At 44.6% G+C, this 57,671-nt stretch carries 48 protein-coding genes, 2 tRNA genes and 2 pseudogenes (1 of these 52 running past the window's edge); 13 read left to right on the top strand and 39 right to left on the bottom strand.

Annotated features, from left to right (window positions below; genetic code table 11):
* Both fusA and radA read right to left on the bottom strand, forming a co-directional pair.
* Positions 1-570 carry the 5' portion of an elongation factor G gene (gene fusA, locus ACTRWI_RS08630; protein WP_004740609.1) on the bottom strand. The gene continues 1,521 nt to the left of window position 1, outside the view, so only the first 570 of its 2,091 coding nucleotides appear in the window; the start codon lies at positions 568-570; the stop codon falls past the left edge of the window.
* A 234-nt stretch (positions 571-804) separates the two neighbouring features.
* Complete coding sequence (gene radA, locus ACTRWI_RS08625) at positions 805-2,184, bottom strand: DNA repair protein RadA (RefSeq protein WP_063524497.1); 1,380 nt, start codon at positions 2,182-2,184, stop codon at positions 805-807.
* Positions 2,185-2,345: 161 nt separating this feature from the next.
* Here radA and ACTRWI_RS08620 point away from each other — a divergent pair, with 161 nt between their 5' ends.
* Positions 2,346-4,694, top strand: coding sequence for a PilZ domain-containing protein (locus tag ACTRWI_RS08620; RefSeq protein WP_499130554.1), 2,349 nt, complete (start codon positions 2,346-2,348; stop codon positions 4,692-4,694).
* A gap of 109 nt (positions 4,695-4,803) precedes the next feature.
* Here ACTRWI_RS08620 and serB read toward each other — a convergent pair whose 3' ends face one another.
* Positions 4,804-5,784, bottom strand: a complete 981-nt coding sequence (gene serB, locus ACTRWI_RS08615; protein ID WP_499130553.1) for a phosphoserine phosphatase — start codon at positions 5,782-5,784, stop codon at positions 4,804-4,806.
* A 109-nt stretch (positions 5,785-5,893) separates the two neighbouring features.
* On the opposite strand from serB, the gene ACTRWI_RS08610 reads away from it, so the two are divergent.
* Positions 5,894-6,505, top strand: a complete 612-nt coding sequence (locus ACTRWI_RS08610; protein ID WP_499130551.1) for a YtjB family periplasmic protein — start codon at positions 5,894-5,896, stop codon at positions 6,503-6,505.
* A 93-nt stretch (positions 6,506-6,598) separates the two neighbouring features.
* On the opposite strand, the pseudogene deoD reads toward ACTRWI_RS08610, so the two are convergent.
* From deoD to ubiT, 12 genes and pseudogenes are all read right to left on the bottom strand, one after another.
* A pseudogene (deoD, locus tag ACTRWI_RS08605) lies at positions 6,599-7,265 on the bottom strand (purine-nucleoside phosphorylase).
* 86 nt (positions 7,266-7,351) lie between these two features.
* A complete protein-coding gene (locus ACTRWI_RS08600) occupies positions 7,352-8,572 on the bottom strand; it encodes a phosphopentomutase (protein WP_499130550.1) in 1,221 nt (406 codons plus the stop codon).
* A 77-nt stretch (positions 8,573-8,649) separates the two neighbouring features.
* On the bottom strand, positions 8,650-9,978 hold the full coding sequence (gene deoA / locus ACTRWI_RS08595) for a thymidine phosphorylase (RefSeq protein WP_499130549.1): 1,329 nt from the start codon (positions 9,976-9,978) through the stop codon (positions 8,650-8,652).
* An 89-nt stretch (positions 9,979-10,067) separates the two neighbouring features.
* A complete protein-coding gene (gene deoC, locus ACTRWI_RS08590; RefSeq protein WP_499130547.1) occupies positions 10,068-10,844 on the bottom strand; it encodes a deoxyribose-phosphate aldolase in 777 nt (258 codons plus the stop codon).
* 508 nt (positions 10,845-11,352) lie between these two features.
* Positions 11,353-12,615 carry a NupC/NupG family nucleoside CNT transporter gene (locus tag ACTRWI_RS08585; RefSeq protein WP_499130545.1) on the bottom strand — a complete coding sequence of 421 codons (1,263 nt, stop codon included), beginning with the start codon at positions 12,613-12,615 and terminating at the stop codon, positions 11,353-11,355.
* 204 nt (positions 12,616-12,819) lie between these two features.
* On the bottom strand, positions 12,820-13,683 hold the full coding sequence (locus tag ACTRWI_RS08580; RefSeq protein WP_499130543.1) for a TatD family hydrolase: 864 nt from the start codon (positions 13,681-13,683) through the stop codon (positions 12,820-12,822).
* Positions 13,613-13,768 carry a DUF5363 family protein gene (locus ACTRWI_RS08575; RefSeq protein WP_499130541.1) on the bottom strand — a complete coding sequence of 52 codons (156 nt, stop codon included), beginning with the start codon at positions 13,766-13,768 and terminating at the stop codon, positions 13,613-13,615. The genes ACTRWI_RS08580 and ACTRWI_RS08575 overlap by 71 nt, the downstream gene beginning before the upstream one ends.
* Before the next feature lie 98 nt (positions 13,769-13,866).
* Positions 13,867-15,447 carry a peptide chain release factor 3 gene (prfC, locus tag ACTRWI_RS08570; RefSeq protein ID WP_499130540.1) on the bottom strand — a complete coding sequence of 527 codons (1,581 nt, stop codon included), beginning with the start codon at positions 15,445-15,447 and terminating at the stop codon, positions 13,867-13,869.
* Between the two features lie 160 nt (positions 15,448-15,607).
* On the bottom strand, positions 15,608-16,063 hold the full coding sequence (gene rimI / locus ACTRWI_RS08565) for a ribosomal protein S18-alanine N-acetyltransferase (protein WP_499130539.1): 456 nt from the start codon (positions 16,061-16,063) through the stop codon (positions 15,608-15,610).
* Positions 16,056-16,454: a DNA polymerase III subunit psi gene (locus tag ACTRWI_RS08560; RefSeq protein ID WP_499130538.1), complete on the bottom strand. Its 399-nt coding sequence runs from the start codon at positions 16,452-16,454 to the stop codon at positions 16,056-16,058. Before ACTRWI_RS08560 ends, rimI begins: the two co-directional genes overlap by 8 nt.
* A 158-nt stretch (positions 16,455-16,612) precedes the next feature.
* Positions 16,613-17,116 carry a GNAT family N-acetyltransferase gene (locus ACTRWI_RS08555; protein ID WP_499130536.1) on the bottom strand — a complete coding sequence of 168 codons (504 nt, stop codon included), beginning with the start codon at positions 17,114-17,116 and terminating at the stop codon, positions 16,613-16,615.
* Positions 17,100-17,627 carry a ubiquinone anaerobic biosynthesis accessory factor UbiT gene (gene ubiT / locus ACTRWI_RS08550; RefSeq protein ID WP_499130534.1) on the bottom strand — a complete coding sequence of 176 codons (528 nt, stop codon included), beginning with the start codon at positions 17,625-17,627 and terminating at the stop codon, positions 17,100-17,102. The genes ACTRWI_RS08555 and ubiT overlap by 17 nt, the downstream gene beginning before the upstream one ends.
* Positions 17,628-17,880: 253 nt before the next feature.
* Here ubiT and ACTRWI_RS08545 point away from each other — a divergent pair, with 253 nt between their 5' ends.
* From ACTRWI_RS08545 to ACTRWI_RS08535, 3 genes are all read left to right on the top strand, one after another.
* Positions 17,881-19,920 (top strand): EAL domain-containing protein, encoded by a 2,040-nt coding sequence (locus tag ACTRWI_RS08545; protein ID WP_499130533.1) that lies wholly within the window; start codon positions 17,881-17,883, stop codon positions 19,918-19,920.
* 185 nt (positions 19,921-20,105) lie between these two features.
* Entirely contained in the window at positions 20,106-21,119 is a 1,014-nt protein-coding gene (gene ubiU, locus ACTRWI_RS08540) for a ubiquinone anaerobic biosynthesis protein UbiU (RefSeq protein ID WP_499130531.1), read from the top strand.
* A gap of 18 nt (positions 21,120-21,137) precedes the next feature.
* Positions 21,138-22,016: a U32 family peptidase gene (locus ACTRWI_RS08535; RefSeq protein ID WP_499130529.1), complete on the top strand. Its 879-nt coding sequence runs from the start codon at positions 21,138-21,140 to the stop codon at positions 22,014-22,016.
* A gap of 85 nt (positions 22,017-22,101) precedes the next feature.
* Here ACTRWI_RS08535 and ACTRWI_RS08530 read toward each other — a convergent pair whose 3' ends face one another.
* The 17 genes from ACTRWI_RS08530 to rlmE all read right to left on the bottom strand — a co-directional run bounded on the left by ACTRWI_RS08530 (position 22,102) and on the right by rlmE (position 40,325).
* Positions 22,102-23,439, bottom strand: a complete 1,338-nt coding sequence (locus ACTRWI_RS08530) for an MATE family efflux transporter (protein ID WP_499130528.1) — start codon at positions 23,437-23,439, stop codon at positions 22,102-22,104.
* A gap of 88 nt (positions 23,440-23,527) precedes the next feature.
* A complete protein-coding gene (locus tag ACTRWI_RS08525) occupies positions 23,528-23,935 on the bottom strand; it encodes a MarR family winged helix-turn-helix transcriptional regulator (RefSeq protein WP_499130526.1) in 408 nt (135 codons plus the stop codon).
* A gap of 153 nt (positions 23,936-24,088) precedes the next feature.
* The gene (gene nlpI / locus ACTRWI_RS08520) at positions 24,089-24,997 is read right to left on the bottom strand and encodes a lipoprotein NlpI (RefSeq protein WP_499130525.1); all 909 of its coding nucleotides are present in this window, start codon (positions 24,995-24,997) and stop codon (positions 24,089-24,091) included.
* 124 nt (positions 24,998-25,121) lie between these two features.
* Positions 25,122-27,242, bottom strand: coding sequence for a polyribonucleotide nucleotidyltransferase (gene pnp, locus ACTRWI_RS08515; RefSeq protein ID WP_499130523.1), 2,121 nt, complete (start codon positions 27,240-27,242; stop codon positions 25,122-25,124).
* 354 nt (positions 27,243-27,596) lie between these two features.
* On the bottom strand, positions 27,597-27,866 hold the full coding sequence (gene rpsO / locus ACTRWI_RS08510) for a 30S ribosomal protein S15 (protein ID WP_004740633.1): 270 nt from the start codon (positions 27,864-27,866) through the stop codon (positions 27,597-27,599).
* Between the two features lie 206 nt (positions 27,867-28,072).
* Positions 28,073-29,026, bottom strand: a complete 954-nt coding sequence (gene truB, locus ACTRWI_RS08505) for a tRNA pseudouridine(55) synthase TruB (protein WP_499130521.1) — start codon at positions 29,024-29,026, stop codon at positions 28,073-28,075.
* Positions 29,026-29,439 (bottom strand): 30S ribosome-binding factor RbfA, encoded by a 414-nt coding sequence (rbfA, locus tag ACTRWI_RS08500; protein ID WP_004738271.1) that lies wholly within the window; start codon positions 29,437-29,439, stop codon positions 29,026-29,028. Before rbfA ends, truB begins: the two co-directional genes overlap by 1 nt.
* 133 nt (positions 29,440-29,572) lie before the next feature.
* Entirely contained in the window at positions 29,573-32,263 is a 2,691-nt protein-coding gene (gene infB, locus ACTRWI_RS08495) for a translation initiation factor IF-2 (protein WP_063524478.1), read from the bottom strand.
* A gap of 22 nt (positions 32,264-32,285) precedes the next feature.
* The gene (nusA, locus tag ACTRWI_RS08490) at positions 32,286-33,773 is read right to left on the bottom strand and encodes a transcription termination factor NusA (protein WP_105025491.1); all 1,488 of its coding nucleotides are present in this window, start codon (positions 33,771-33,773) and stop codon (positions 32,286-32,288) included.
* 35 nt (positions 33,774-33,808) lie between these two features.
* Entirely contained in the window at positions 33,809-34,264 is a 456-nt protein-coding gene (gene rimP, locus ACTRWI_RS08485; protein ID WP_004738265.1) for a ribosome maturation factor RimP, read from the bottom strand.
* Between the two features lie 234 nt (positions 34,265-34,498).
* Positions 34,499-34,575 (bottom strand) — tRNA-Met (locus tag ACTRWI_RS08480).
* Positions 34,576-34,628: 53 nt separating this feature from the next.
* Positions 34,629-34,713 (bottom strand) — tRNA-Leu (locus ACTRWI_RS08475).
* A 16-nt stretch (positions 34,714-34,729) separates the two neighbouring features.
* Positions 34,730-35,062 (bottom strand): preprotein translocase subunit SecG, encoded by a 333-nt coding sequence (gene secG, locus ACTRWI_RS08470; RefSeq protein WP_499130511.1) that lies wholly within the window; start codon positions 35,060-35,062, stop codon positions 34,730-34,732.
* Positions 35,063-35,339: 277 nt separating this feature from the next.
* Positions 35,340-36,680: a phosphoglucosamine mutase gene (glmM, locus tag ACTRWI_RS08465; protein WP_499130510.1), complete on the bottom strand. Its 1,341-nt coding sequence runs from the start codon at positions 36,678-36,680 to the stop codon at positions 35,340-35,342.
* 21 nt (positions 36,681-36,701) lie between these two features.
* The gene (gene folP / locus ACTRWI_RS08460) at positions 36,702-37,532 is read right to left on the bottom strand and encodes a dihydropteroate synthase (RefSeq protein WP_499130508.1); all 831 of its coding nucleotides are present in this window, start codon (positions 37,530-37,532) and stop codon (positions 36,702-36,704) included.
* 88 nt (positions 37,533-37,620) lie between these two features.
* Positions 37,621-39,597 carry an ATP-dependent zinc metalloprotease FtsH gene (gene ftsH / locus ACTRWI_RS08455; RefSeq protein WP_499130506.1) on the bottom strand — a complete coding sequence of 659 codons (1,977 nt, stop codon included), beginning with the start codon at positions 39,595-39,597 and terminating at the stop codon, positions 37,621-37,623.
* 98 nt (positions 39,598-39,695) lie between these two features.
* Positions 39,696-40,325, bottom strand: coding sequence for a 23S rRNA (uridine(2552)-2'-O)-methyltransferase RlmE (gene rlmE, locus ACTRWI_RS08450; RefSeq protein ID WP_004738253.1), 630 nt, complete (start codon positions 40,323-40,325; stop codon positions 39,696-39,698).
* 114 nt (positions 40,326-40,439) lie between these two features.
* Between rlmE and yhbY the strand changes: the two genes are divergently transcribed.
* Positions 40,440-40,736 (top strand): ribosome assembly RNA-binding protein YhbY, encoded by a 297-nt coding sequence (yhbY, locus tag ACTRWI_RS08445; RefSeq protein WP_499130503.1) that lies wholly within the window; start codon positions 40,440-40,442, stop codon positions 40,734-40,736.
* Positions 40,737-40,862: 126 nt separating this feature from the next.
* On the opposite strand, the gene greA is transcribed toward yhbY, so the two are convergent.
* Positions 40,863-41,336 carry a transcription elongation factor GreA gene (gene greA, locus ACTRWI_RS08440; RefSeq protein ID WP_499130502.1) on the bottom strand — a complete coding sequence of 158 codons (474 nt, stop codon included), beginning with the start codon at positions 41,334-41,336 and terminating at the stop codon, positions 40,863-40,865.
* 515 nt (positions 41,337-41,851) lie between these two features.
* On the opposite strand from greA, the gene ACTRWI_RS08435 reads away from it, so the two are divergent.
* Together ACTRWI_RS08435 and dacB are read left to right on the top strand one after the other, a co-directional pair.
* On the top strand, positions 41,852-42,877 hold the full coding sequence (locus tag ACTRWI_RS08435; protein ID WP_499130501.1) for a porin: 1,026 nt from the start codon (positions 41,852-41,854) through the stop codon (positions 42,875-42,877).
* 108 nt (positions 42,878-42,985) lie between these two features.
* Positions 42,986-44,419: a serine-type D-Ala-D-Ala carboxypeptidase gene (gene dacB / locus ACTRWI_RS08430; protein ID WP_499130499.1), complete on the top strand. Its 1,434-nt coding sequence runs from the start codon at positions 42,986-42,988 to the stop codon at positions 44,417-44,419.
* A 108-nt stretch (positions 44,420-44,527) separates the two neighbouring features.
* Here the strand turns inward: dacB and ACTRWI_RS08425 are convergent, their stop codons facing one another.
* Both ACTRWI_RS08425 and tyrS read right to left on the bottom strand, forming a co-directional pair.
* Positions 44,528-45,373, bottom strand: coding sequence for a magnesium transporter (locus ACTRWI_RS08425; RefSeq protein WP_171367371.1), 846 nt, complete (start codon positions 45,371-45,373; stop codon positions 44,528-44,530).
* 424 nt (positions 45,374-45,797) lie between these two features.
* Positions 45,798-46,985 (bottom strand): tyrosine--tRNA ligase, encoded by a 1,188-nt coding sequence (gene tyrS / locus ACTRWI_RS08420; RefSeq protein WP_499130496.1) that lies wholly within the window; start codon positions 46,983-46,985, stop codon positions 45,798-45,800.
* Positions 46,986-47,114: 129 nt separating this feature from the next.
* On the opposite strand from tyrS, the gene shyC reads away from it, so the two are divergent.
* Positions 47,115-48,404: a peptidoglycan DD-endopeptidase ShyC gene (shyC, locus tag ACTRWI_RS08415; RefSeq protein WP_499130494.1), complete on the top strand. Its 1,290-nt coding sequence runs from the start codon at positions 47,115-47,117 to the stop codon at positions 48,402-48,404.
* A gap of 100 nt (positions 48,405-48,504) precedes the next feature.
* Here the strand turns inward: shyC and ACTRWI_RS08410 are convergent.
* From ACTRWI_RS08410 to erpA, 3 genes and pseudogenes are all read right to left on the bottom strand, one after another.
* Positions 48,505-49,151 (bottom strand): annotated as a pseudogene (locus ACTRWI_RS08410) (efflux RND transporter permease subunit); the annotation flags it as partial.
* Entirely contained in the window at positions 49,144-49,281 is a 138-nt protein-coding gene (locus ACTRWI_RS08405) for a hypothetical protein (RefSeq protein ID WP_499130493.1), read from the bottom strand. The gene ACTRWI_RS08405 and the pseudogene ACTRWI_RS08410, both read right to left, overlap by 8 nt.
* Positions 49,282-49,541: 260 nt before the next feature.
* Positions 49,542-49,916 (bottom strand): iron-sulfur cluster insertion protein ErpA, encoded by a 375-nt coding sequence (gene erpA, locus ACTRWI_RS08400; RefSeq protein ID WP_216604752.1) that lies wholly within the window; start codon positions 49,914-49,916, stop codon positions 49,542-49,544.
* A 263-nt stretch (positions 49,917-50,179) separates the two neighbouring features.
* Between erpA and hemL the strand changes: the two genes are divergently transcribed.
* Entirely contained in the window at positions 50,180-51,475 is a 1,296-nt protein-coding gene (gene hemL, locus ACTRWI_RS08395) for a glutamate-1-semialdehyde 2,1-aminomutase (RefSeq protein WP_499130490.1), read from the top strand.
* A 131-nt stretch (positions 51,476-51,606) separates the two neighbouring features.
* On the opposite strand, the gene ACTRWI_RS08390 is transcribed toward hemL, so the two are convergent.
* Positions 51,607-51,732 carry a hypothetical protein gene (locus ACTRWI_RS08390; protein WP_004734537.1) on the bottom strand — a complete coding sequence of 42 codons (126 nt, stop codon included), beginning with the start codon at positions 51,730-51,732 and terminating at the stop codon, positions 51,607-51,609.
* 76 nt (positions 51,733-51,808) lie between these two features.
* Between ACTRWI_RS08390 and ACTRWI_RS08385 the strand changes: the two genes are divergently transcribed.
* The 3 genes from ACTRWI_RS08385 (at position 51,809) to ACTRWI_RS08375 (ending at position 57,632) form a co-directional block, all read left to right on the top strand.
* Entirely contained in the window at positions 51,809-52,894 is a 1,086-nt protein-coding gene (locus tag ACTRWI_RS08385; RefSeq protein WP_499130488.1) for an AI-2E family transporter, read from the top strand.
* A 110-nt stretch (positions 52,895-53,004) separates the two neighbouring features.
* Positions 53,005-54,027, top strand: a complete 1,023-nt coding sequence (rsmC, locus tag ACTRWI_RS08380) for a 16S rRNA (guanine(1207)-N(2))-methyltransferase RsmC (protein WP_499130487.1) — start codon at positions 53,005-53,007, stop codon at positions 54,025-54,027.
* Positions 54,028-54,242: 215 nt separating this feature from the next.
* Positions 54,243-57,632 (top strand): response regulator, encoded by a 3,390-nt coding sequence (locus ACTRWI_RS08375; RefSeq protein ID WP_499130485.1) that lies wholly within the window; start codon positions 54,243-54,245, stop codon positions 57,630-57,632.
* The last annotated feature ends 39 nt before the right edge of the window (positions 57,633-57,671 follow it).

Genomic DNA, 57,671 nt, shown 5'->3' with positions numbered 1-57,671 from the left:
TTCAGGAAGACCTGTGTCATCCCAAACGTATGCTTTACGGCTTAGTAGATCTACAACACCAACGAATTCATCTTCGCGGCCGATTGGTAGAACCATTACTAGCGGAGTAGCGCCTAAAACGTTCTTAACTTGGTCAACAACGCGGTAGAAGTCAGCACCCATACGGTCTAGTTTGTTAACGAAAATCAGACGAGATACTTCTGATTCGTTAGCGTAGCGCCAGTTAGTTTCTGATTGAGGCTCAACACCACCAGAACCACAGAATACACCGATACCGCCATCAAGTACTTTAAGAGAACGGTATACTTCAACTGTGAAGTCAACGTGTCCAGGAGTATCGATAACGTTTAGACGGTGACCGTTCCAGAAACAGCTTACAGCTGCTGATTGGATAGTAATACCGCGCTCAGCTTCCTGTTCCATGAAGTCAGTCGTTGATTCGCCGTCATGTACTTCACCGGTCTTGTGGATTTGACCAGTTAGCTTAAGGATACGCTCAGTGGTAGTTGTTTTACCCGCATCAACGTGCGCGAAAATACCAATGTTTCTGTATTTCGATAAATCTGCCATTGTCTTACTCTATTAATAGGATATAAAATGCGCGCAGAGTATATCACAATCTGTGAAGACTGATAGCTTTGCATGCATTTGGGACAAAAAAACTTTGCCTTTTTCTAATATGTAGAAAAAGGCACGCTGTAGAAACAATCTAAATGATTGTTAATTAAAGTACTAACCTCAAACCCAATCGGCGTCCAAGTTAGACTGAATTGCTGCTGTATAGATTAGCTGAAGTGAGTTCAATTACAACTCATCAAAAGCATTAATTGCTTCTGATAGTTTTTTCACTCCATGGATTTGCATTCCTGGGATACCACCTTTCGGCATATTAGCTGCAGGAACAATCGCTTTCTTAAAGCCATGTTTAAATGCTTCATTTAAACGTTCTTGCCCACTTGGTACAGGACGAATCTCTCCCGCTAAGCCTACTTCGCCAAAAACCACGACATCTTTAGGCAATGCGCGGTCTCTGAAACTAGAGAGTAATGCCATGACTAATGCAAGGTCTGCACTGGTTTCGGTTACTTTAACACCACCGACGACATTCACAAACACATCTTGATCAGCCATTTGTAAGCCGCCGTGTTTATGCAGCACGGCGAGTAATAAAGAGAGGCGGTTTTGCTCAAGACCAACCGCGACTCGACGAGGGTTCGCCAACTGGGAGTAATCCACCAGCGCTTGGATTTCAACAAGCAATGGGCGAGTACCTTCCCATACCACCATCACTGAACTGCCTGACGTTTCTTCTTCGCCACGAGACAAGAATATAGCCGATGGGTTGCTGACTTCTTTTAGCCCTTGGCCTGTCATCGCAAACACACCCAGCTCATTCACTGCACCAAAACGGTTTTTATGGCTGCGTAATGTTCTGAAACGGCTATCTGTTCCGCCGTCTAGCAATACTGAACAGTCAATAATGTGCTCAAGTACTTTAGGCCCCGCTAGCGTGCCATCTTTAGTTACGTGCCCTACTAGGAAGATTGCGACATTATTCTGCTTCGCAAAACGTGTCAGTGCCGTCGCTGACTCACGAACCTGAGCCACACTTCCTGGTGAAGATTGAACATCAGCAACATGCATTACTTGGATTGAGTCGATGACCATGATCTTAGGCTGTTCTTTTTCAGCCACCTGACAGATCTTGTCGACATTGGTTTCGGAGAGCATCTTTAAGTGCTCTTTTGGCAAACCAAGACGTGAAGCACGCATCGCGACCTGCTGTAACGATTCCTCACCGGTCACATATAAAGTAGGAAGTTGAGAAGAAAGCAAACACATGGTTTGTAGCAGTAGTGTCGATTTACCCGCACCTGGGTTACCACCAATAAGAATCGCAGCACCCGGCACCACACCGCCACCAAGTACGCGGTCGAGCTCTTTAAAGCCACTACTAAAACGAGGCACTTCCTGAAGATCAATTTCCGACAGGGTTTGAACGCTAGATTCGGTCGCGCTACCTGCATAGCCAGTTAATCTTTCATTGCGTGCTACCTGAGGAGAAGCAGCTAACCTAACTTCGGTAATTGTGTTCCAAGCACCACACGCATTGCACTGTCCTTGCCAACGTGGAAAGTCAGCACCACAGTCATTACACACATAAGCTCGCTTTGCCTTAGCCATAAAACCTCAATAATTTACCCAGTTACACAATGATGTTGTCAATTTGTGACTTATTTGACCGTACGGGTGCAAATAAACGTTGCAGTCATACCACTTATATTTAAAGATCGATTTAAACTAGTCGATAACACAAATGTACCGTCCATTCTAACAAGAAAAGTATGCAGCAATCTGAAATTCTATCTGTAGCAGAGCGTCTTATCCCGGCTTATCACGCCGAAGATTTCGAATTCCTTCTTTCTCAAATGACAGAAGGTGAATCGCCGTCTCTGAAACTACTCGTTAAAATGGAACTGAATCGTATCATGGCTCCGTGTACAAAGAGCATTGATTTACGCGGACGTATCGATAATGAATGTCGTCAATTCACACTCGATGGGCGTAAACACTGGCTCGACGACATCGCTTTAAATGCTTATCAACGTGGTACAAAAAAATTCAAAGGCTACACCGAAGGGGCTTGGGAGCTAGTTATGGCGCCGCGAATTCAGCCTCTGCGTAGTTTGGTTAAGAGTGCGTCTCAAAGTAATCAAGGCATCACCAGTGCCAATAGCCCCTATGAAGCCGAAGCTATAAACCTTGGTTATGACTTAAAGCGTCAAGAGAACCGACTCAAGATAAGCTCACAGGTTGAAATCACCACATCTAAAGGGCAAAGCCTGCACGGTGTTACGGTTGATATCTCACCTTCAGGTGCAAAATTCAAAGTGCCGAGCGCCTTTCGCTATAACCTAGGCGAGAGCATCTGCGTCAAGTTTACTGAACTGTTTGAGAAATCGCTCGATACAGATATAAATGAGATAGTTAAATTTCGCGTTCTAGGTATTGATGAATCTTATGAAAATGACGCGGTTAAATTCCTAAGAACCGTAAAGATAAGCGACAACAACATTTTGGCTTCTTTGCTCGATGCTGCTTTAAATAGCACGAGTAAGAAAACCCACCACGAGAATCAAGATAGAATCATTCGAACTCGCACACGAGGTATAGAGCACACCTATCTCAAACATACTTGTAATCTACCCCTATTTTTTAGTGGTAGTGAACTCAAGCTAGCCTTGCTTACGGATAACAACCATCCGCTATGGCAATACTGGCACGACGAGCGAAACCAACAAGCTCTGGGAAGTCTATTCAACGAACAGCGCATGAACTTACTGGCGAAGCCCGGTGTGAAAGGCACCAGTAATGTTATCTACTCGTTTACTCACGAACATAAAAATAAGACGTTGTTCTATTCGATGATGTTACCTGAAGCAACTCGTGAACAAAGACAGCTGTTCTGGCACATTGGGGGTAAGCGTAAAAGTTGGAAAGCATTCAAGTTCTCTGTTTTTGAGTTATCAGAAACAGAACGACAAGCTTTGGCTAAACATACAGACATGCTCGCGCAAAGCTCAGCACAACTAACTCATTGCGCTATATTGCAAGAGATTGGCGATCACGAAAGTGCCGCGGATTACCTATTGAGTGAAAAGCCTCGAATTCCAAGCAGTGAATTGAATTGCTTCCGTCATCCTCGTGCTGTGGTTGGTAACATACAAAGCATCTACTTTGACTCACAGACTCGACGTAAAGAGCCTAGATATCAATTTAAGTCTCCGTTACAGATCACCTCACAAGACGGTACAGCGGCAAACGGTCACACCTTAGATATCTCGAAACGTGGGTTGAGCATTACTCTTGAGCACCCGATGATACTCAAGATCAATGACCCAGTTATCGTGAATTTTAATGAGCTACAGCTTTACGATAAGAACCTGCCATTAAGCACAGTGCCTTACCACGTGATTCGTGTGAGCCCGAATGGCCGCAATGTCCAATTGGTGATTGCTGAGAACGCTAAGACAATGCGCACCATCGCGTTCCTAAATGGGCTTATCGATCAGAACCAAAGCAAGCTGATTAAGAAGAAAGAGATACTGCCAACGAACTCCTTGCTTGAGTCGCTGCACAATATTTTGTTGAGCAAGATGGTGAGCACCCCTATCTTCATTGACAAACCAAGCTCAACACTGCGTTGTAAGATCATTGGTGTGAATTTTCCACTGAATAAGCACCTCACTCTACTGGCGAAACTGGGTCACAATCAAAAGTTCTCCTTGGAGCCTATCTTTAAAGGCCACACCAACTCGCTGCTGGCTGAGCCACTAAAGAGAATTGAAGGTGCTGAGCCTAAACACCACGATGTTTATATCGCTGCGGTGAAATTTGGTGACAAAGTTCAATCGGTACACACTAAGCTGGTGAAAGACTTTGCCTCGGCAAAAGAAAGAATCTTGTTCATTAAGAAAGCGCAGCACCTAGGTGATCTGTATGTACTTCGTGTTACGACAGCGCCAATCTTTAATCCATTGACCACCTTGTTCCAATCGGATTTAGAAGAGCTTGCTCGTATAAGCATGCACCAAGCGAAGAAGCTAGAAAATGAGGTCACCGCGTTTATCGGTTATGGTGAGATAGAAGACATTACCGACGAAGTATTGATCCGATTGGAGCTGACTCGCTAATAACAATACTCCGTAATATCCAAGTACCATAAAATAGAAAAGCAGGCTCACAGCCTGCTTTGTTGCCTTTCAATATCACACGATTAAATAATCATACTGATGTGAACCTTTACGGTTTCGCCCGCCAACTGATTTTTTGTTGCTTAGCCAACGCTCCAGACAAGATACACAATACCCCACCCAAACCAGCGTAACGCACAGCTGTTTGAGCTTGTTGCTCGACTTTTGGCTTGGCATGGAAGGCAATACCTAAACCAGCAGCGCCCATCATCACCAAGTCATTCGCGCCATCACCGACAGCAACCGTGTTATGCAGCTCCAGCTCATACTCTTCTGCCAGTTCGACTAAGATATCGGCTTTGGTTTGCGCAGAAACTACATCACCTAACACTTCGCCCGTCAATTTACCCTCAATGATTTCTAAAGTATTCGATTGAGCATGATCTAGGTCTAGCGTGTCTTTTAAGTAATCAGAGAAGTACGTAAAACCACCCGATGCGATTGCGATTTTCCAACCCAGTTTGTTAAGCGTGTTCAGCAGTTCCACTAAGTCAGGCATAAAAGGCAGTGATTGACGCACTTGCTCTAGAATCGACTCATCAGCACCTTTCAGTGCTCCAACTCGTTGGCGCAGGCTTTGTTCGAAATCTAATTCACCTTGCATAGCGCGCTCTGTAATTTCAGAGACTAACTCACCTACTCCAGCGAGCTTGGCTATTTCATCGATACACTCGATTTGAATCGCTGTGGAATCCATATCCATCACGATCAAACCTGGCTTAGATAAATCTGGAACTTCACTAAGGCAAGCATAATCAAGCTTCAAAGCCTGTAGGATTTCTTCATGCGCTGGCGTTAGGTTGCCAGACATCAATGCCACTTCGTAATGCCCAACTTTCCACGTATCTAAAATGGTGTTGTAAGTGCTAGTGAAAAAATCGATGTCGTCGAAAGATTGCGGTGATAGATACTCGCCGAATACAATCCAGTTGGCTTTAGCTTTAGCGAGTTGAGAAGCGAAACGAGTCTCGGGGAGTCGAGTTAATAATGTGGTATGCCTTTTCATCGGCAGATATTTATGAGCGTCCATGTGTATGATTCCTAATTAACTATGCTAAACGTTAACCTATTGCAATTTGAAAACGCAAGTCTCAATATGTCTTAATCATAACATTTGTTTATTTCAGGCCCTGTGAAACATGAATGAATCATTGTTCTCAATACGTAACGCTTTGCGAATGTTAGCCCTCATTTTGTTGGCTACTATGTTCATCGTTACGATTAAAAATACGGTCGTGATCAGTAAGGGTAACGAGAAGATCCAAGCGAAACAGCTCGAGACACTTACCAAGCTGCTTATCTCTCAGGCTTCCCTTTCAGCCAGCAAAATGATCGCACAACAAGACCAAGAACGACTGCTTAATCTGACCAATCAGCTATCTCAAGATCGACTGGTATTCGATACCACCATCTATGATGCTGAAGGCATTCGCCTAGCTTCGAGCGCAAAGGCACTTTCAGTTCGTGAGGTGCTTGGCCTAGATACGCCACTTTCAACCGCGAGTATCGGCAGACAGCAGTTAGTAGAGCCAATTTACTCGAAAGAAAACACTATCATTGGTTTTATCCGCGTCACCTTTGAGACGGGTAAAATGACAGCAATATCGGATCACCACTACCGCAAAAGTGATCGCTACATGATCGGTATGGTATTGATGGGCTTCGTCAGTGGTGTGCTGTTTATTATGTTGATTCGAAAAAGGCCGACCAAATCAGGCGAGAACTTACTTCTGAAAAACGTAAACTCATAAATAGCGCATTTACGTTACCCAATAAAAAGCTCCGAAGCTCAGACAGCAACGGGGCTTTTATTTATCTGTCGATCTATCAAATTAGATAAAGCCTTACGCTTCTTGGTCACCAAGAAGCACAGAATCTAAGGCAATTACCATCATGTCATTGAAGGTCGTTTGACGCTCGTCTGATGTAGCTTGCTCACCGGTTTTGATATGGTCTGAGACAGTACAAATCGTTAGTGCTTTCGCACCGTATTCTGCACAAACGCCATAGATACCAGCCGCTTCCATCTCTACACCAACAATGCCGTATTTATCGATCACCTAAAACATTTGAGGGTCTGGCGTGTAGAAAGTTCAGCTGAGAACAAGTTACCTACTTTTACATCAACACTTCGTGCTTTAGCTGCATCTTCTGCCGCGCGAACCATTTTGTAGTCTGCAATTGCAGCAAAGTCATGACCTTCAAAGCGAATACGGTTTAATTTAGAGTCGATACATACCTCCATGTCGATCACGACATCACGTACTTTGATATCTTCGCTTACTGCACCACAACTGCCGACACGAATGATTTTTTCACACCAAAGCCTTTAATAAGCTCAGTCGCGTAAATCGAACAAGATGGGATGCCCATACCGTGCCCCATTACCGAAACCTTACGACCTTTATAAGTACCTGTGTAACCAAACATATTGCGCACATCACATACCTGAACCACGTCTTCTAAGAAGGTTTCAGCGATGTATTTAGCTCGTAGCGGATCGCCTAGCATTAATACGTGGAGTAGCCATTGAAAATATCCTTAATCTCAAAACAAAAAAGAAAAGAGAGGTTTCCCTCTCTTTTATTCATTACCACTTACAGAAAGCTTGCACCGTATTCCATTGGTGATGTACCAAAGTAAGACGCTAAGCTTTGGCCGATGTCAGCAAACGTATCGCGACGGCCTAAAGAACCAGCAGGAACATTTTTACCGTAAACAATCACTGGGATGTGTTCACGAGTATGGTCTGTACCTGGCCATGTTGGATCACAACCGTGGTCAGCAGTAAGGATAAGTACATCATCCTCTTTCATCATATCGATGATTTCATTGATACGGCCATCGAAGTACTCAAGCGCAGTAGCGTAGCCTGCAACATCACGGCGGTGGCCGTAAGCTGAGTCAAAATCAACGAAGTTAGTGAATACGATAGTATTGTCACCCGCTTCATTGATCGCTTCTTTAGTCGCTTCAAATAGCGCAGGGATACCCGTAGCTTTTGTTTTCTGAGTAATACCACAACCAGCGTAAATATCAGAGATCTTACCGATTGAGTGAACATTACCGCCCTTCTCATCAACAAGCTTCTGAAGAATCGTTGCTGCAGGTGGCTCAACTGAAAGGTCACGACGGTTACCAGTACGTTCGAATTGGCCTTTACCTGGGCCAATGAATGGACGTGCGATGACACGACCGATGTTGTACTCTTCTAACTCTTCACGAGCGATCTGACAAAGATCTAGCAAGTTTTGCAGGCCAAATGTCTCTTCGTGACAGGCGATCTGGAAAACAGAGTCCGCAGAAGTGTAGAAGATTGGCAGGCCAGTCTTCATGTGCTCTTCACCTAGGTTATCTAGGATCTCTGTTCCTGATGAGTGGCAGTTACCTAGGAAACCAGATAAACCTGCACGCTCAAGAATGCGATCAGTCAGCTCTTTAGGGAAGCTGTTCTCTTTGTCGGTGAAGTAGCCCCAGTCAAACAGTACCGGTACACCCGCGATTTCCCAGTGACCTGATGGCGTGTCTTTACCTGAAGACAGCTCAGCAGCGTGACCGTAAGCACCAATGATTTCTGCGTTTGCATCCATACCAGGAGCAAAGCGACCTGTAGACTCTTTGTGAGCCATCGCTAAACCTAATTTAGACAGGTTTGGTAGCGTCAGAGGACCTTGACGATCGGCATTGTCAGCAAGACCTTTATCACAATGGTCTGCGATGTGACCCATAGTGTCTGAGCCTACATCACCGAATTTGTCTGCATCCGCAGCCTCACCGATACCGAATGAATCTAAAACTAAAATAAATGCTCTTTTCATTTTCTCCACCAACTTATTGCTCTTTGTACCAGCGCTTTTGATTATCGGTATACGCGAGGTATACCGATAGTGGTTATTTACACGTCTTCAAAACGAATCTGACGGTAAACGTCTGGGGTTGCTGTATATTCTCCGCCCACAGTGATTGCATTTTGTAATGCCGTTGCAGCTTCTTGCCACTGTTGTTCGTTGCGAGCATGAATCATTGCTAATGGCTTCTCATCGCTTGCTACTTCGCCAAGACGAATGAAGCTATCGAAACCGACTGCGTAATCAATGCTGTCCGTTGCTACCCGACGACCACCGCCCATACCAACTACAGCCATACCAATTGCACGAGTATCCATTGCTGATACCACACCGCTTTCTAGCGCGTACACTGGTTTAATAATTTCTGATTTTTCTAGGTAGTTATCGTAGTTTTCTACGAAGTCTGCTGGACCACCAAGGCCCGCTACCATTTTACCGAAGCACTCTGCTGCTTTACCGCTATCCAGTACTGCCATCAGTTTTTCGCGCGCTTCTTCTGAATCTTTTGCAAGGTTGCCAAGTACTAACATTTCAGCACACGATGCCATCGTAATTTCAAGCAAACGTGGGTTACGGTGTTCGCCCGTTAGGAACTGAACCGCTTCGCGAACTTCTACTGTGTTACCCGCTGAAGAAGCCAGAACTTGGTTCATGTCCGTTAGGATTGCTGTTGTTTTAGTGCCAGCACCGTTTGCTACTGCAACGATAGATTTCGCTAGCTCTTCAGACGCTTCGTAAGTCGGCATGAATGCACCTGAACCTACTTTGACGTCCATCACCAGGGAGTCTAGACCAGCAGCCAGTTTCTTAGATAGAATTGAAGCCGTGATTAACGAGATATTATCTACAGTTGCTGTGATATCACGAGTCGCGTAAACACGCTTATCAGCAGGCGCTAAGTCACCTGTTTGACCGATGATCGCAACACCCGCATCTTTAGTTACTTCGCCGAACACATCCTTGGTTGGCGTAATGTTGTAACCAAGGATAGATTCAAGCTTGTCTAGCGTACCGCCAGTGTGACCTAAGCCACGACCAGAGATCATTGGAACGAAACCGCCACATGCTGCCACCATAGGTCCAAGCATCAGAGAAGTTACGTCACCAACACCACCAGTAGAGTGTTTATCAACGATTGGACCATCAAAGTTCATGTGGCTCCAGTCGATAACCATGCCTGAGTCACGCATTGCACATGTTAGTGCGATACGTTCTGGCATTGTCATTTCGTTGAAGAAAATAGCCATTGCGAATGCTGCAATTTGGCCTTCAGAAACAGTGCTCTTAGCTACGCCTTGAATGAAGAAGTTAATTTCTTCAGCTGTTAGGACTTCACCATCACGTTTTCTGCGAATAATTTCTTGAGGTAGATACATTAGTGCCTCCCAAACTCTAGTTGGTTTGTAGGGAAAAGAGGTAATGTGGAGTGACTCAACGTCACTCTATCAAACAGACTTTTAAAGAATTAGTATGCTGCTGGATCAGCAGTTTGGTCTGTCGCTTCTAATGTATTGAGAAGGTTAGTTAGTAGGCTTGAAGCACCAAAGCGGTAGTGCATGTTGTCTGCCCACTCAGCGCCTAGTAGCTCATCAGCCATTGCTAGGTATTGTGCTGCATCTTCAGCGGTACGTACGCCACCTGCTGGTTTGAAACCTACAGTTTTAGCAACGCCCATTTCACGGATAACTTCTAGCATCATGCGCGCGTACTCTGGAGTCGCGTTTACTGGCACTTTACCTGTTGAAGTTTTGATGAAGTCAGCGCCTGCTTTGATACAAATCTCAGATGCTTTCTTGATCAGTGCTTCTTCTTTAAGTTCACCAGTTTCGATGATTACTTTCAGTATGATGTCGCCACATACCTCTTTACACTGTTTAACTAGCTCGAAACCGACTTCTTCGTTGCCGGAGATTAGAGCGCGGTATGGGAATACTACGTCTACTTCATCTGCACCGTATGCTACTGCTGCTTTTGTTTCAGCAACAGCGATTTCGATGTCATCATTACCATGAGGGAAGTTAGTTACAGTCGCAATACGTACTTCTGGAGTACCTTGCTCACGCAACGCTTTCTTAGCAGCTGGGATAAAGCGAGGGTAAATACAGATTGCAGCAGTGTTACCTACTGCAGTCTTCGCGTCGTGACAAAGCGCTACAACTTTTTCAGTTGTGTCGTCGTCATTTAGCGTAGTTAGATCCATAAGTTTAAGTGCACGTAGAGCTGCTGCTTTTAAATCGCTCATTTCTATCTCCGATCAATATATTCATATAGTTAACTACTTCGCCTTCCATCGAGTATAGATGGGTATTTTAGTAAGACTCAGTAGTCACAAATGAACGGACTTTGTTCCCTGAAGACTTGATAACTTTCGCTATCAATTGCAATCCTTGTCACCGCACAGTACCAGTTTGGTCTATGGCACAACAAATCAGTTATGTTGTGTCTAACATCTATAGCGTATCGCTAAGTTTGGCTTAACCCCAGAAGAATAACCGAGGACAAATCCAAGCGGTTACTTTCTTGCCAACAAGAGACATCCTATCCCTTGAGCCGATACATTATAGGTATCCATTAATAAATTGTAGTGCTCCTTAGAACGCAAACGGTTTGTATCTCAAAAAACATTCTAGGCCCACCATCGAATCAAAGTCATATTCAGGGTCGGCAGTCCTAAAAACTAAAAAGCCCCGCAGCAATTTCTTGCTACGGAGCGATATTAAAGTGGCGTCTATATAATCTAATCTACTTAATTAGAAAGATAGGAAGAAGCCAGCAATTGTTGCTGCCATCAGGTTAGATAAAGTACCAGCAATAACCGCTTTAACACCCATACGTGCGATGTCTTGGCGACGGCTTGGTGCAATACCACCTAGGCCACCTAGTAGAATCGCAATAGAAGAAAGGTTTGCGAAACCACATAGTGCGAATGCGATGATAGCTTGAGTCTTCTCAGACATCACTTGACCAGTCGCTGCAACAACTTGAGCGTTTTCACCAACGTATGGTACGAAGTTTAGGTATGCAACGAATTCGTTAACAACTGTCTTCTGACCAATGAAAGAACCAGCAATGATTGCTTCTTCCCATGGAACACCAATGATGAATGCTAGAGGTGCGAATATCCAACCCAGAAGAAGTTCTAGAGTTAGGTTTTCCATACCGAACCAACCACCGATGCCACCAAGGATACCGTTGATTAGAGCAATTAGACCGATGAATGCTAGTAGCATTGCACCAACGTTTAGAGCTAGTTGTAGACCAACTGATGCGCCGCCTGCTGCTGCGTCGATAACGTTAGTTGGCTTGTCATCGCCGCCGTCGATATCGTCAGTGATATTATCTTCTGGCGTATCTGTTTCAGGCTTAATGATTTTAGCGAATAGTAGACCACCAGGAGCTGCCATGAATGACGCAGCAACTAGGTACTCTAGAGGAACACCCATAGATGCGTAACCCGCTAGCACACCACCGGCTACAGAGGCTAAACCACCACACATTACTGCGAATAGTTCAGAGTTAGTCATCTTTGGAACAAATGGACGAACAACTAGAGGAGCTTCTGTTTGGCCAACGAAGATATTTGCTGCTGCAGACATTGACTCGGCGCGAGAAGTACCTAGAGCTTTCTGAAGACCACCACCAAGAACTTTGATTACAAACTGCATAACACCAAGGTAGTAAAGTACAGAGATAAGTGCAGAGAAGAAGATCAATGTTGGTAGAACTTGGAAAGCAAAGATGAAACCGATACCGTCAACAGAGAAGTTAACTAGGCTACCGAATAGGAAACCAGTACCGTCTTTACCGTAGTCGATTACGTTTGCTACACCAGCAGAGAAACCTGCAAGCAAATCACGACCCCAAGGGATGTAAAGTACGAATGCACCAAGTGCGAATTGGATAGCGAATGCGCCACCCACCGTTCTAAAGTTAATAGCTTTGCGGTTGTCAGATAGTAGTACTGCGATTGCAATCAGTACAACCATACCGACTAGGCTCATAAACAGGCTCATAGTTTATGACTTCCTTATTAGTTATTTATTGGCGTGTTACAAAATGGGGCTATAAAGCGGGAGTAATTATACTCATGCGACCACTAATAAAGTAATGCCGTCCTCACACTTTCGTAGAAGATTCATGTGCCATTCACACGTAAATGTGAACCAAATCACAATGAAGATGCAATTTACGCAAACGATAAACAAAAACATTAGATTTTATTCACATATACCGAATGTGCGATGGCTATTTTGCCAAACTTGCGTTGCAATTGACTGCCTTGACTCTTTTCTGAGCAAAAAAAGTTCGTTTGATATCGTAACTAAATGTTTGGAATGATTAACATTTCCTTGGTTTCCATAGGTTGGCATATCCGGAGCATCGGTCTCTAACACCAAGCTCTCAAGCGGCAATTTAGCGATGGTTGTGCGTGTTTTTTGCGCTCTTGGGTAAGTTATCGTTCCGCCGACGCCAATATAGAAACCAAGCTTAATCCAAGCTAAAGCTTGCTGTTCACTTCCTGAAAAACCGTGAATTACCCCACCTAAAGTAAACTTGTGCTGTTTGATTAGCTGAATAAGACGGTTGTAAGACTTCCTTTCATGGATAATCAGAGGCAAATTAAACGCCTTGGCAAGCTCCATTTGTTGGATGAAAAAGCGCTCTTGTTTCTCCTGTTCCACGTCCACAAAAAAGTCCAATCCACACTCGCCAATGGCCACACACTGAGTTGTTTTTGAAGCGAGTAATTGATGAAGTTCTTCAAATTGCACCGCATCCGCTTGATCTAAAAAGTAAGGATGGAAGCCTAATGCGTAGTAAACATTGGGGTGAGATTGCGCGATCTTTTCAAGCTTATACCAGTTGCTTTGACCGATAGAAGGGATGAGTAACTTTTCAACTTGAGCCTGTTTTGCCTCTTTGATATATCCATCAATGCTCTGCTCATGAGTAAAACCTTGCCCAAACGCCTCAAAGTCCGCGTGGCAATGTGTATCAAATAGCGGAAAATCACTTGTTTGCTGTGTCATATTTCCCACTCTCAGCTTGTTGCCCTTGAGGATCTCGACGATAAGGTACACAACTACGCTTGTTTTCAGGTGTCAAACCAAGCTCTTCACACCACTTATCGTATTTCCTAACCCAAGCTTTTATCCAACCCAACATATTTACCTCAAACTTACTATCTCAAATAACACGCATCAAAAAACGCCTATTGCAGAACAATAGACGTTTTTGTTTAACTCGAATAGAGCTTGAAGAAATTAGTGCTCGCGCGTCGCTCGGAACTTAACGTCTGGGAAACGTTCTGAAGCTAGGTTCAAGTTCACCATCGTTGGTGCGATGTAAGACAGATTATCACCACCATCTAGCGCAAGGTTAGATTGGTTCTTACGTTTGAACTCTTCCAGTTTCTTAGCGTCATCACACTCAACCCAACGAGCTGTTGCAACGTTAACACCTTCGTAGATAGCTTCTACGTTGTATTCTGCTTTCAGGCGCGCTACAACCACGTCGAACTGAAGTACACCAACCGCACCAACGATCAAGTCGTTATTCTGCATAGGACGGAATACTTGCACTGCGCCCTCTTCTGAAAGCTGAACCAAGCCTTTTAGAAGTTGCTTCTGCTTCAAAGGATCGCGCAGGCGAATGCGACGGAATAGCTCAGGCGCAAAGTTTGGAATACCAGAGAACTTCAGGTTTTCACCTTGAGTAAAGGTATCGCCAATCTGGATTGTGCCATGGTTGTGTAAACCGATAATGTCACCTGCATACGCTTTTTCAGCACGTGCACGGTCACCCGCCATGAAAGTTACCGCATCAGAAATGCTAACGTTCTTACCGGTACGAACGTGGTTCATCTTCATACCTTGGCTGTAAGTACCAGATACGATACGCATGAAAGCGATACGGTCACGGTGTTTAGGATCCATGTTTGCTTGGATCTTAAATACGAAACCAGAGAACTTCTCTTCTGTCGCAACAACATCACGCTCATTCGCTTGACGAGTTTGCGGTGCCGGAGCCCACTTCGTTAGACCATCAAGCATGTGGTCAACACCAAAGTTACCAAGTGCAGTACCAAAGTAAACAGGTGTTAGTTCACCAGCAAGGAACAGGTCGTGATCAAATTCAGGACAAGCACCAATAACAAGCTCTAGCTCTTCACGTACGCTTTCCGCTAGATCAGCACCTACTGCTTCATCTAAATCTGGGTTATCTAAACCTTTGATGATACGAACTTCTTGAATCTCGTGGCCGTGACCAGATTCGTACAAGATCGTTTCGTCACGGTGAATGTGGTAAACACCTTTAAACTCTTTACCACAACCGATTGGCCATGAAATTGGAGAACAAGCCATACCTAGCTCGCTTTCTACTTCATCAAGCACTTCCATTGGGTCACGAACATCACGGTCAAGTTTGTTCATAAACGTTACGATTGGTGTATCACGTAGACGCGTTACTTCCATCAGTTTACGAGTACGATCCTCGACACCTTTTGCAGCATCGATAACCATCAAACAAGAGTCAACCGCCGTTAATGTACGGTACGTATCTTCCGAGAAATCTTCATGTCCGGGAGTATCTAGTAGGTTTACTAGGCAATCATTGTATGGGAATTGCATTACCGACGTAGTTACCGAGATACCACGTTCTTTTTCCATCTCCATCCAGTCAGATTTAGCGTGCTGGTTAGAGCCACGGCCTTTTACGGTACCCGCTTTCTGAATCGCGTTTCCGAATAAAAGAACTTTTTCAGTAATCGTGGTTTTACCCGCATCCGGGTGAGAGATAATTGCAAACGTTCTACGTTTGCTCACTTCTTGTTGGAAAGACATAGTCGCCCTTTGCTGATCTAAAGCGTAAAAAGGGCAAGTAGATAATACTTGCCCTTGAATTCTGTGTGAGGATTATACAGAAAGCGTGTCACTTTCTAAAGGGTCAGTTTACACCCTATTTTTTCGCTGATTCTCTGCTTAGCGAAAAGCAACAAGATGGCTAGCTAAAAGACATGAAAAGATAGCTCATGATGATGGCGTCTTCTCGTCCTTGCTTGGTTGGATAATAGTTACGACGACGGTCCACCTCATTAAAGCCGACCTTTTCGTAAAGGTTAAATGCGTTCACATTACTTTCGCGAACTTCTAGCCACGCACTTTCTGCGTTAGCTTGTTCACACATATCTAGGAAGTGCTCAGTCAGCGCTTTACCGTAACCTTTGCCTTGATGGCTTGGAGCCACAGCAATATTTAGTAGCGTCACTTCACCAACGATATTCTGCGCGAAAAAGTACCCGACTACTTGCCCGTCAACCTCAAGAACATGATGAAAAGCGCCTCGGCTATCGAGATTTCGGATCATATTTTCTGACCATGGATGAGAGTGCGCAGCCTGTTCTATCTGCCAAATATCGTCTAGATGATGGAATGATGTCGGTAAAAATTGATTAGTCATATGCACAAATTTGTTGCCATAAGTCGCGGCGATGTTGGTTATTGCCATTGATGTCAGACAGCAATGGGGACTGCAGTGTTTTTGCTTTTAGCTCTTGAGCAGATTCACACCCAGCAAACCACACCCATTCAACATCACTAAGTTCGATAGAAGTTAGATGATGAGGCTGAATATGAAGAGCCTGAGGTAAATCAAGCTTGATACTTTTCAGCACACGCTCAAACATCACTGCGAGATCGCCCTGAGGTTTTTCAGGGGAAACGAGCAATAATTTGCATTCTATAGATAGTGGAGTTTGTTTCGATTCATAACCCGCCAAACGTTCTAGGTGGCTAAGCTCCCATTGGCTGATGCCCATCTCTTGCAGGTACTGTGCGTGTGTTTGTGACATATCTAGCGGTGATTACCTTAGGTTGATATTGAGCTGCTCCTTGGAACAAACTAAAAATAGCTCATTAGAATTGGGCTGATACTAACAAAAAATAAAGGAGCATCAAGCTCCTTTATTTAGACTAAACCCGTTTGCATCTTATTGCGTTGGACATTGCTTCATAACTCATTGAACTCAGCACTGTAAGCCACCTCACCAGAGTGCCTAGCGAGTGCCCCTTCAACCAGTTCAATGGCTTGGAAAGCACCTTCAGGAACATCCCAAGCACAGCTTAGACCAAACTCGCTCGCGGCATTAAAACCAAAACGACCATAATAAGCAGGATCACCAAGCACGACACACGCTGGGTAACCAAAATCAACCAATGTAGAGAACGCATCTTCAACCAGAGTTTTAGCAATGCCTTGATTGCGAAACTCTTCTTTCACTGCAAGCGGAGCAAGCCCTTGCCAATTATGATCGTCACCATGCAGAGTAATCGGGCTAAACATTACGTGGCCCACAACTTCGCCCTCATCAGAACAAGCCACCAGCGATAGTGTTAAATGACTATTCTCACGTAGGCTCATAACCAGGTTAGCTTCTGCATCCGTTTCAAAAACAGATTTCAATAAACGATCAATGACAAGTATATCTGCCGGTGCTTCAGTTCGAATAAGCATTCATTACCTCACTTTGTGTATCCGGGGATTGTACTCCCTTCTGCACAAAATCAGCTAATTGATTTAACAAAGTTTTCAAGGGAGCTGACAATAAGACTAAATCTACGCTGTCCATCAAGTTTTTAACCTCTAAACCGAGCTCTGTATCGCCCTCTATAGACAGTCTACGTTGGAAGAAAAGCGTATCTGGGTCTTCTTTACGACCAGCAATTAACACAAGATCATTGAGATTTCCGCTAAAGCTAACATCTTCAACAACCTCTTTATCAGCTACAACTAGTTGCTCATTTTGGTAGCTAATACACCAGCCTAATCCCATATCCTTTATTGAGACTTTAAGCCATTTATCTTCTAAAAACTCAAAGTCGCCGTCTTCTAGCGCTTCTTTGAATACGCTCTTAAGCCCCTCTAACAAGGCTCTTTTTTGTACTGTTTTAGGCAATAACTGGACTGGAGATCGCAAAATTGATGCGGCATTTTGAACTAGTTGAGTGCGAATCTTGTTTATCACGTGACTTATCCGTAACTTTGTCAATAATATGGAATACATCATAGATGATGTTGAGATCTCAGTTACTGTTATGTATCAAATTAACTTCTGTTTGATGCTCGACCTTTAATATCCTGAAAATCACAGTTATAGTAACTCAGGTAATGAGAATTACAGCAGCCCGCTGCACTCACAGGTAAATATCGACAACCACACAAAATAAATATTTATCGATTGTGAATATTCAAGCTCTTGGAGAATTGGTAGTACTTTGATGCCTCCCCAGCAACTACAACATTGGTTTACTCAGCTAACTGCAAACAGCCCGTTCTTTTTTGCAGTGCTTGATGCTCAACATAACTACTTTATGGTGAATGAGCGTTATTGCGATATTGCTGGTTTAAGCCAAACTGAGCTTGCCGGCATGAACGACCGCCAAACCTTAGGCGAACAATTCTACCAACATCTAAAACCTTACTACGAACGAGCATTCAACGGCGAGACCATTGAAGCCGAAGTCACCCTTAATGAAAATGACCTCGACACTAGCCTCCACTTCAGTTTGTCCCCGCTTACCAATGGCAAGAATACCGATTACATCGTCTTCCACGCTTTCGATACATCAGAAAATCAAGTACTCGTCCGTTCTTTAGAAGAATCTGAAGCCAAGTTTCATAAGCTCTCTCAGCTACTACCCGACGGGCTACTACTGGTTGAAAACGACTGTATCTTGTCGTCTAACCCATCGGCTGCGCGCTTGCTCGGTTTTAACACTCCTACTGAACTTATTGGTGAAGAATTAGGACGCTTGTTTATCGATGAACAAACCAAAACGGTCTTTAATAATAGTCTCAGCTCTATTATTTCTGAGTCTGGATTGGTTTGCTTAACAGGAGCTCGTTGCGGCTTTGAACGTAAGGTTCAACTCAACATAGACTCGACTGCGATTCTTGGCAGTAGCACTCAGCTTGTGCTCATTCAAGACGCTCAAGAGACCACTAAACAATATACACCCAGCAACTGTGAAGATGCCTACATAGATTCACTCACCAAACTAAACAATAGAGTGGGTTTTACTAAGCGTCTGGAACAGTTCATTCACAATGACACTCCAGTTGTCATGATGTACTTAGATATTGATAACTTTAAAAATATCAATGATTCACTAGGGCATCACATCGGTGATAAAGTGATTAAGGAAGTAGCTTCGCGACTTAAACGCCTGCTGCCACGCCAATCTGTGATTGGGCATCTGGGAGGCGACGAATTTGGTATCATTCTGCCAGAGCCTGAGCATCCAAGAACCGCAGAAACACTGGCAGAAAAGATCATTTCGCTGATCAATCAGCCCTTTGATCTTCACCATTTTAGTAAGCGTCTAGCTTGTTCGATTGGTAGCGTGCGCTTTCCTCAAGACGGCATCGATGCGCGTATCTTGCTGCAAAATGCCGATACCGCGATGTACGAAGCCAAAGATCGCGGCCGTAACCGCTTAATTAAGTTCAACGAGCAGATGAACAAAGAAGCGCGTATGCGACTGTGGCTTGAGATCGAACTGCAAAAAGCACTTCAGCAGAATGGGCTTGAGGTTTGGTATCAACCAAAGGTGAATGCACGTGATTTTACCATCAACGGTGCAGAAGCCCTGGTCCGTTGGAAGCACCCTGTTGAAGGCTATATTAGTCCTGCTGTATTTATCCCTGTCGCAGAGCGTGCTGGTCTTATCGAACAACTTGGCCGTGTGGTCATGCGCGAAGTATTTGCAACAGTGAAGCGTTGGAAGATGCAAGGGATCCTGCCAGGTCGTGTGGCAATCAACCTTTCTCCAGAACAGTTTGGCAACCCTAAACTGATTGATTATATGGAGAAACTACTACGCTCGACTGAGCTAGACCCAAGTGTGATTACCTTTGAGCTCACTGAAAGCGCTGTGATGAGTGACAGTGAACACACCGTACAAATGCTTAACGCGATTAAAAAGCTCGGCTTTGCTCTCTCCATCGATGATTTTGGTACTGGTTACTCTTCTCTGTCTTACCTAGCTCGCTTCCCAATAGATGAGCTTAAAATAGACCGTGCTTTCATCTCGGATATCGATACCCTTCCAAAACAGATCACCGTGATTGAAAACATCATCAACCTTGGTAAATCCCTCGATTTAACCGTGGTTGCAGAAGGTGTCGAGACCAGTGAGCAAGCGACGCTCCTGTCGAACCTCAACTGCAGCTCGATTCAAGGCTTCCACTTCTATCGTCCGCAGCCAAAACAAGATGTGGAAGAGTTGTTCGCACAAAACCGTCGTCATAAAAACTAATTACACGATTCAAGCCCTCTCCTCTTTTCAGAAAAACGACACACAAATCACCACTCGTCAGAACCTCAAACGGAGTAACGGAGTAAAAGCAGATTTATCCATCTAAACCTGCCTTACATCAATTCTGTCATTCATCATTCTTCATAAAATACCCGCTTCAACTTAATTCTACTGGTAGTAAGCAAATGGAACTCTTATGCCCAGCGGGTAACTTACCTGCTTTGAAAACCGCCATTGATTGCGGAGCGGATGCTGTTTATATCGGATTCAAAGACGATACCAATGCCCGACACTTTGCAGGCCTTAACTTTGCGGGTAAAAAGCTCGATCGTGCTGTGCAGTATGTACATGACCACAACAAGAAAATTCATGTTGCTTTAAATACGTTTGCTCACCCAAATGGCTTCAAACGTTGGACTAACGCCGTGGACAACGCAGCGGCTCTGGGTGTTGATGCACTGATCATCGCTGACATCGCTGTTCTTGAATACGCCGCAAACAAATATCCAGACCTAGAACTTCACCTATCAGTTCAAGCTTCTGCAACCAATGCTGCTGCGATCGACTTCTACCACAAGAACTTCAACGTAAAACGTGTTGTACTGCCGCGCGTATTATCGATTCGTCAGGTCAAACAGCTTTCTCGCAACATCACTTCTGACGTTGATCTCGAAGTATTCGCTTTCGGTAGTTTATGTATCATGGCTGAAGGTCGTTGCTATCTATCTTCATACATGACAGGTGAATCACCGAATACGGTTGGCGCTTGTTCTCCGGCGAAATACGTTCGCTGGCAAGAGACAGAAACCGGCCTAGAATCTCGTTTGAATGAGATCCTTATCGATAAGTACGTGGCAGGTGAAAACGCAGGCTACCCAACGTTATGTAAAGGCCGCTTTGAAGCAGATATCGATGGTGAACGTAAGCGTTATCATGCACTCGAAGAGCCAACGAGCCTTAACACGCTATCCATGCTGCCTGAATTATTCGCGGCTAATGTCGCGTCGGTGAAGATTGAAGGTCGTCAACGTAGCCCTGCTTATGTAGAACAAGTGACTCGAACTTGGCGTGCTGCCATCGACCGCTACTTAGCAAACCCTGAACAGTACCAAGTAGAACAAGCTTGGAATGCGACACTGGCGAAAGTATCTGAAGGTACACAAACCACGCTTGGCGCTTATCACCGTAAGTGGCAATAGAGCCAACTGGAGAACTCAATGAAATACGCATTAGGCCCTCTACTTTATTTTTGGCCAAAACAAGACGTTGAAAGCTTCTATGAGCAAGCAAAGTCAAGCTCAGCAGATATCATCTACCTAGGTGAAGCAGTATGTTCAAAGCGTCGCGAGATGAAAGCAAAATACTGGATGGACATTGCTAAAGAGCTGTCTGCATCAGGTAAGCAGGTAGTACTGTCGACTATGGCATTGCTCGAAGCGCCTAGCGAAGTCAACATTATGAAAAAGTACATTGATAACGGTGACTTTGCCATTGAAGCAAACGATGTATCTGCCATTCAACTGGCAAGCGAAAACAAAGTACCATTCGTAGTCGGTCCAGCAGTAAACACCTACAACGCACGCACACTGAACTTATTCTTAAAGCAAGGTATGACGCGTTGGTGTATGCCGGTAGAGCTTTCTCGTGAATGGCTGAGCAATGTAATGACACAGTGTGACGAGCTCAACATCCGCAAAAAGTTTGAAGTTGAAGTGTTTAGCCACGGCTACTTGCCACTAGCGTACTCAGCTCGCTGCTTTACGGCTCGTGCAGAGAACAAAGCCAAAGACGATTGTGAGACCTGCTGTATCAAGTATCCAACAGGCCTTCAAGTCGAGAGCCAAGAGGGGCAGTCTGTCTTCAACCTTAACGGCATCCAGACTCAATCAGGCTACTGCTACAACTTGGTGAATGACTTACCAAACATGCATGACTTAGTGGATGTGGTTCGTTTAAGCCCACTTGGTGTTGATACCTTCTCTGAAATCAATAACTTCAGATCCAACGAACAGGGTCAAAACCCAATGAAGATTGAGGGCCGCCAGTGTAATGGCTACTGGCATCAGCTTGCAGGTTTAGACGTTAAGAACATCTAAATACTAGTTTCAAAACGAAGCGATTTTCAAAACGAAAAAGGTCTAGCACATGCTAGACCTTTTAATTTGTCTCAAGAAAATCGACCTATGCCGTTGCGGTTTCCATCGGCGAGACGTCGAGCTTCTTTACGTCTTTGTAGAGCATCACCATCACCACTGCGCTCAACGCGATATTAGACAGTGGATACGCAATCCAGATCCCCGGCACGCCATATAGCTTAGGCATAATGTACAGGAACGGCAGTTGAATAAGCATGTTACCTACCGTCACGAACATAGCCTTACTACCTTTGTTCAGCGCCTGGTAGTAAGCACCCGCAACCACTAAGAAGCCATCAAGCGCCAATGCGAACATGTGCAGTCGAATACCCAATACGGTGTACTCAACTAGCTGAGGTTCGTCCGAGTTAAACACTGACACAAACTCACGTGGGAATACGTTCAATAGCAACACAAATGCAACACCAATCAAGACAGAACTCGACATCGCAATCTTAAGCAACTTGCGAATATTCGCTTGGTTACGTGCACCATGGTTGTAGCTCACCAGTGGTTGCATACCGTTAGCGATACCTTCCGCAGTTAGGTAATAAACCGTCACGATGTAGCCCAAAATAGCGTAAGCGCCAATCATCAACTGGTCGCCATATTGAGAGAACAAAGCGTTGTGCAATGCCACCATTATTGAGCCATAAGCGTACATAAAGAAGCTTGATGTACCAATCGCGAAAATCTGTGGAATTACTGCAAGCTTCAATCTCAACTCACTCCAACGTAAACGCAGGTTTGCACGTCGTGAGAAGAAGTAAGCGAGCCCTAAAACCGTTACCACAAACTGAGCAATCGCTGTAGCTAATGCCGCGCCCATCAACTCCCATCCAAATAGAGCAATAAGCAGGTAATCCAGAACGATATTAATGACCGCACCAATAATCATCAGGATAGTCGCTAAATTCGGGCTGTCGTCGTTACGCAGTAGAAACGGCATCGCGATGGAACCCAAGGTAAATACACTAGCGCCAATCAATATGTGCAAATACTGCAAACCAAGTTCATACACTCGCCCTTCTGCGCCCTGCCAAAGCAAAAAGTTATCGGCAAACAGGTACAGCAAGACAGAGACAATTGGTGTTATGGCTAACAACAAGGTCAAACCCGTAGCTAAGATCTGCTTAGCACCTTGGGTGTCTTTTTCACCTTGGCGAATCGATACCAGCGCTCCAGTACCGACACCCACCAGCATACCTAGACCAAGAATCGAACCGATCACCGGCCACGCGACGTTGATACCCGCCAGTCCATCAGCGCCAACATAACGACCAATAAAGATGCCATCCACCACTTGGTAGAGGCCATTAACCAGCATCGCCGCTACCGTTGGGATTGTGTATCGCCAAAATTGGCGACTAATTGAGTTACTCATTTCTTACTCTACTTTCATTGTGAGTCAAATATCAGTAGGATATGACTCGATAAATTAGTTAACAAGGCTAACTAAATATCTAAATTAATCACTTCAACGCTTTATCTAGTAACTGGTTCAGTTGCTTGGATTCTTGCTCAGACAAACGGCTTTCCAGTATTTGTGCCATCACCTGATAGATCTTGCTCTCTTCCTCTAAACCTAACTCTGCTTTGTGGGTTAGTGCCACGAGTTTAGATCTCGCGTCTTCCAGTGACGCTTTACGCTCCACAAGGCCTTTTTTCTCAAGCCTTTGCACCATAGTCGTCGCTGAAGGCTTAGTCACCTGCATTTCAATAGCAAGGTCGGTCAATCGAATCGGCTCAGGAGACGCCTGAATCACCTTCAAATAGTCATATTCATTGAAGCTCAACTGGCAGATAGGGTCTTCATTTACCTGTGTTCGCCATACTTTCGAGGCGAAGCGTTCTATCTTCTCTAAATTCTGGTTTAGCATACTCACCCAATCAAAGAATAGCATTTAGTTAGCAAGACTAACTATTTTAATCCTGTTTGAATAAAAAGCAATCCAAAACGAGGCAAAGATCATAAAAAGTAGGTACAAAAAAGCCGCTGACTGGCAGCGGCTTTAGTAGTAAAAATAATTTATTTAGCGAACATCAGCTTCTTGCTCTGCTTGAGCGAGGTGCTCTGCTTTTAGCGTTGTGAAAATACGGCTCAACTCTAAGAAAGAGTAACGATGCTCTACGTATTCAAATACGTTAAAAGAGACCGACAACTTATACAAAGAGATCGCATTCGCGTAGTCACCGTTCATGTGGTAACGCTTAGCTAGATAGAAATATGTCTCTGTTAATCTCTGTGCCAGCAACGTGTTATCACGAGTACCCGTTAAGATAGCTTTGAATGCCTGCTCTTCAGTGATGTCATCGAGCATGATAGCGACCAATACCCAGCCCCACTGCTCGTCATGATTCTCATAACGTTTTTGCAGGTCAAGCTTGGCTTGTTCAGGCGTTAGCTCATGCTGAATGATGTATAACCAAAGCGCGCGAAATGGATCACTCGGATCATCGGCATAGTGCTTCATCATTTCTTCATTGGCTAAGTCGTAACGCTCACCATAATAGAGTGCGATAGCGCGATTTCTCTCTGCATATGAATTCGCAGGATCAAGCTCGAGAGTAGAATCGAAAGATTCGTAAGCCGCATCAAACTCCCCCACTTGCGTGAAGTAGACACCCAAAAGGTTGAAGATATCAGGCTGAGCTGGGTTCAATGAAAGAGATTGATTAAAGTCTAAACGCGCTAAATCCCTCAGGCCGACACTGTCGTAGTAGTTACCACGTTCAAACAGCATCTTAGCTCTAACTTCATCATTCAGATCTGGGCGCTGCAGTAGCTGACTCAAACGTGCAATCTGAACTTCTTGCTGAACGCTCGGTTGCAGTGGCACAGCCATTGGCGGGTAAACCCAACTTGAGGCGTTATCTGATGTTGTTGCACAACCAGTTAGTACAAGTAGTAAACACATACTCGCGGTTTGAAACCATTTCACAAATAATTACTCCTGTTATGACCGCAATTAAAAAGGGGAGCGATATGCTCCCCTTTATAACATGCTTTGTTGACGATAGGTTAAAAATCACTAAAAAGCGATATTACTATCGACGCGCTGAGAATTACTCAGCAGCAGGTGCTTCGCCTTCAGCTGGCGTTTCAACAGCTTCTTTCATGCTTAGACGTACACGGCCTTGACGGTCAATCTCAAGAACCTTAACAGGCACTTCTTGACCTTCAGTTAGGTAGTCAGATACTTTCTCAACGCGCTTGTCAGCGATTTGAGAGATGTGTACTAGACCATCTTTACCTGGAAGGATAGTTACGAATGCACCGAAGTCAGCAAGACGAGCAACTTTACCTTGGTAAATGCGGCCAACTTCAACTTCAGCTGTGATCTCTTCGATACGACGGATAGCTTCTTTCGCAGCTGCGCCTTCAGTAGCAGCAATCTTGATTGTGCCGTCATCTTCGATTTCGATTGTAGTACCAGTTTCTTCACAAAGAGCACGGATAACTGCGCCGCCTTTACCGATAACATCTTTGATCTTATCAGAGCTGATTTTCATTGTGTGGATACGTGGAGCGAATTCAGAGATCTCTTCGCGAGCACCAGAGATAGCTTCATCCATTACAGAAAGGATGTGCTTACGTGCACCTTGCGCTTGGTTAAGAGCAATTTGCATGATCTCTTTAGTGATACCTTCGATCTTGATGTCCATTTGAAGTGCAGTGATACCGTCGTTAGTACCTGCTACTTTAAAGTCCATGTCACCTAGGTGGTCTTCGTCACCAAGGATGTCAGAAAGAACTACGAAGTCGTCGCCTTCTTTAACAAGACCCATTGCGATACCCGCAACAGAAGACTTGATTGGAACACCAGCATCCATAAGTGCTAGAGAAGTACCACATACAGAAGCCATTGAAGAAGAACCGTTAGATTCAGTGATTTCCGATACAACACGAACTGTGTATGGGAATTCATCAACAGAAGGCATTACTGCAGCGATACCACGCTTAGCTAGTTTACCGTGGCCGATTTCACGACGCTTAGGAGAACCTACAAAACCAGTTTCGCCAACACAGTATGGAGGGAAGTTGTAGTGTAGTAGGAAGTTGTCTTTACGCTCGCCTGTCAGCTCATCGATGATTTGAGCGTCACGTTGTGTACCAAGCGTAGCAGTAACGATAGCTTGAGTTTCACCACGGGTGAATAGAGAAGAACCGTGAGTACGTGGAAGAACGCCAGTGCGAACGTCTAGTGCACGAACCATGTCTTTTTCACGGCCATCGATACGTGGGTTACCAGCGATGATGCTGCGACGTACAACAGTTTTCTCTAGGTCGTGGAAGATAGAGTGAACTTCTTTTAGGTTCACTTCTTCGTCTTCAGATACTAGTACTTCGTTAACCTCAGCCGCGATCTCGTGAATACGGTCGTAACGAGTCATTTTCTCTGTGATTTGGTACGCTTCAACTAGCTTAGCTTCTGCAAGTTCAGCTATGCGAGTGTTAAGCGCAGTGTTCTCTTCTGGAGCAACCCAATCCCATGCAGGAGTAGCAACTTCAGCTGCGAATTCGTTGATCGCGTTGATAACAACTTGTTGTTGATCGTGACCAAATACTACCGCTGATAGCATTTCTTCTTCTGTTAGGTTGTCTGCTTCAGATTCAACCATTAGAACCGCACCAGCAGTACCAGAAACAACAAGGTCAAGCTTAGACGTTTCTAGCTCAGTGTTGCTTGGGTTAAGTACTAGTTGACCGTCGATGTGACCAACACGTGCTGCACCGATAGGACCGTTGAACGGGATACCAGAGATAGCAAGTGCTGCAGAAGTACCGATCATTGTTACCATGTCAGGCTGAACGTCTGGGTTTACAGACATAACTGTAGCGATAACTTGAACTTCGTTCTTGAATGCATCTGGGAAAAGAGGACGAATTGGACGGTCGATTAGACGAGCCGTTAAGGTTTCGCCTTCTGATGGACGACCTTCTCGCTTGAAGAAGCCACCTGGAATTTTACCAGCAGCGTATGTACGCTCTTGGTAGTTAACCGTTAGAGGGAAAAAGTCTTGACCTTGTACCGCTTCTTTTTTACCAACAACAGATACGAATACTGAAGTATCGTCCATTGTTACCATAACTGCTGCAGTAGCTTGACGAGCAATAACGCCAGTTTCTAGAGTAACTGTGTGGTTACCGTACTGAAACGTTTTTACAACTGGTTTATCAAACATTGTATTTCCTTTATCTAAAGATTGTTCTTTAGAGTCAGTAAGTTGAAACCCAAAAATCACCAATCGCGACTAGTCGAAGCAGACGGAATTGATTCGCTGTATCGAAAAATACAGCGTACATCCACTTTGAATAGTCGCGACCTATTGGCCGACATCTGTGACTGTAATTTCTGGGTCGTATAATACCTATACAGTTAGCTGTACAGGCGAGGCATAGTATAAACTATTTTTATATACAGGGATATTTTCGAACTGAAAAAGCTCCGTGAAATAGTTAAAACTCTGTCTTTCAGGTACAAAAAAAGGAGCAGTAAATGCTCCTTTTTCTTCAAACAGTCTTTGCAGACATCGCTATTAGCGACGTAGGCCTAGGCGCTTGATTAGGTCTTGGTAACGAGAAAGGTCTTTACCTTTCAGGTAGTCAAGAAGCTTACGACGGCTAGAAACCATACGTAGAAGACCACGACGGCTGTGGTGATCGCCTTTATGCGCTTTGAAGTGACCTTGTAGGTGGTTGATAGAAGCAGTAAGTAGTGCTACTTGTACTTCTGGTGAACCTGTGTCGCCTTCAGAGCGCGCGTATTCTGCAACGATTGCTGCTTTAGTTTCTGCATTCAGAGACATAATTCTCTCCTGATAAGAGTAGTTTAATATTTGTAGCAGCCAATCTCTGATTCAGCCGCTACGCGAGCCGAGGATTATAGGGAAGTTTGCCTGTTGGTGCAATAACAATCGATGGCCTTAGAAACGAAAAAAGCGAAGCGCTTAAATTAAGCGTTCGCTTTCTATTTTATTGATTCGCTTTTCAAGGCTAAACGCTATGTTCAGCGTTAAGCTTGTGGCTCTTCATCTCTGAAAACAACCAAACGTTTCGGTGCGATTCGACCATCGTCAGCAATCTGGGCAACACCAACAAACAGCTTCTCTTCACCGCTTGTCATACGAACCGTACCTTCTGTTGGGGCACCAGAAACTTGAACAGGCATTCCGTGCTGAACTAGGTCAGTCAGCTCCGCATTCAAATTAACTTCTGGTAGATCTTCAACGGCAGTGTCCATTGGCATTAGTAGCGGATCAAGCAGCTCTTTAGGTGCAATATCTTGCTCTTGTGCTTGCTCTAAGATCTCGTTGAGCTGCTCTAACGTCACCATGCGCTCGTAAGGGTATTTCGCAACACCAGTACGACGAAGCATGGTTACGTGAGCACCACAACCTAGCATTTCGCCAAGGTCATCCGTGATCGTACGGATGTAAGTGCCTTTCGAACAGTGCACTTCCATCTCAACTTCATCACCTTCAAAGCGAAGCAGATCAATCGAGTAGACAGTGATCTTACGTGATTCACGTGGCACTTCGATACCAGCACGAGCGTACTCGTACAGTGGCTTGCCTTGGTACTTCAATGCAGAGAACATTGACGGAACTTGGTCAGTTTCACCTTTGAAGCTTTCAATGCAACGTTCAAGTTGCTCTTGAGTCACATTCACTTCACGAGTTTCAACCACTTCACCATCAGAGTCCGAAGTATTGGTACGTTCACCAAGCTTTGCAATCACAACGTAGCGCTTATCAGAATCTAGAAGAAACTGAGAGAACTTCGTTGCTTCACCAAGACAGATTGGCAGCATGCCAGTCGCAAGAGGATCCAGTGCACCTGTGTGCCCCGCCTTCTCTGCAAAGTAAATACGTTTTACTTTTTGCAGTGCATCATTAGATGAAATGCCAGTTGGCTTATCTAAAAGAATTACCCCGTTAATAGGGCGACCTTTACGACGGCGAGCCATTACTCTTCGCCCTTAGACTGAGTTTCGTCAGTGCGGCCTGCTGCTTCTTGCTTACGCTTGTCGTCATTCAGAACTTCACTTACTAGGTTAGACATACGCATGCCTTCTACTAGTGTGTTGTCGTAAGTAAAACGTACTTCAGGTGTTAGACGGTGACGAATACGCTTGCCTAGAGCCATACGGATTGGCACTTCATGCTCTTTAAGAGCAGCAAGGCATGATTCAGGTGTTTGCTCACCAATACACAGGAAAGTAACGAAAACTTTTGCGTACGCAAGGTCACGAGACACTTCTACGTCTGAGATCGTTACCATACCGATACGTGAGTCACGAACTTCACGTTGTAGGATAAGAGCAAGCTCTTTTTGAAGCTGCTGAGACACACGTTGTGTGCGGCTAAATTCTTTTGACATTTTCTTTTCTCACTTAGAAAGATGGGGGGCTTGGTAATTACCAGCCCCCCATGGTGTATTCAACAACCGATTACTTCTTACCTTTACTTGTAATGTTAGTAACCTTAGTCAATATGTCGAGTCGTACAGACGATTAGTCGAGAGTACGTTTAACCTCAACGATTTCGAATACTTCGATCTGGTCACCAACGCGTACGTCGTTGTAGTTCTTAACGCCGATACCACACTCGTAACCATTCTTAACTTCTTGAACGTCATCTTTGAAGCGACGAAGTGACTCTAGTTCACCTTCGTAGATAACAACGTTGTCGCGCAGTACGCGGATTGGGTTGTTACGCTTAATTACGCCTTCAGTAACCATAGAACCAGCGATCGCGCCAAGTTTAGGTGACTTAAATACGTCACGAACTTCAGCAAGACCAATGATCTCTTGTTTGAATTCAGGTGCAAGCATACCGCCCATTGCCTGTTTCACTTCGTCGATCAGTTGGTAAATGATTGAGTAGTAACGTAGATCTAGGTTTTCATTCTGAACCGTGTTACGCGCAGTTGCGTCAGCACGAACGTTGAAACCAAGGATGATAGCGTTAGAAGCTGCTGCAAGTGTTGCGTCAGTTTCAGTAATACCACCAACACCAGAACCTACGATGTTCACTTTAACTTCATCTGTTGATAGTTTCAGTAGAGAGTCAGCGATTGCTTCTACAGAACCTTGAACGTCAGCTTTTAGTACTACGTTCAGTTCAGCAACTTCACCAGCAGCCATGTTAGAGAACATGTTCTCTAGTTTCGCTTTCTGTTGACGAGCTAGTTTAACTTCACGGAATTTACCTTGACGGTAGTTCGCAACTTCACGAGCTTTACGCTCATCACGTACTACTGTTGCTTCATCACCTGAAGCTGGTACACCAGAAAGACCTAGAATCTCTACTGGGATAGAAGGACCTGCTGTCGCTACTTCTTTACCGTTTTCATCGCGCATTGCACGAACACGGCCGTACTCTTGACCACAAAGAACGATGTCGCCTTTGTTTAGAGTACCAGACTGAACTAGGATTGTTGCAACTGGACCGCGGCCTTTATCAAGACGAGATTCAACAACAACACCAGATGCCATGCCTTCTTTAACTGCAGTCAGTTCAAGAACTTCAGACTGAAGAAGGATTGCTTCTAGAAGGCCATCGATGTTTGTACCCTGTTTAGCAGAGATGTGAACAAACATGTTCTCACCGCCCCACTCTTCAGGGATTACGTCGTATTGAGCTAGCTCATTCTTAACGTTGTCTGGGTTTGCACCCTCTTTATCGATCTTGTTCACAGCAACAATCAGAGGAACACCTGCCGCTTTCGCGTGCTGGATCGCTTCGATTGTTTGTGGCATTACGCCATCGTCTGCTGCAACAACTAGTACAACGATATCTGTCGCTTGAGCACCACGAGCACGCATTGCAGTAAATGCCGCGTGTCCAGGAGTATCAAGGAAAGTGATCATGCCGTTGTCAGTATCTACGTGGTAAGCACCGATGTGCTGCGTGATACCGCCAGCTTCGCCAGAAGCAACGTGTGCTTTACGAATGTAGTCAAGTGTCGATGTTTTACCGTGGTCAACGTGACCCATGATAGTAACAACTGGAGCACGACCTTCAGCGATAGCATCGTTATCACGATCGGCTAGTACTGCTTCTTCAAGCTCGTTTTCTTTACGTAGGATTACCTTGTGACCCATTTCTTCAGCAACAAGTTGTGCTGTTTCTTGGTCGATCACTTGGTTGATAGTCGCCATAGCGCCCATCTTCATCATTACTTTGATAACTTCAGTTGCTTTAACTGACATTTTGCTAGCCAGTTCAGATACAACGATAGTTTCGCCGATAGCAACGTCAGATTTAGCAACAGTTGCTGACTTGTCGAAGCCTTGCTGCATTGAAGTTGGTTTAGCAAGCTTACCTTTAGCACCACGACCACGCTGGTTACGACCACCACGGTTGTTGCCAGGTTGGTTAGCTGGAGCTGCTTTCTTTTTACGACGACGAGGCGCTTTTTCTTCTTTCTGGTCAGCTGCATCTTCAGCTTCACGAGCGTAAGTAGAAGTTGTCACGTGGTAGTCCGCAGACTTCTCTTGTTCTTTCTTCTTCTGCTCTTCTTCAGACCAGCGCGCTTCGTTCTCTTCAGCTAGTTTACGAGCTTCTTCAACTAGCTTCGCCGCTTCAGCTTCAGCTTTACGCTGTGCTTCTTGCTCTTGACGAGCTTTTAGTTCATCCGCTTCTTTTTTCGCTTGTGCGTTAGCGTCTGCATTTTTTGAATTCATGTCTTTTTTAGCCTTTTCAGCTTGGGCGCGTTGAGCTTTTTCTTCAGCTTCACGTTTTGCATCCGCTTCACGTTTTGCTTTCTCATCAGCTTCGCGCTGTGCTTTCTCTGCAGCTTCACGTTTCGCAAGCTCTTCAGCTTCTTTACGTGCTTTCTCTTCCGCTTCACGCTTCGCTGCTTCCTCAGCTTCACGTTTTGCTTCATCTTCAATAGCGCTGCGCTTCACGTAAGTACGCTTTTTACGTACCTCTACTTGAACATCCTTACTCTTACCGCCTCCAGCGGCAACACTTAGCGTGCTGCGGGTCTTGCGTTGAAGAGTTAAACGAGTCGGCTCAGCTTCACCAGAAGTATCGCCATGCTCCTTTTTAAGGTGCGTTAGCAATGTTTGCTTCTCTGAATCAGTTACTTGATCCGACCCTGATTTCTTCATGCCTGCATCAGCAAGTTGTTCAATTAAGCGGTCAACTGGCGTACCAATCTCTTCACTCAGTGCTTTAACTGTTAATTGTGTCATACCGCTTTCTCTCCTTGCTGAATTATTCTTCGTCGCCGAACCAACAGATGTTACGTGCAGCCATGATTAGCTCACCGGCACGTTCTGCAGTTAGGTCTTCAATGCCTTCTAGTTCATCAACGCCTTGGTCAGCTAGGTCTTCCAATGTTGCCACACCTTTTGCTGCAAGTTTGTAAGCCATTTCACGCTCTAGGCCTTCAAGTGCTAGCAAGTCTTCAGCTGGTTCAACACCGTCAAACGTCTCTTCTTTCGCAAGTGCTAGAGTCGTTAGTGCATCTTTTGCACGGTTACGTAGTTCTTCTACGATGCCTTCGTCTAGGCCATCAACTTCAAGAAGTTCGTTTACTGGTACGTAAGCAACTTCTTCTAGTGTAGAGAAACCTTCTTCAACAAGTAGCTGAGCGAAGTCTTCTTCGATGTCTAGGTGCTTCATAAAGTTTTCAATTGAAGCAACGGCTTCTTCTTGGTGTTTCTTCTGAAGATCTTCAACCGTCATTACGTTCAGTTCCCAACCAGTTAGTTGAGATGCTAGACGTACGTTTTGACCGCTACGGCCGATAGCTTGTGCTAGGTTGTCCGCTTCAACAGCGATGTCCATTGAGTGTGCATCTTCATCAACGATGATAGAAGCAACGTCAGCTGGAGCCATTGCGTTGATTACGAACTGAGCTGGGTTATCATCCCAAAGAACGATATCGATACGCTCACCACCAAGCTCGCCAGAAACCGCTTGTACACGTGCACCACGCATACCAACACACGCGCCCACTGGGTCAATGCGCTTGTCGTTTGTTTTAACAGCGATTTTAGCACGAGAACCTGCGTCACGTGCAGCACCTTTAAGTTCGATTAGCTCTTCACCAATCTCAGGTACTTCAACACGGAATAGCTCAGCTAGCATCTCTGGCTTAGAACGAGTAATGAATAGCTGGAAGCCACGAGCTTCAGGTTTAACTGCGTATAGAAGACCACGTACACGGTCGCCTGGACGGAAGTTTTCACGAGGAAGTTGGTCATCACGTAGGATTACCGCTTCAGCGTTGTTACCTAGGTCTAGGATGATAGTGTCACGGTTAACTTTCTTAACAACACCAGTTACAAGCTCACCTTCGTTGTCGATGAACTGCTCAACGATTTGAGCACGCTCAGCTTCACGTACTTTCTGTACGATAACTTGCTTCGCAGTTTGAGTCGTAATACGGTCAAACGTTACTGACTCAATATCATCTTCAATGAAACCGCCAAGTTCGATCTCAGGATCGTCAATCTTAGCCGCTTCAAGAGAAATTTCTTTCGTTGGGTTTTCAACGACTTCAACAGCTTCCCAGCGACGGAAAGTTTCGAAATCACCTGTTTTACGGTCGATTTCAACACGAACTTCAATTTCTAGTTCGCTTTTCTTTTTTGTTGCCGTTGCAAGCGCGATTTCAAGCGCTTCAAAAATACGCTCACGAGGAACTGCTTTCTCATTAGAAACAGCTTCTACTACCGCCAAAATTTCTTTGTTCATTAATCTAGCCTCTTAAGCTCTTCTCTCTAGGAGAACTAAAATTTAGGGATCAGGTTCGCTTTCGCAATATTGCTCAGGACGAATTCTTCTTCTTGTCCTTCAACTAATACTTTTACTGTCTCGCCTTCAATAGATTGGATATCACCTTTCCATTTACGACGGTTGCCGACAGCCATTTTCAAAACGATGCTTACCTCGTGACCAATAAATTGTTGGTAATGCTCTGCTTTGAACAGTGGTCTCTCTAAACCTGGTGAAGACACTTCAAGGTTATAAGCCACTGAAATTGGATCTTCAACATCCATTACGGCACTTACTTGGTGACTAACTTCAGCGCAGTCGTCTACATTGATACCGTTTGGAGAATCGATGTAAATACGTAGCGTTGAGTGCTCACCAGCACGAATAAATTCTAATCCAACTAACTCATAACCTGATGCTGCTACTGGAGCGTCAAGCATTTCAGTAAGTTGTCTTTCTAAACCAGTCATTTAACCACTCCAGAAACAAAAAAAGGGCTCAAAGCCCAATTTAAATTCCAAGCAAACATTATCTAAACGCATTTACAAATGCTTAGATAACAAAAAACCCCGTATAAGCCGGGGTTTTTGTTGCTGGACCCTTATATGCTAAGTGCCATCACTTTCGATCTCACACTTAACTCACAGTGAGGTTCACACTGTGCAAACTTGCTACCAATTAAGTCTAAATATAGTACTTAAAATTGGTTGCGGGAGCCGGATTTGAACCGACGACCTTCGGGTTATGAGCCCGACGAGCTACCAAGCTGCTCCATCCCGCGTCCGACTTGCGAGCATTATACGCCCAACAAGATCTTTTACAAGTTTGTAAACATGGTGCCGAGAGAGGGACTCGAACCCTCACACCCTAAGGCACTAGCACCTCATGCTAGCGTGTCTACCAATTTCACCATCTCGGCATCAAATCTTTACAGATTATTGTGGAATCTCGTCGCCTTGCGCCGGAACTTCACTCACTGTATCTTCAGCTTGCTGGATAACTTGACCTTGAGTCGGGTCTATCCACTGTGACTCAGTTTTATGTGTAGACATATTACCAAGCACTAAGCTAAGGACAAAAAATGTAGTTGCAAAAATTGCAGTCATTCGGGTTAGGAAATTTCCTGAGCCACTAGCACCAAACACAGTGTTTGAAGCGCCAGCACCGAAAGAGGCTCCCATATCTGCGCCTTTACCTTGTTGAATCAACACTAGGCCAATTACACCAAGCGCTGCCAACAGGTAAATCACAAGTAGAACTGTAAACATTCTTCCACCTATGTACCTAATTGTTGAGCCAGCGCCGTTCAAAAAGTTTCTTTAAGAACAAGGCTAGCGACCTCCTAACTGAAGGCCGAGCAATATTAGCGAATGCGGCGGTGTCTGACAAGGAGAATTTGCTAAAAAATAAGCCCTTACCAAGCGAACGGTCAAAAAAAAGCCAAAAGTAACACAAAACTCATTTATGTCCCTTTTGACCTCTATACGATTTAACTCTTCTTACTCGTAGATATTCTTGATAGCACTCACTGAATAAGGCGCTAAATTAGCAGTTCGCTTTTACCGCATCTGCGATCTTAAGTGCTGAAGCTTGAACTAAATCAGCATCTTCACCTTCAACCATAACGCGTAATAGTGGCTCTGTACCAGACTTACGTAATAATACACGGCCCTTCTCGCCAAGCTCAGCTTCTACTTCTACAACTGCCGCTTTCACCGCTTCAGCTTCCAGTGGGTTTGAATCACCACTGAAACGAACGTTTTCTAAGACTTGCGGGTATAGCGTCATGCCTTGAGAAAGCTCATTCAATGTCATTTCACTGCCAACCACGGAAGCAAGAACTTGCAGTGCTGCAACGATAGCATCACCAGTAGTGACCTTATCTAGCAGAATAACGTGACCTGAGTTTTCAGCACCGATCTTCCAGCCTTTTGCTAGCAGTTGTTCCATTACGTAACGGTCACCAACTGCAGCTCGTACGAATGGAATACCTAACTGCTTAAGGCCGTTTTCCATACCGAGGTTTGTCATCAGTGTGCCAACAACGCCACCTTTCAAGTCACCACGACGTAGTGCATCGCGAGCAATGATGTAAGCAATTTGGTCACCATCAACCTTGTTACCTAATTCATCAACCATGATGATACGATCACCGTCACCATCAAAGCCAAGGCCTAGTGCAGCTTTCTCCTCTAGCACTTTCGCTTGTAGAGCACGAACATCCGTCGCACCCACTTCGTGGTTAATGTTGGTACCGTTTGGTTCAACGCCAATAGCTACAACCTCAGCACCTAGCTCTTTGAATACCGCTGGAGCAATGTGGTAAGTCGCGCCGTGAGCGCAATCAACAACAATCTTCATGCCAGCAAGGGTCATTTGATTCGGGAACGTGCTCTTACAGAATTCAATATAGCGACCTGCCGCATCGTTTAGACGAACTGCTTTACCAAGCTCAGAAGAGTAAACACACTCAATGTCTTTATCAAGTTCAGCTTCAATCGCCAACTCGATATCATCTGGAAGTTTAGTACCTTCAGAAGAGAAGAATTTAATACCGTTATCATAGTAAGGGTTGTGTGAAGCCGAGATTACGATGCCCGCTTCAGCACGGAATGTTTGTGTTAGGTAAGCAACAGCAGGTGTTGGCATAGGGCCAGTGAACGTAGCTTGTAGACCCGCAGCAGCAAGACCTGCCTCTAACGCAGACTCCAACATGTAACCAGAGATACGCGTATCTTTACCGATAATAACTTTCTTTGTACCTTGCTTTGCAAGTACACGACCAGCAGCCCAGCCAAGCTTCAGAACAAAATCAGGTGTGATTGGGTATTGGCCTACTTTGCCACGCACACCATCTGTGCCGAAATAACGTCTTTTATCAGACATAGTGATTTTCCTTAATTATATTTAGTGATTGTTATTCATCACTTCGATTATTTTCATCGCTTCCAATGTCTCTTCGACATCATGAACACGAATAATTTGTGCGCCTTTCATTACGGCAATGGTTGCGCAAGTTACGCTTGCGACCATGCAGTCGGCTGGAACCTTGTCTAGCAATTTAAAAATCATCGATTTTCTCGACATCCCAGCTAACACAGGTAAGCCTAACGAATGAAACTTTTCAAGATGCGCTAGTAGGTGGTAATTGTGTTCTATGGTTTTACCAAAACCAAAGCCTGGATCAAGAATCAGCTGCTCTTTTGAAATACCAACCGCCTCACAAGCTTTTACCCTTTCTTGCAAGAATGCTTCTACATCCAGAAGAACATCATCATAATTTGGGTTAGCTTGCATGGTTCTTGGCTGGCCTTTCATGTGCATCAGACAAATCGGGACATTGGCATCAGCAGCGACTTGTAATGCTCCTGGCTCTTGCAAAGCGCGCACATCATTGATCAAATCAGCGCCCGCTTCAACAGCTTGGCGCATCACTTCCGCTTTACTGGTATCTATCGAGATCCACACATCAAACTTGGCACGAATCGCTTTAATAGCAGGGATGACACGCGCAAGCTCTTCTTCTAACGAAACATCAGGAGCGCCAGGTCGAGTTGACTCACCACCAATATCGATAATGCTAACGCCCGCTTTAATCATGCGTTCTGCTTGCTGTAGGGCATTATCAAGTGAGTTAAATTTTCCACCGTCAGAAAAAGAATCAGGGGTGACATTGAGGATCCCCATCACATGTGGGCGATCTAACACGAGAGTTTTATTATTTGCTTTTAATATCATGGAAGGCCGATCTTAAAGAGTAAAACACCATAGGCTATAAACAGAAAAACCCTGAGCGTACTCAGGGTTTTAATTGACTGGTTAGTGATTAAGAATCTTTGTTTTGAGCATCATCTGATTCAGATTTAACTTCTTCAACTTTTGACTCTTCAGCTTTCGGTTCCGCTTTAGCTTCTTCTGCCTTAGCTTCAGGTTTTGCTTCTTCCTTTGCAGGCTCAACTTTTACCTGATCACCCCAACCAGCTGGATCACGAATCTCTTGCTTACGTTCCATCAAGTCATCAATTTGACCTGCATCGATCGTTTCGAACTTCATTAGAGCGTCTTTCATCGAATGCATGATATCCATGTTCTCTTCGAGAATCTTCTTAGCTCTGTCGTAGTTACGGTCGATAAGGATACGAATCTCTTCATCGATAAGCTTAGTCGTGTCATCAGAAACGTGCTTAGCTTGGCTCATACCGCGACCAAGGAAAACTTCACCTTCTTCTTCTGCGTAAAGAAGAGGACCCAGTTTCTCAGAGAAGCCCCACTGCGTAACCATCTTACGAGCAATATCAGTTGCACGTTCGATATCGTTAGATGCACCAGTTGAAACTTTGTCTTTACCGTAAATAAGTTCTTCAGCAAGACGACCACCGTACAAGCTAGAAATCATAGACTCTAGGTGTTGGCGAGACATGCTCACACGATCTTGCTCTGGTAGGTACATCGTCACACCAAGTGCACGACCACGTGGAATGATTGATACTTTGTACACTGGATCGTGTTCTGGTACCAAACGACCAACAATCGCGTGTCCTGCTTCGTGATAAGCCGTTGACTCTTTCACTTCTTCTGACATAACCATTGAACGGCGCTCTGCACCCATCATGATTTTATCTTTAGCAAGTTCAAACTCAACCATAGAAACATTACGCTTGTTACCACGAGCTGCAAATAGCGCCGCTTCGTTCACAAGGTTCGCAAGGTCTGCACCTGAGAAGCCTGGTGTACCACGTGCAATAAGAGATGGTTCAACATCACCTGCTAGTGGAACCTTACGCATGTGTACTTTAAGAATCTGCTCACGGCCACGAACGTCTGGTAGACCAACCACAACCTGACGGTCAAAACGACCAGGACGAAGTAATGCTGGGTCTAGTACGTCTGGACGGTTAGTCGCTGCGATAACGATAATACCTTCGTTACCTTCGAAACCATCCATCTCAACGAGCATTTGGTTCAGTGTTTGCTCACGCTCATCGTGACCGCCACCAACACCCGCGCCACGCTGACGACCTACTGCATCGATCTCATCGATAAAGATGATACATGGTGCTGCTTTCTTAGCTTGTTCGAACATGTCACGTACACGAGATGCACCGACACCAACAAACATTTCAACGAAGTCAGACCCTGAAATAGTAAAGAATGGTACTTTCGCTTCGCCCGCAATCGCCTTTGCAAGCAACGTTTTACCTGTACCAGGAGGACCAACCAACAGGATACCTGTAGGGATCTTACCACCCAGTTTTTGGAAACGACTTGGGTCACGAAGGTAATCAACCAATTCTTTCACGTCTTCTTTTGCTTCGTCACAACCAGCGACGTCTGCAAACAACGTTTTGATCTGTTCTTCGCTCATCATACGAGCTTTGCTCTTACCAAAAGACATCGCGCCTTTACCGCCGCCGCCGCCTTGCATTTGACGCATGAAGAAAATCCACACACCAATCAGTAAGATCATAGGGAACCAAGAGATGAAGATAGTGCCTAGTAGGCTCTGCTCTTCAGGTGGTGTGCCCTGAACTTTTACTTTTTGATTAATTAAGTCATCAAGTAGCTTTTGATCATAAACAGGCATGTAAGTTACATACTTAGCACCACCGCCACGACGTGTGAAAGTGATTTCGCTGTTATTGAACTGTGCGTCTTGAATCTGGCCTTGGCCAACTTCCTGTACAAACGTGGTGTAATCTACTGCTCTGCCGTTACTTTCCCCAGGGCCGAAGCTCTGGAATACCGACATCAACACTACTGCGATAACAAGCCACAGAATTAAATTTTTTGCCATGTCACTCAAGGTGTCAGCCTCTCGATAACTAATTGTAATTAAAGGTAGGGTACTACAGTTTGTAACCTGTAGCTATATTGTTAACTCTCACTCTTGAAAGAGAATCGTTAACCTTTGTAACCAGTGGCTACGATAAACACTTCACGAGAACGAGCTCGAGAAGAGTCGGGTTTTCTGACTTTCACCGTTTTAAACATCTCACGGACGTCTTTAACGTATTGATCAAACCCTTCGCCTTGGAATACTTTTACAACAAAACTACCATCGGTAGCTAGAACTTGTCGACACATATCCAAAGCTAATTCAACTAAATACATAGCTCTTGGCTGATCTACAGAGTTGTTGCCCGCTATATTAGGTGCCATATCTGACATCACGACATCAACCATATTTGGTTGTATACGTTCCAATAAGGCTTCAAGAACAGCGTCTTCGCGAAAATCGCCCTGTAAGAAGCTAACGCCAGCAATCGGATCCATTGGTAACAAGTCACACGCAATGATTTGTCCGTTGTCTCCAACAATCTTAGCAGCATATTGAGACCAACCACCAGGCGCTGCACCTAAATCCACAACGGTCATCCCTGGAGACAGCAATTTATCTTTCGTTTGAATCTCTTCCATTTTGAAATAAGCACGTGAGCGATAGCCTTTCTTTCTTGCTTCGTTTGCGTACTTGTCGTCGAAGTGTTCCTTCAACCAACGGCCTGAACTGGCCGAGTGTTTCTGTTTGCTCATTGGATACCTAAAGTGGAGGAAAGTACTAATTGCCGAATAAATTATAGTCTTCAGCATTAGATGGCGTTAAAATAGGTTTTTTCAACCCTAATAGTAAAGAAAATTGGCCGCGTAATGAACCTAAGTACCAAACAAAAGCAGCATCTAAAGGGCCTAGCTCACAGTTTAAAACCTGTAGTGCTAATGGGCGCAAATGGACTTACTGAAGCTGTTCTAGCGGAAATCGAATTAGCTTTAGACCATCATGAACTGATAAAAATTAAAGTTGCATCAGAAGACCGTGAAACTAAGCTGCTAATTATCGATGCAATTGTACGTGAAACTAAAGCTGAGAAAGTACAGACTATCGGTAAAGTTCTAGTACTATTCCGTCAATCAGAAGCACGTAAAATCGAGATTCCACGTAAGTAAGTTAGCCATTTAATAAGCTAGCTTCACAGAGGGATGGCCAGTGCGCTTATCTTTTAGTGTAGCGTGAGAAACGAAAAAGGTCGCATTTAGCGACCTTTTTACTTATCAGAAACAAAGAAAATTCAATTAGATATATTCTACTTTGTCAATTTCGTAATCTTTATCACCGCCAGGAGTCGAAATAATTACTTCGTCGCCTTCCATCTTACCGATAAGACCACGAGCAATTGGTGACTTCACGGAGATACGGCCAGTTTTGATATCGGCTTCGTCTTCAGAAACGATTTGGTAACGGTACTCTTCGTCTGTATCAACATCAATCAGAGTGACTGTTGTACCAAAGATAATCTTACCCGTATTTTCCATCTGAGTTACATCGATGATCTGAGCCACTGAAAGTTTATATTCAATGTCGCGGATTTGAGCTTCACAGATACCCTGTTCTTCACGAGCAGCATGGTATTCAGCGTTCTCTTTTAAATCACCTAGTTCACGTGCTTCACCAATAGCTGCTGAGATAACAGGGCGTAGCTTAAGTAGGCGATCTAATTCGTCACGTAGCTGCTGAGCGCCACGTACTGTCATTGGAACCTTTTCCATTTTTTACCTCTATGCCAAAGTTTTCTTTGGCCAACATAAATACACCCAACGTATTTTATTGGGTAGTAGAAACAAAACGATTTGGCTAAGTGTAAACAAACTTTATGGCTAAATCATCTTTATTCCACTTTGCGTTTTAAAAGCTGTATCTAGGTCAAAATTACTGACATCACAAAAATGAATAGTAACCTCCCCATCAATAAGTCGAAAAATAAATATCTAAAAAAACAAAAAACAAACAAAACAAACACAGATCACACTTTTGTAAAAAACACTATAAAACATAAACTTAAATAACAAAAAATATAATAAAACAGTGTTCGTTTTTTAGTTTTATATCATTTTACTAACTGACAAATGAACTTTAGAGGTAAAAAGTAACCCATGGATTGCACTGGCATTTTTCAGACTTCTGTTCTAATCATGGTTATGAAGCCTGATTAATACAGGCAATACACAAAAGGGTTCAAATCCTTAATAAATACCTTTATGGACAGTAATTAGGAATTAATAACATGAACAAGACTATGATCGCGCTTGCTGTATCAGCTGCAGCTCTTGCTACTAGCGCAGTAGCAGCGGACGGTAAACAAGCTGGTGGTATCGACGGCACTTCTGTATACAGCTCTAACGGCACTTCTCTAGAAATCGGTGGCCGTGCTGAAGCTCGTCTATCTCTAAAAGACGGCAAAGCTGAAGATAAAACACGTGTACGTCTTAACTTCCTAGGTAAAGTTGAAATCCAAGACGGCCTATACGGTGTTGGTTTCTACGAAGCAGAATACAACACTGCTGACAACACTGGCGGTGACGACATTGACCACCGTTACACATACGCTGGTATGGGCGGTAACTTCGGTGAAGTAACTTACGGTAAAAACGATGGTGCACTAGGCGTAATCACTGACTTCACGGATATCATGTCTTACCACGGTAACTCGGCAGCATACAAAATTGCTGCAGCAGACCGCACTGACAACATGCTTTCTTACAAAGGCGAGTTCCAAGACCTAGCAGTAAAAGCAAGCTACCGCTTCGCAGACCGTACAGATTCAGTTGATGGCGGTTACACAGACAACAACGCAGATGGTTACTCTCTATCTGGTATCTACGCAATCGGCGATTCTGGCTTTAAGCTAGGTGCAGGTTACGCTGACCAAGACGAGCAAAACGAGTACATGCTTGCTGCATCTTACCGCATTGAGTCTCTATATTTCGCAGGTACTTTCACAGACGGTGAGCTAGCGAAGAAGAACGGTGATTACACTGGTTACGAATTCGCAACAGCATACACACTAGACAATACTGCATTCACGCTAACGTACAACAACGCTGAGTTCGACAACGAGACAGCTGCTGATAACGTTGCTATCGATGCAACTTACTACTTCAAACCGAACTTCCGTACGTACATCTCGTACAACTTCAACCTAATTTCTAAAGGCGACAAGTTTGGTGATACAACTAACCTAGTTACTCGTACTGCATCTAAAGCAGACGCTGAAGACGAGCTAGCTATCGGCCTACGTTACGACTTCTAATTCTGATTATCTAATTGATTAGTTAATTGTGAATCAAAACGCCCGCTCTCTAGCGGGCGTTTTTTATATCTGTATACTGAAAACATCAGCCATCCAAGACAATCTTCTATGCGCCTTCTACCCACACTACTGCTATGTAGTTTTTCCATTAGCGCTTTATCTGTTAACGCTTTCGCATACGCCCCTCTTGATACACTGCCCGATGGTAGTAGTGTGAGTTTGATACTCCAATCATTGAGTGATGATTCGAGTGAGCTAAATCCCAATAGCGATGACTTTTATCCACCAGCCAGCACGTTAAAACTGGTGACGGCTTTAGCGGCTAAATTAGAGCTAGGCGACAACTTTCATTACACCACCAGCATTGTTCGTTCTGGCAATGATTCGATCATTTCATTTAGCGGCGACCCAACACTACAACGCGAACACCTAAAAAGCCTGTTAGTTCAGTACGTTAAATATCAATCCAGAACCATAAAAGGCAACTTATACCTGGATAACACCGCTTATACCGGCTATCAACGAGCTGTGGGTTGGCCTTGGGACATTCTAGGCGTTTGTTACAGCGCGCCTTCTAGTGCGATGACCTTAGACAGCAACTGTGCCCAAGCCTCTATTTATACAAAAGATAACGGCAACACCCGCGTCTATATTCCAGCCCATTATCCAATAGACGTGACAACCAATGCAGCCACTGTTACGCGCTCTGGACAAAAAGCCACCCAGTGCGACTTAGAGCTCATCACCACAACAGATAACTCATATACGCTCTCTGGCTGCTTAGTGGAACGTAAGAAGCCATTACCACTAAAGTTCGCCATTCAAAACCCTGAGCTTTACACCTCTCAAGTGGTGAACTCACTACTTAAGGAGCTGAAAATGCAAGTAAAAGGTGATGTGATCATTGGAGCTAAGGAGAACACCAATAAAAAGACATTAGTGGCTAGCCATCACTCAGCGAAACTTCCAGAGCTGCTCGATACTATGCTAAAAAAATCAGATAACCTGATCGCAGACAATCTCACCAAAACCTTGGGAGCTAAGTTTTATGTGCAGCCGGGCAGTTTCAATAACGGCACTGAAGCAATAAAGCAGATACTGCTGACCAAAGCGAATATCGACCTCAGTAAAGCGCAACTTGTGGATGGTTCTGGTTTATCTAGAAACAATCGAATGAGATCGCAGACCATGGCTAAAGTGCTTCGCTATATCTGGGAAAAAGACTCACAGCTCAACCTGATCGAAGCCATGCCAACATCAGGTATAAATGGAACGCTGAAGTACCGACAAAGCATGAGGAAGGCACCGATTCAGGGCAGCATCACAGCTAAGAGTGGTTCTTTGTACGGAACTTACAATATGGCGGGATATGGTTTAGATAAGTCAGGAAAGCCAAGCTCTCTGTTCGTACAATTTGTTCGCGACTACTTCCCTGAAGAACAAGATCCAGATAAACCAGTGGAAGCACCGATTACGCTGTTTGAACGTGCTTTTTATAAAGATGTGGTTGAATACAGTCAAACACAGAGCCAGTCCAAATGACGAATCGTTTGTTGTAAACGGTTTATGACGCAATAAAAAATGGCGCTGAAGATCTTAAATCTTCAGCGCCATTTTTATTTTCGAAGTGCTGTTACTATTTAATAGGCGCTAGGCAATGCCTAAAAACGCATTTACGACGGTGAAATAGATCCACATCCCTGAGATGTCTACTATTGACGCTAATACCGGGCTCACCAACACCGCTGGGTCCAACTTGAACAAACGAGCTACAATAGGCAACCCACCACCGAGAACCGTTGAAATAGTCACCTGAATAAACAGAGCAACCGCGATAGCAAAGGCAATCATATTAATGTCATAACCACCAGTGGATTGGTTTTCACTGAACAGCAAGATACGTCCAATCATTACAGCTGCAATCGCTAGTGCTAAACAAATAGCCACTCTAAACTCTTTCCACAGAACATTGGCCCACTGGCGTTTCTTCAACTCACCAGTAGCTAAGGCTCTAATTACCAGAGTCGCGGCTTGGGTTCCCGTGTTACCACCAGCCGCGGCGATGACGGGCATGTAAATAGCCAGAAGCACCAATTGGCTTAGGATGTCTTCGTACTGAGCGATAATAAGCCCAGAAACGATACCTAGCAGTGCCAGCGAAATAATCCAACCAATACGCTGTCTAACATGGCTTAACACACCAGTAGAAAGGTAACCTTGTTGGGGTTCAACCTCTGAATAGATTAACCCTAGTTGGTGAGCTAGATGTCGCGAGCGCTTTTCAAAGCCTTGCTCCTCTAACTCACTAAGTAGAGCTTGAATCGTACTTAGAGAGCATTGCCCTAATACAAGCACTGCGTCTTCAAGCGGCATACAATTCAAAAGCCTGACCTGCTGTTCACGGCCATATTGCTGAAATGCATTCGATACAGCTTGAATGTCTTGCTCTGAGTACAGAGCTTCAATAGATAAAAAAGTGTTGTTCATTACCGTCATGGCGAATCTCCCGATTGGCAAAGGTAACGACCATCAAAACAAGTAGGCTTCAGCGAGTACTTCAAGAACATAAAGCTTTGCACACTAAGAGCTTAAATCCTATAACTCAAGCATATATAGCTAAGCGCATCAGGATCTTAAAGCACTGATGTGTCTACTTGTTAGAATCTAGTGTGTGGAAAAGAATGAGGGGGAAACAAAGATACCCTACCTGAACGGAAGGACAATAGATCAATACCGAGACAGGTTATTCTTCTCCATTCAAACTAGGAGGATGGTCGGTATTGTTCATAAAAATCTCCAAAATTACTGTCAGCTCGACAGCGCGCATAGTGTAGCAATCCTGTAAAAAGTTTTTCGTCAACTTTGTGTCAATAAAAAAGGCATCCGTAGATGCCTTTTATTCAATCATTGATATGCGTTATTACTTGATAGTAATACGAGCAAACTTACGCTTACCAACCTGATAAACTGCAGTACCCGCTTCAGGTACCAGTTTGTTATTTTCAACTTTCTCGCCTTCGATCTTAGCAGCACCCTGCTTGATCATACGCATCGCATCAGAAGTCGAGTTTACTAGACCCGCTTCTTTTAGAACGTTAGCGATTGGTAGGCCTGCTTCGAATTCGAACTCAGGCATATCATCTGGCACTTGGTTTTTAGCAAAGCGGTTAACGAACTCTTGCTCTGCTGCATCAGCATCAGCTTCACTGTGGAAACGAGCAATGATCTCTTTAGCCAGAAGTACTTTAACGTCACGTGGGTTTTTACCCGCTTCAACGCCAGCTTTCAACTCAGCCACTTCTTCAAGCGGACGGAAAGACAGAAGCTCGTAGTAGCTCCACATTAGGTCATCAGAGATAGACATGATCTTACCAAACATCTCGCTTGGTGCTTCGCTGATACCGATGTAGTTGTGTGCTGACTTAGACATCTTCTTAACGCCGTCTAGACCAACAAGTAGTGGCATCATCAGTACCGCTTGTGGTTTTTGACCTGCCGCTTTTTGCAGTTCACGACCCATTAGAAGGTTGAACTTCTGGTCAGTACCGCCAAGCTCAACGTCGCTCTCTAGTGCAACTGAGTCGTGACCTTGTAGAAGTGGGTACATAAATTCGTGGATAGCGATCGGTTGACCACCAGCGTAACGCTTTTTGAAGTCATCACGCTCAAGCATACGAGCAACAGTTTGGTTAGAAGCAAGACGAATCATGCCTTCTGCGCCAAGGTCAGATAGCCACTCAGAGTTGAAGCGAATTTGTGTTTTCGCAGGATCTAGAATTTTGAATACTTGTTCTTTGTAAGTTTCAGCATTCTTCAATACGTCTTCACGGCTTAGTGGTGGACGCGTTGAGTTTTTACCTGATGGGTCACCAACCATTGCAGTGAAATCACCAATCAGGAATGTCACTTCATGACCAAGCTCTTGGAAAGCACGAAGCTTGTTAAAGATAACCGTATGGCCTAAGTGGATATCTGGAGCTGTTGGATCAGCACCCAGTTTAATGCGTAAAGGACGACCTTCTTTTAATTTAGCAATCAGCTCGTCTTCTGGAATAAGTTCTTCTACGCCACGTTTGATCTCGGCTAGTGCAGCTTCAATACTCGCCATTCTTGTTCACTCCCACAGATTTGGCAAAAATATAATAGTTAGACATCTTACTTGAATAGCGATGTATTTTGAAACCAGTTACACTATTCCGTCTCCGATTTTCATCATATTTACAGAACGAACCGGAACATGTTGTCTATTTTTGCACGCCTTCCTATATTGCACCGGGCCTTTATCGTATTTTTTAGTGCCATAATTTTCATCGCGATTTTCTTACTTCCCGACGTCAACAGCTTGCGCGACGATACGGGCGTACTTGTCGTAGGTAAACATTACCCTTTGAGCATCGATGCTTCCGCGCTAGTAAGTTCGAATGACGCACCACCAACAGCTGTCCTGAACTGGGAACAATACACGGTTCGCTCTGGCGAAAGCACTTCTGTTTTATTTGAACGTATTGGTCTCTCATACCGCTTGTTACTCAATCTTCTCAATACCAATAAAGACATTAAAAAGCAGCTCTCAAACCTAAGACCTGGTGATGTGCTGCAATTCGGATTTGATGAAAACAACGACCTTATTCAGCTCAAACGACAACTTAGCGCGTTTGAAAGCTTCAAAATCACCAAATCCGGCGATTCATTCACCTCAAGTTTTGATAAAAAAGAAGTCGCTTATCAATACAACTATGCCGAAGCCAATATTACCTCAAATTTCTGGAATGCCGGTGTCAGTGCAGGCCTAACCGCTAACCAAATCATGGAACTTGCGGGTATCTTTGGTTGGGATATCGACTTTGCATTAGATATTCGTAAGAACGACAGCTTTAAAATCTTATATCAAGAGAAAGTGGTTGAAGGTGAAGTGATTGGCCGTGGTAAGATCATAGCTGCTATCTTTACCAACCAAGGCGATTCATTTACTGCGGTATTAGACGATAAAAGCGGTAACTACTACGACGAAAACGGCCGTGCAATGAAGAAGGCCTTTCTGCGCGCTCCTATCGATTTCCGTCGTGTAACCTCAAACTTCAATCCACGCCGAAAACACCCAGTAACTGGCAAGATTCGTGCGCACAGAGGCACCGATTATGCAGCCCCTGTTGGCACACCTATCTGGGCTGCAGGTGATGGTACCGTACAGAAATCTGGCTACAACCAATTCAACGGTAATTACGTATTCATTAGACACAGCAATACCTACGTCACCAAATACCTGCACATGAAGAAGCGGATGGTGAAAACAGGCCAACGAGTCAAGCAAGGTCAAACTATTGGTACTCTGGGCGGCACAGGCCGTGTAACTGGTCCACACTTGCATTACGAATTCTTAGTTAATGGCGTTCACAAGAATGCGCGTACCGTGAAGTTACCTCAATCTAAGTCGCTAACGGGTAAGGCAAAAGCAACCTTTATTGCAAACTCAGAGATTCGATTGAAAAACCTTGAGCGATACGGTCAGTTGCTAGCGACGAACTAGAAAGTTCAAGACTTGTAGCTTCAGAGCAAAATAGAAAATGAAAAGAGCGCCCGTCAAGGCGCTCTTTTTTTATATTCGCGTAACACTCCCATCTAGTGTTAGTCGCGATCAGGGTGAGTGGTAGGAACTTCATAAATTCGTCCGTCACATCAGGCCAGAACAACAGCGGAGCAAACGCCGATAAAGTCGTTGCGGTAGAGGCGGTAATCGGCTATGCCATCCGCTTGGCTGCATCTCGGTAGGCATCTTTACGCCCTTCTCCCTCTTGCATCCGTCGATCTGCGAATTCAGTCACCACAATCGCTCCGTCCACCGTATTCCGACCGCCATAATCAGCGAAAACAGAACTACGATGTTAACGGTCAAACCGAATACCGAGAGAACAAGTAATCCAGTTAGGAATGAGCCGGGAATAGAAATACCCACCAGCAGAGCAGTACGCACACCAAGAATAGCGATGATAACGATCACCACCAGAATAATGGCGGATAGGATATTGTTTTGCAGATCATTGAGCATGGTCTTCAAATCTTCAGATTCATCCTTGGTGTACTTGACCAGCAAGTTATTTGGCCACTCGGCTTGCTGCTGAGCACTAGCCATTACCGCTTTCACTAGCTCAACCGTTTCAATGATGTTCTCACCAGCACGCTTCTTGATATCCAAGACCACCGCAGACATACCATCTAAGCGAGCAAAGCTTTCTGGGTCTCGAAACGCTCGGCGTACTGTCGCCACATCACCAAAAAAGCGACTCTTCAGCTTGTCCCACACCTAAACCAAGCCAGATAGAAAGCAACATCACTAAAATCAAAGAAACTAAGCACGGCTGTTTAAGCTTCTGAAAAAGTGCTGAGTTAGAAGGTAGAGTTGGCATAACAAATCCTTTTCTGGCGCATTAGGTGTATTAGGTGCATTAATTGGCGCAACAGCCTCGCAAGAGACTCACTGATACAAATAAGTAATATTAACAGGACTGGAGAAATAAAGTTGAGCACGTTATCAACAGTTTAAAAAATATGCCGTGTACGAAAGGGAGGTAAAATTGAAGGGGATAAAAAACAAAAACGCCGAACATAAGTCCGGCGTTTACGATGATTCAAATATGGCTTTCAGTTAAGCGACGTTAATCTGGGCCTATACGCTGAATGATGCACCACAACCACATGTAGTTGTTGCATTAGGGTTGTTTACAAAGAAACGTGCACCTTCTAAGCCTTCAGTGTAATCAACCACGCCACCCATTAGGTATTGTAGGCTCATTGGATCGACAACCAGCGTTACACCACTGTTTACGATAGTTGTGTCGCCATCATTTACTTTTTCATCGAATGTGAAGCCGTATTGGAAACCACTACAACCACCACCTGTAATGTATACACGCAGTTTTAGCTCTGGGTTTTCTTCTTCAGCAATCAGCGTTTGTACGCGGGTAGCTGCTGCATCAGAAAAAGACAATGGGATATTTGCTTCGCTCACGACAACCTCTCTTACCTGTGTCAAAAACAACATGATACAAATCTAATTCGAGACCATAGTTGTTGAGTATTTTCTTATATTCTGCTGATTATCCAATACCTGATTGAAACGTTCAAGTATTCACCACCTGATCGCCGTTTTTCCTGCTAAAAACTCATCAAATAGAAACAAAATGAATGTGCAACCACACAAAATAATCAGATTCGGGCGATTATATCAGCTAAACCATTCCTAGTTGGATTATGGATAGGTACAATGCCAACCAATTGGTCCGACAGTCAAAAGAGGATATATCAATGACCAAATCAGCAGAGCTGTACGAAAAAGCACAGCAAACTATTCCTGGTGGCGTAAACTCTCCAGTTCGTGCATTCAATGGCGTAGGTGGTTCTCCAATCTTCGTTGAACGCGCTGATGGCCCACTTATTTTTGATGCTGATGGTAAAGCATATATCGACTACGTTGGCTCTTGGGGTCCAATGATCCTTGGTCACAACCACGCTGTTATCCGTGATGCAGTAATTGAAGCGGCTCAACGTGGTCTTAGCTTCGGTGCTCCAACTGAAACTGAAATCAAAATGGCTGAGCTTGTGTCTGAGATGGTTCCTTCAATGGAACAGCTACGTATGGTTAGCTCAGGTACTGAAGCAACGATGAGTGCAATTCGCCTTGCTCGTGGCTTTACTGGTCGTGACAAAATTCTTAAGTTTGAAGGCTGCTACCACGGCCACGCAGACAGCCTACTTGTAAAAGCAGGTTCTGGCGCTCTGACTCTAGGTCAGCCAAGCTCTCCAGGCGTACCAGCAGACTTCGCTAAACACACACTAACGGCAACATTCAACAACCTAGACTCTGTACGTGAGCTGTTTGAAGCAAACAAAGGTGAGATCGCCTGTATCATCGTTGAGCCTGTAGCGGGTAATATGAACTGTATCCCACCAGTAGAAGGCTTCCACGAAGGCCTACGTGAGATCTGTGATCAAGAAGGCGCGCTACTGATCTTTGATGAAGTGATGACAGGTTTCCGTGTTGCTGAAGGCTGTGCGCAGGCTTACTACAACATCAAGCCAGACCTAACGTGTCTTGGTAAAGTTATCGGTGGCGGTATGCCAGTAGGTGCTTTTGGTGGTCGTAAAGACGTGATGCAATACATCGCACCTACGGGCCCAGTTTACCAAGCTGGTACTCTTTCCGGTAACCCAGTAGCAATGGCTGCGGGCTATGCATGTCTGAACCTTCTGCGTGAAGAAGGCAACGAGAAGCGTCTAGCATCAAAAACTAAGCAGCTAGCGAATGGCTTCAAGCAACTAGCTGACAAGCACGGCATTCCAATGCTAGTTCACCAAGTTGGCGGCATGTTTGGTTTCTTCTTCACTGAGCAAGATGCAGTAACATGCTACGAAGATGTAACTAAGTGTGATGTAGAACGCTTCAAGCGCTTCTTCCACCTGATGCTAGATCACGGTGTATACCTTGCACCTTCTGCATTCGAAGCAAGCTTTACATCTCTTGCTCACGGTTCAAAAGAGATTGAAGCGACACTAGAAGCCGCTGACCGTTCTCTTGCTATTATTGCTGCAGAAAGCAAATAATCAAAAGCGCTAATAAGTCGCTAACTGATTGAATTTTGGGCTGCATTAACGCAGCCCTTTTTAATGGATAGCACTCAACTTATGAAGGGAAATCACTCTGTCACATACGTCGACCTATGTCGGCAAAGCGCTTAACGTTCCCAGAACAAGAAAACCAACAGCATGAGCGTACCAAGGAACATTCTGAACCAAGGAATCTCTTTTTTCGTTTGCTGCTCTTCATCTTGGCATTTCTTGTCTTTATTACAGCATCCCATTATCAAAACTCCTCATTGCTAACTCTCTGTTTTGCAGCCATTATAAACTCAGAACGCAAATATAGAGACCATTACCGTGTCAGAAAAAATTAAAATCAATTCCAGTCACTGGGTAATCATCATTGCGCTGCTCGCTGCGGCTTATGCTTGTTACCTACTTATAGAACCTTACGTTAACTCAATCGTAATGGCCTTCATCATTTCATTGTTAATGTTTCCGATCCATGAGTGGCTTGAAAAGAAGATCCCGAACAAAGCAAACCTCGTCTCATTACTATCTTGTGTGATCTTAACCTTTATTATTGTTATCCCTTTACTGGCAGTGTTCGCAGCGATCGTGCAGCAAGGCTCTCTATTTTCTCAAAACACCTATCAATGGGTCACACATGGCGGTATTCAAACCCTGTTTGAGCACCCTATCGTGGTTAAAGCGTTATCTTTCATTAATAACTACCTGCCTTTCGATAACATTGAACCGAAAGCTATCGCACAGAAAGTTGGTGAGTTCGCGACAAGCTTTGGCTCTAAGCTTGTCGGCATTAGTGCGAAGATCCTTGGTGATGCGACCAACTTCTTGATGGACTTCTTCTTGATGTTGTTCGTTCTGTTCTTCCTACTTAGAGACCATGACAAGATCATCAGTGTGGTTCGCCATATTCTTCCTCTGTCTCGCAGCCAAGAAGACAAACTTCTCGCTGAGATTGAGCAAGTATCAAAATCAGCAGTGATGGGATCATTCCTAACCGCTATCGCACAAGGTATTGCTGGTGGTTTCGGTATGTGGATTGCTGGCTTCCCGGGCCTGTTCTGGGGCACCATGATGGGCTTTGCTTCGTTCATCCCAGTAGTCGGTACTGCGCTAATCTGGCTCCCTGCGGCGGCATACTTGTTCCTAACCGGCGACACGACTTGGGCTATCTTCCTAACGGTTTACTGCGTGGCGATTGTTGGCTCGATAGATAACCTACTACGACCGCTGTTAATGCAAGGCAGTGCGGGTATGAACACCCTAATGATCTTCTTCTCGCTACTGGGTGGTATCCAACTATTCGGACTGATTGGCCTTATCTACGGCCCGCTGATTTTTGCGATTACCATTGTTCTATTTAACATCTACGATGAAGAATTTAAGGACTTTTTAAATCAGCAAGACAAGAGTTAAACCGCTCTTCAATCACTTACTTGCCGAACGAGTATTAAACACTTCAAGCTTTGGGCGGATTATGCGAAAATCCGCCCTCATTTTTTGCTAACAATTCAATAGAGTGTCCTATGTCAGCTTATATTGCCCCAAGCCAGATTGCTGAGCGCCAACTTGCCTACTTTGAAGGCAAACATGTTTTAGTTGCCGGTGAGGCTGAAGACTTATTCCCTGTTGAGTTAGCAAAACACTGTGAGTCTGTTTCTGTATTTACTTCAAACTATAGCTACTACCGTCAGCTTGAAGGCTACAGCACTATTCAACGTTTTTACGGTGCTGAGTTTACCGAAGAGACCAAAGCTGATTTAGTGATGTTGTACTGGCCAAAAGCAAAAGCTGAAGCTGAGTTTTTGCTAGCTATGCTGTTTGCCAAACTAGGCAAAGATACTGAGATTGTTGTGGTTGGTGAGAACCGCTCTGGTGTGAAAAGCATTGAGAAGATGTTTGCCGCTTACGGTAAGGTCGCAAAATACGATTCAGCGCGTCGTTGCTCTTTCTACTGGGGGCAATGCTTTGAGCAGCCAGCCGCTTTTAACCTGCAAGACTGGTTTAAAACTTACTCGGTGAACATTGGTGAGCAATCACTTACCGTAAAAAGTCTGCCAGGTGTCTTTAGCCATGGTGAATTCGATGTCGGTAGCCAGCTTCTGCTCGATACTTTGCCAACGTTGAAGGGGAAAGTGCTGGATTTCGGTTGTGGGGCAGGTGTACTCGGTGCGGTGATGGCCTCTCGCAATCCTGATATTGAGCTTGAGATGTGTGACATCAGTGCGTTTGCAGTAGCGTCTAGCCAAGCAACTCTGGAAGCGAACGGCTTAACGGGCAAAGTTTTCGCTTCTGACGTCTACTCAGATACAGCGCAAGACTATCAATTCATTATCAGCAACCCACCATTCCACTCAGGCTTGGATACGAGCTACAGTGCAACAGAAACCCTTCTGGCACAGGCTCCGCAGTATTTAAACCGCTCTGGTGAGCTAATCATTGTTGCCAACAGCTTCTTAAAATACATCCCAATTATTGAGCAAGCATTTGGAAAATGCGCGACTCTAAATAAGACCACTAAATTCGCGATCTACCACGCAAACAAGTAGCCTCTCTAGCACAGCGCAGGGTCATTATCTGCGCTGTCTGTTCATGTTTTTATCAAAAACCTATAAAAGTGAGCTTTTGCACACGCTTTAAATACCACTTACTTGTCAAAGTAAAAAAACTCGTTAATTTCGTTAAATTGGAAATCATTTAATTCTATTCTCTGTACTTGTTTTCGCCCCTTTAGCAGTACATCAAGGAAAGTAGTACCCAATTTATGTTTAGATTTTATCGTAAGCAGAAGTTTAAGCGCCTTCAAAATACCCTAATGCTGGCGTTTCTTGTCCTTAGTATTACACCAGTGACACTTATCGCGATATTTTTCCTTCAATCGCACAGTCAGGATCTTCAGGAACAAAGCACTTCGCACCTTGTTTCTGTTCGTGATACTAAGCAACAACAGATTGTCGATTACCTACAGGCTCAAGAATCTCAAGTGATGGGCTTTGTTCGCTCAGAACTCGCCAATGCCAGTGGTGGACGCTTCTATGGCTTGATCAATGCTTTCCAGCGCTTGGGTTTGGATATTGACGAAGCTCGCAGCAATGCTCAACAACGTTACATTCAAGGTTCTGGTGATCAGATCAAAACATCCATTCTTCCAGAATCGAGCAGCTATATTGGCAGTGAACGTTATCGCTTACTGCATAAGCGCTACCATAACGCATATCTAGAGTTGCTTAAACGCTCTGATTTTGAAGATATTTTATTGGTTGATATCAACGGTAACGTGGCTTACTCCGTCTTTAAAAATGACGATTACGGCACTAACTTGCTAACAGGTAAATATAAGGACTCAAACCTAGGTATTACTTTTAAGCGACTAGCTAAAGACGTCACTGACCGACGTAAATCCAACGAAGATTACACGCCAGTTATTGTCTCCGACTTTAAGGATGAGAACGGTAAACAAACAGCATGGCTAGGGGCACCTATCGTGCAGCAAGGTTATTTACACAGTTACGCGATGTTTAGGCTGCCAATCAACGGCATTACTAAGCTGATTGCCGATCAAAACAAGAGTTCTAACATCCAGACTCTGCTCGTTGGTAGTGACCACTTACCTCGTAGCCTTTCTCATTCGCAAGAATCTATCAACCTAAGCCTAGATGTGGTGGACAAAGCACTGGCAGGCGAAACCGCAGTTGGCACATTCGATAACACCCAGAATCAAGCCATCATCGCAGCTTATACACCCATTGAACTCAAGTACGCCACTTGGGCTTTGATCGTTGAGCTTCCCGAAAAAGAAGCCTTCGCACGTATTCACCAGCTTGAAAAGATTTTCGTTATCGTGATGCTCACGGCAATCATTTTGGTGGTGGTTGCATCACACTATTTATCAAACTTCATCACCTCACCGCTGCTTAAACTAACATGGGCAGCCGAAAAAGTCTCCGCTGGCGATCTTGATGAAACCATGATCAATACCGAGCGCAAAGACGAAATTGGTCGCTTGGCAGTCAGCTTTGAGCGAATGCAACGTTCAATTCGTGACAAGATGCAGCTGATCAAGAGTCAAAATGAGGAACTTGAGGAAAACCTTAAGACCATTCAGAAACAAAATGATGAATTGCAGCTAGCCAATAAACTCAAAGATGAATTCTTAGCAACCACCTCACACGAGTTGAGAACACCTCTGCACGGTATGGTTGGTATTGCTGAAGCACTGATATCAGGTGCGAATGACCCTATCCCGGCTAACCAGAAATACCAGCTGGATATCATTATCAATAGTGGTCAGCGACTAGCAACCTTGGTTGATGATCTGCTTGATTATCACAAGATGCGCTACGGCAGTTTGGACATTAAAAAATCTGCCGTTGATCTATCTGCAGCCACTAGCTTGGTGCTCGAGCTATCTCACCACCTACTGGGCAATAAACCGATTCGTATCATTAACCAAGTACCAAGCGATTTAGGGCTAGTGTCGTCCGATCCTCAGCGCCTTGAGCAGATAATGTATAACTTGGTCGGAAACGCCATCAAGTACACATCAGAAGGTAAAATCGTTATCTCTGCGAGTGTCATCGACGACAACATTCGTGTGCAAGTGGTCGATACAGGTCAAGGGATACCAGCAGAGTACCTTGAACATATCTTCGAACCACTGATTCAAGCAGGCCAAGACGCCAGTAACTATCGCCAAGGTGCAGGTCTTGGTTTATCGATCAGTCGCCAGCTAATTGAATTAATGGGTGGTTCGCTGTACGTAAGTAGCCAGCCAATGCTGGGCACTACGTTCAGCTTCACTCTGCCTCTAGCAACAGAAGAAGAGCTTAAAAACTACAACGAATCAGGTAGCTACTCACACTTCAAAGCGCCTGATTTGATTGATAACACGCAGCAGGAAAACAGCGTCATCAATGAGAACCCTGATGGTCCGCTACTGGTTATCGCCGATGATGAACCCGTTAACCTTCGTGTCTTAGACAGCTTCTTAAAACTAGAAGGTTATCGAGTACGTACAGCCTGCGATGGCCCTGAAACCATTGACCTGATTGAAAAAGAGAAGCCAGAGCTACTGCTGCTCGATATCATGATGCCGGGCATGAGCGGCTATCAAGTGTGTGAAACACTGCGTAAGCAATATGACCATGCGCAACTACCGATCATAATGCTTACCGCGCTCAACCAAGCAGAAGACCGTGTACGCGGCTTCGAAGCTGGCGCTAATGACTATTTGTCTAAGCCATTCAACAAACAAGAACTAGCAGCTCGAATCACAGCACATCTATTAGCAAGTAAAGCTGAGCAGAGACGCCTTAAGAACGACCAACTACAACTCGAACTTAAGCACAGAGCGATGGTTGAAGCTAACTTGCTAGAAACTCAGGGACGTTTACTTGAGCAACTAGAATCAGCGCCAGAGGCCATCATCTGCATTCGTGATGACCAACGCATTCGCTTTGCCAACGAAGCCGCAGCAAAGCTATTTAGACGTGGACAAGAGCAACTCAAGCGCTCAATGGCCGACGAAATTATCGCGCCTAAATACCTAAAGGTGGAACAAGCGCACTACTGTGGCGATATCGACATCTATATAGATGATACTCGTCAGCGCATACCGAGTGACATCCTTAAGTTACCTGAAGGCTCTGGGCTAGACACCATGTACATCTTCAATGTTGGCGGTGGCGTTAACTCAAATCGTATTAATAACCTTGAAACGGCGGTTGAAGCGCTTTCCAGCTACGCCTTTGAAGGTGATAAGGACAAACTGCAACAATTGAAAGAACTCGGTGGTGAGTTTACTCGACTGGCAGATAAAGCCAGTGGAGAAGGTAAAAACAAACAAGAGTTAATGCGAGAGGTATTAGTCGACGCGATGACCAACGCCATCCTTTACTGGGAGTCGGTTACCGGAGAAACTAAGTTTGCATTCGCGGAGAAGAGTGGCTTGTGGCGCGTTTACCTAGACAGAAGCACACTACAAACGCGAACATTAGACAAATATCTACGTGTAGAAACGCTGCCTAAAACACCTCGCTGGCGAACAGTTCTAAGCTCTATCGAGTTCATTCTCGAACACTGTAAAGAACAGACACCAGAGAGAACGCACATTGAGATGCTCAGGGACAAACTGCAGAAATTACTGACCAGTTAATTCTGAACTAACATCACTCTATTAGCCCACCTTGCGTGT

The sequence above is a fragment of the Pseudoalteromonas sp. G5_S1_14_S5 genome (assembly GCF_054968605.1).
This window is presented reverse-complemented; position numbering and strand designations above follow the sequence as displayed.

Coding starts and splice junctions, on each gene's coding strand:
- radA (WP_063524497.1), bottom strand. CDS start 2,184: ATGGCTAAGGCAAAGCGAGCTTATGTGTGTAATGACTGTGGTGCTGAC.
- ACTRWI_RS08620 (WP_499130554.1), top strand. CDS start 2,346: ATGCAGCAATCTGAAATTCTATCTGTAGCAGAGCGTCTTATCCCGGCT.
- serB (WP_499130553.1), bottom strand. CDS start 5,784: ATGGACGCTCATAAATATCTGCCGATGAAAAGGCATACCACATTATTA.
- ACTRWI_RS08610 (WP_499130551.1), top strand. CDS start 5,894: ATGAATGAATCATTGTTCTCAATACGTAACGCTTTGCGAATGTTAGCC.
- ACTRWI_RS08600 (WP_499130550.1), bottom strand. CDS start 8,572: ATGAAAAGAGCATTTATTTTAGTTTTAGATTCATTCGGTATCGGTGAG.
- deoA (WP_499130549.1), bottom strand. CDS start 9,978: ATGTATCTACCTCAAGAAATTATTCGCAGAAAACGTGATGGTGAAGTC.
- deoC (WP_499130547.1), bottom strand. CDS start 10,844: ATGAGCGATTTAAAAGCAGCAGCTCTACGTGCACTTAAACTTATGGAT.
- ACTRWI_RS08585 (WP_499130545.1), bottom strand. CDS start 12,615: ATGAGCCTGTTTATGAGCCTAGTCGGTATGGTTGTACTGATTGCAATC.
- ACTRWI_RS08575 (WP_499130541.1), bottom strand. CDS start 13,768: ATGTTGGGTTGGATAAAAGCTTGGGTTAGGAAATACGATAAGTGGTGT.
- prfC (WP_499130540.1), bottom strand. CDS start 15,447: ATGTCTTTCCAACAAGAAGTGAGCAAACGTAGAACGTTTGCAATTATC.
- rimI (WP_499130539.1), bottom strand. CDS start 16,063: ATGACTAATCAATTTTTACCGACATCATTCCATCATCTAGACGATATT.
- ACTRWI_RS08560 (WP_499130538.1), bottom strand. CDS start 16,454: ATGTCACAAACACACGCACAGTACCTGCAAGAGATGGGCATCAGCCAA.
- ACTRWI_RS08555 (WP_499130536.1), bottom strand. CDS start 17,116: ATGCTTATTCGAACTGAAGCACCGGCAGATATACTTGTCATTGATCGT.
- ACTRWI_RS08545 (WP_499130533.1), top strand. CDS start 17,881: ATGCCTCCCCAGCAACTACAACATTGGTTTACTCAGCTAACTGCAAAC.
- ubiU (WP_499130531.1), top strand. CDS start 20,106: ATGGAACTCTTATGCCCAGCGGGTAACTTACCTGCTTTGAAAACCGCC.
- ACTRWI_RS08535 (WP_499130529.1), top strand. CDS start 21,138: ATGAAATACGCATTAGGCCCTCTACTTTATTTTTGGCCAAAACAAGAC.
- ACTRWI_RS08530 (WP_499130528.1), bottom strand. CDS start 23,439: ATGAGTAACTCAATTAGTCGCCAATTTTGGCGATACACAATCCCAACG.
- ACTRWI_RS08525 (WP_499130526.1), bottom strand. CDS start 23,935: ATGCTAAACCAGAATTTAGAGAAGATAGAACGCTTCGCCTCGAAAGTA.
- pnp (WP_499130523.1), bottom strand. CDS start 27,242: ATGTTTGATAAACCAGTTGTAAAAACGTTTCAGTACGGTAACCACACA.
- rpsO (WP_004740633.1), bottom strand. CDS start 27,866: ATGTCTCTGAATGCAGAAACTAAAGCAGCAATCGTTGCAGAATACGCG.
- truB (WP_499130521.1), bottom strand. CDS start 29,026: ATGGCTCGCCGTCGTAAAGGTCGCCCTATTAACGGGGTAATTCTTTTA.
- rbfA (WP_004738271.1), bottom strand. CDS start 29,439: ATGTCAAAAGAATTTAGCCGCACACAACGTGTGTCTCAGCAGCTTCAA.
- infB (WP_063524478.1), bottom strand. CDS start 32,263: ATGACACAATTAACAGTTAAAGCACTGAGTGAAGAGATTGGTACGCCA.
- nusA (WP_105025491.1), bottom strand. CDS start 33,773: ATGAACAAAGAAATTTTGGCGGTAGTAGAAGCTGTTTCTAATGAGAAA.
- rimP (WP_004738265.1), bottom strand. CDS start 34,264: ATGACTGGTTTAGAAAGACAACTTACTGAAATGCTTGACGCTCCAGTA.
- secG (WP_499130511.1), bottom strand. CDS start 35,062: ATGTTTACAGTTCTACTTGTGATTTACCTGTTGGCAGCGCTTGGTGTA.
- glmM (WP_499130510.1), bottom strand. CDS start 36,680: ATGTCTGATAAAAGACGTTATTTCGGCACAGATGGTGTGCGTGGCAAA.
- folP (WP_499130508.1), bottom strand. CDS start 37,532: ATGATATTAAAAGCAAATAATAAAACTCTCGTGTTAGATCGCCCACAT.
- rlmE (WP_004738253.1), bottom strand. CDS start 40,325: ATGAGCAAACAGAAACACTCGGCCAGTTCAGGCCGTTGGTTGAAGGAA.
- yhbY (WP_499130503.1), top strand. CDS start 40,440: ATGAACCTAAGTACCAAACAAAAGCAGCATCTAAAGGGCCTAGCTCAC.
- greA (WP_499130502.1), bottom strand. CDS start 41,336: ATGGAAAAGGTTCCAATGACAGTACGTGGCGCTCAGCAGCTACGTGAC.
- ACTRWI_RS08435 (WP_499130501.1), top strand. CDS start 41,852: ATGAACAAGACTATGATCGCGCTTGCTGTATCAGCTGCAGCTCTTGCT.
- dacB (WP_499130499.1), top strand. CDS start 42,986: ATGCGCCTTCTACCCACACTACTGCTATGTAGTTTTTCCATTAGCGCT.
- ACTRWI_RS08425 (WP_171367371.1), bottom strand. CDS start 45,373: ATGACGGTAATGAACAACACTTTTTTATCTATTGAAGCTCTGTACTCA.
- tyrS (WP_499130496.1), bottom strand. CDS start 46,985: ATGGCGAGTATTGAAGCTGCACTAGCCGAGATCAAACGTGGCGTAGAA.
- shyC (WP_499130494.1), top strand. CDS start 47,115: ATGTTGTCTATTTTTGCACGCCTTCCTATATTGCACCGGGCCTTTATC.
- ACTRWI_RS08405 (WP_499130493.1), bottom strand. CDS start 49,281: ATGCCAACTCTACCTTCTAACTCAGCACTTTTTCAGAAGCTTAAACAG.
- erpA (WP_216604752.1), bottom strand. CDS start 49,916: ATGTTGTTTTTGACACAGGTAAGAGAGGTTGTCGTGAGCGAAGCAAAT.
- hemL (WP_499130490.1), top strand. CDS start 50,180: ATGACCAAATCAGCAGAGCTGTACGAAAAAGCACAGCAAACTATTCCT.
- ACTRWI_RS08390 (WP_004734537.1), bottom strand. CDS start 51,732: ATGGGATGCTGTAATAAAGACAAGAAATGCCAAGATGAAGAGCAGCAA.
- rsmC (WP_499130487.1), top strand. CDS start 53,005: ATGTCAGCTTATATTGCCCCAAGCCAGATTGCTGAGCGCCAACTTGCC.
- ACTRWI_RS08375 (WP_499130485.1), top strand. CDS start 54,243: ATGTTTAGATTTTATCGTAAGCAGAAGTTTAAGCGCCTTCAAAATACC.